Annotated in this window: 51 protein-coding genes and 2 riboswitches (2 of these 53 only partly in view); of the genes, 20 read left to right on the forward strand and 31 right to left on the reverse strand. The window is 74.2% G+C overall.

Annotated elements, in window-relative coordinates; translation table 11 throughout:
- Positions 1 to 1,612, forward strand: the 3' portion of a protein-coding gene (locus IE225_RS01715) for a transglutaminase TgpA family protein (RefSeq protein WP_190055449.1). 773 nt of this gene lie to the left of the window's left edge; 1,612 of the gene's 2,385 nt are visible here — the last part of the coding sequence; its start codon lies off the left edge, out of view; the stop codon is at positions 1,610 to 1,612.
- A gap of 336 nt (positions 1,613 to 1,948) precedes the next feature.
- Here the strand turns inward: IE225_RS01715 and IE225_RS01720 are convergent, their stop codons facing one another.
- The 3 genes from IE225_RS01720 to IE225_RS01730 form a co-directional block, all read right to left on the reverse strand.
- Entirely contained in the window at positions 1,949 to 2,344 is a 396-nt protein-coding gene (locus IE225_RS01720; protein ID WP_190055450.1) for an SCO2097 family morphological protein, read from the reverse strand.
- Positions 2,345 to 2,642: 298 nt separating this feature from the next.
- Positions 2,643 to 3,413: a methyltransferase gene (locus IE225_RS01725; protein WP_190055451.1), complete on the reverse strand. Its 771-nt coding sequence runs from the start codon at positions 3,411 to 3,413 to the stop codon at positions 2,643 to 2,645.
- A gap of 154 nt (positions 3,414 to 3,567) precedes the next feature.
- On the reverse strand, positions 3,568 to 4,137 hold the full coding sequence (locus IE225_RS01730) for an SAV_6107 family HEPN domain-containing protein (RefSeq protein WP_190055452.1): 570 nt from the start codon (positions 4,135 to 4,137) through the stop codon (positions 3,568 to 3,570).
- A gap of 58 nt (positions 4,138 to 4,195) precedes the next feature.
- Here IE225_RS01730 and IE225_RS01735 point away from each other — a divergent pair, with 58 nt between their 5' ends.
- From IE225_RS01735 to IE225_RS01750, 4 genes are all read left to right on the forward strand, one after another.
- Positions 4,196 to 5,296, forward strand: a complete 1,101-nt coding sequence (locus IE225_RS01735; protein WP_190055453.1) for an ATP-binding cassette domain-containing protein — start codon at positions 4,196 to 4,198, stop codon at positions 5,294 to 5,296.
- Positions 5,268 to 7,352, forward strand: coding sequence for a YhgE/Pip domain-containing protein (locus IE225_RS01740; RefSeq protein WP_190055454.1), 2,085 nt, complete (start codon positions 5,268 to 5,270; stop codon positions 7,350 to 7,352). The genes IE225_RS01735 and IE225_RS01740 overlap by 29 nt, the downstream gene beginning before the upstream one ends.
- A 34-nt stretch (positions 7,353 to 7,386) precedes the next feature.
- Positions 7,387 to 8,031: a TetR/AcrR family transcriptional regulator gene (locus tag IE225_RS01745; RefSeq protein WP_190055455.1), complete on the forward strand. Its 645-nt coding sequence runs from the start codon at positions 7,387 to 7,389 to the stop codon at positions 8,029 to 8,031.
- Between the two features lie 632 nt (positions 8,032 to 8,663).
- The gene (locus IE225_RS01750) at positions 8,664 to 10,172 is read left to right on the forward strand and encodes a phytoene desaturase family protein (RefSeq protein ID WP_190055456.1); all 1,509 of its coding nucleotides are present in this window, start codon (positions 8,664 to 8,666) and stop codon (positions 10,170 to 10,172) included.
- Between the two features lie 88 nt (positions 10,173 to 10,260).
- Here the strand turns inward: IE225_RS01750 and IE225_RS01755 are convergent, their stop codons facing one another.
- From IE225_RS01755 to IE225_RS01780, 6 genes are all read right to left on the reverse strand, one after another.
- Positions 10,261 to 11,247: an SCO2102 family sporulation regulator gene (locus tag IE225_RS01755; RefSeq protein ID WP_190055457.1), complete on the reverse strand. Its 987-nt coding sequence runs from the start codon at positions 11,245 to 11,247 to the stop codon at positions 10,261 to 10,263.
- A gap of 56 nt (positions 11,248 to 11,303) precedes the next feature.
- On the reverse strand, positions 11,304 to 12,227 hold the full coding sequence (gene metF / locus IE225_RS01760) for a methylenetetrahydrofolate reductase [NAD(P)H] (protein WP_190055458.1): 924 nt from the start codon (positions 12,225 to 12,227) through the stop codon (positions 11,304 to 11,306).
- 220 nt (positions 12,228 to 12,447) lie between these two features.
- A complete protein-coding gene (thiE, locus tag IE225_RS01765) occupies positions 12,448 to 13,152 on the reverse strand; it encodes a thiamine phosphate synthase (RefSeq protein WP_229879129.1) in 705 nt (234 codons plus the stop codon).
- Positions 13,153 to 13,455: 303 nt separating this feature from the next.
- Positions 13,456 to 13,821 (reverse strand): Rv2175c family DNA-binding protein, encoded by a 366-nt coding sequence (locus tag IE225_RS01770; RefSeq protein WP_190055459.1) that lies wholly within the window; start codon positions 13,819 to 13,821, stop codon positions 13,456 to 13,458.
- 203 nt (positions 13,822 to 14,024) lie between these two features.
- Positions 14,025 to 15,203 carry an NAD(P)/FAD-dependent oxidoreductase gene (locus IE225_RS01775; protein WP_229879181.1) on the reverse strand — a complete coding sequence of 393 codons (1,179 nt, stop codon included), beginning with the start codon at positions 15,201 to 15,203 and terminating at the stop codon, positions 14,025 to 14,027.
- A 198-nt stretch (positions 15,204 to 15,401) separates the two neighbouring features.
- A complete protein-coding gene (locus tag IE225_RS01780; RefSeq protein WP_190055460.1) occupies positions 15,402 to 15,749 on the reverse strand; it encodes an avidin-fold protein in 348 nt (115 codons plus the stop codon).
- A gap of 54 nt (positions 15,750 to 15,803) precedes the next feature.
- Positions 15,804 to 15,916: riboswitch (TPP riboswitch) on the forward strand.
- Between IE225_RS01780 and thiO the strand changes: the two genes are divergently transcribed.
- From thiO to IE225_RS01810, 6 genes are all read left to right on the forward strand, one after another.
- On the forward strand, positions 15,907 to 17,187 hold the full coding sequence (gene thiO, locus IE225_RS01785; protein WP_190055461.1) for a glycine oxidase ThiO: 1,281 nt from the start codon (positions 15,907 to 15,909) through the stop codon (positions 17,185 to 17,187). It overlaps the preceding riboswitch by 10 nt.
- Positions 17,184 to 17,384, forward strand: coding sequence for a sulfur carrier protein ThiS (gene thiS / locus IE225_RS01790; protein ID WP_190055462.1), 201 nt, complete (start codon positions 17,184 to 17,186; stop codon positions 17,382 to 17,384). Before thiO ends, thiS begins: the two co-directional genes overlap by 4 nt.
- A gap of 3 nt (positions 17,385 to 17,387) precedes the next feature.
- The gene (locus tag IE225_RS01795; RefSeq protein ID WP_190055463.1) at positions 17,388 to 18,182 is read left to right on the forward strand and encodes a thiazole synthase; all 795 of its coding nucleotides are present in this window, start codon (positions 17,388 to 17,390) and stop codon (positions 18,180 to 18,182) included.
- A 198-nt stretch (positions 18,183 to 18,380) separates the two neighbouring features.
- Complete coding sequence (gene pknB, locus IE225_RS01800; RefSeq protein WP_190055464.1) at positions 18,381 to 20,300, forward strand: Stk1 family PASTA domain-containing Ser/Thr kinase; 1,920 nt, start codon at positions 18,381 to 18,383, stop codon at positions 20,298 to 20,300.
- A 95-nt stretch (positions 20,301 to 20,395) separates the two neighbouring features.
- A complete protein-coding gene (locus IE225_RS01805) occupies positions 20,396 to 21,286 on the forward strand; it encodes a deoxyribonuclease IV (RefSeq protein WP_190055465.1) in 891 nt (296 codons plus the stop codon).
- A gap of 93 nt (positions 21,287 to 21,379) precedes the next feature.
- Positions 21,380 to 21,961: a DUF4396 domain-containing protein gene (locus tag IE225_RS01810; protein WP_190055466.1), complete on the forward strand. Its 582-nt coding sequence runs from the start codon at positions 21,380 to 21,382 to the stop codon at positions 21,959 to 21,961.
- Between the two features lie 3 nt (positions 21,962 to 21,964).
- Here IE225_RS01810 and IE225_RS01815 read toward each other — a convergent pair whose 3' ends face one another.
- Positions 21,965 to 22,606, reverse strand: a complete 642-nt coding sequence (locus IE225_RS01815) for a sulfite oxidase-like oxidoreductase (protein ID WP_190055467.1) — start codon at positions 22,604 to 22,606, stop codon at positions 21,965 to 21,967.
- Positions 22,607 to 22,790: 184 nt separating this feature from the next.
- Here IE225_RS01815 and bfr point away from each other — a divergent pair, with 184 nt between their 5' ends.
- Positions 22,791 to 23,270, forward strand: coding sequence for a bacterioferritin (gene bfr, locus IE225_RS01820; protein WP_190055468.1), 480 nt, complete (start codon positions 22,791 to 22,793; stop codon positions 23,268 to 23,270).
- Between the two features lie 19 nt (positions 23,271 to 23,289).
- Here the strand turns inward: bfr and IE225_RS01825 are convergent, their stop codons facing one another.
- On the reverse strand, positions 23,290 to 23,583 hold the full coding sequence (locus IE225_RS01825; RefSeq protein ID WP_190055469.1) for a (2Fe-2S)-binding protein: 294 nt from the start codon (positions 23,581 to 23,583) through the stop codon (positions 23,290 to 23,292).
- Positions 23,584 to 23,785: 202 nt separating this feature from the next.
- Positions 23,786 to 25,105 carry a class II 3-deoxy-7-phosphoheptulonate synthase gene (locus IE225_RS01830; protein WP_190055686.1) on the reverse strand — a complete coding sequence of 440 codons (1,320 nt, stop codon included), beginning with the start codon at positions 25,103 to 25,105 and terminating at the stop codon, positions 23,786 to 23,788.
- Positions 25,106 to 25,365: 260 nt separating this feature from the next.
- On the opposite strand from IE225_RS01830, the gene IE225_RS33945 reads away from it, so the two are divergent.
- Positions 25,366 to 25,425: a trp operon leader peptide gene (locus IE225_RS33945; RefSeq protein ID WP_373303128.1), complete on the forward strand. Its 60-nt coding sequence runs from the start codon at positions 25,366 to 25,368 to the stop codon at positions 25,423 to 25,425.
- Between the two features lie 106 nt (positions 25,426 to 25,531).
- Positions 25,532 to 27,442 carry an anthranilate synthase family protein gene (locus tag IE225_RS01840; protein ID WP_190055471.1) on the forward strand — a complete coding sequence of 637 codons (1,911 nt, stop codon included), beginning with the start codon at positions 25,532 to 25,534 and terminating at the stop codon, positions 27,440 to 27,442.
- Positions 27,443 to 27,634: 192 nt separating this feature from the next.
- Here IE225_RS01840 and IE225_RS01845 read toward each other — a convergent pair whose 3' ends face one another.
- The 4 genes from IE225_RS01845 to IE225_RS01860 form a co-directional block, all read right to left on the reverse strand.
- The gene (locus IE225_RS01845; RefSeq protein WP_190055472.1) at positions 27,635 to 28,663 is read right to left on the reverse strand and encodes a 6-phosphofructokinase; all 1,029 of its coding nucleotides are present in this window, start codon (positions 28,661 to 28,663) and stop codon (positions 27,635 to 27,637) included.
- 258 nt (positions 28,664 to 28,921) lie between these two features.
- Entirely contained in the window at positions 28,922 to 29,599 is a 678-nt protein-coding gene (locus IE225_RS01850; protein WP_190055473.1) for a response regulator, read from the reverse strand.
- The gene (gene macS, locus IE225_RS01855) at positions 29,596 to 30,855 is read right to left on the reverse strand and encodes a MacS family sensor histidine kinase (RefSeq protein ID WP_190055474.1); all 1,260 of its coding nucleotides are present in this window, start codon (positions 30,853 to 30,855) and stop codon (positions 29,596 to 29,598) included. The genes IE225_RS01850 and macS overlap by 4 nt, the downstream gene beginning before the upstream one ends.
- 69 nt (positions 30,856 to 30,924) lie before the next feature.
- Entirely contained in the window at positions 30,925 to 31,686 is a 762-nt protein-coding gene (locus IE225_RS01860; RefSeq protein WP_190055475.1) for a lysophospholipid acyltransferase family protein, read from the reverse strand.
- 307 nt (positions 31,687 to 31,993) lie between these two features.
- Here IE225_RS01860 and IE225_RS01865 point away from each other — a divergent pair, with 307 nt between their 5' ends.
- Both IE225_RS01865 and IE225_RS01870 read left to right on the forward strand, forming a co-directional pair.
- Positions 31,994 to 32,803 carry an alpha/beta hydrolase gene (locus IE225_RS01865; RefSeq protein ID WP_190055476.1) on the forward strand — a complete coding sequence of 270 codons (810 nt, stop codon included), beginning with the start codon at positions 31,994 to 31,996 and terminating at the stop codon, positions 32,801 to 32,803.
- Positions 32,796 to 33,539: a hypothetical protein gene (locus tag IE225_RS01870; protein ID WP_373303123.1), complete on the forward strand. Its 744-nt coding sequence runs from the start codon at positions 32,796 to 32,798 to the stop codon at positions 33,537 to 33,539. Before IE225_RS01865 ends, IE225_RS01870 begins: the two co-directional genes overlap by 8 nt.
- A gap of 92 nt (positions 33,540 to 33,631) precedes the next feature.
- Here the strand turns inward: IE225_RS01870 and IE225_RS01875 are convergent, their stop codons facing one another.
- From IE225_RS01875 to IE225_RS01900, 6 genes are all read right to left on the reverse strand, one after another.
- Positions 33,632 to 34,396 (reverse strand): endonuclease/exonuclease/phosphatase family protein, encoded by a 765-nt coding sequence (locus IE225_RS01875; protein WP_190055477.1) that lies wholly within the window; start codon positions 34,394 to 34,396, stop codon positions 33,632 to 33,634.
- 213 nt (positions 34,397 to 34,609) lie between these two features.
- Complete coding sequence (locus IE225_RS01880; RefSeq protein ID WP_190055478.1) at positions 34,610 to 35,563, reverse strand: ROK family glucokinase; 954 nt, start codon at positions 35,561 to 35,563, stop codon at positions 34,610 to 34,612.
- A gap of 143 nt (positions 35,564 to 35,706) precedes the next feature.
- A complete protein-coding gene (locus IE225_RS01885; protein ID WP_190055479.1) occupies positions 35,707 to 36,282 on the reverse strand; it encodes a DUF5304 domain-containing protein in 576 nt (191 codons plus the stop codon).
- Positions 36,283 to 36,339: 57 nt separating this feature from the next.
- The gene (locus IE225_RS01890; RefSeq protein ID WP_190055480.1) at positions 36,340 to 37,509 is read right to left on the reverse strand and encodes an ArsA family ATPase; all 1,170 of its coding nucleotides are present in this window, start codon (positions 37,507 to 37,509) and stop codon (positions 36,340 to 36,342) included.
- 159 nt (positions 37,510 to 37,668) lie between these two features.
- On the reverse strand, positions 37,669 to 38,112 hold the full coding sequence (locus IE225_RS01895) for an SRPBCC family protein (protein ID WP_190055481.1): 444 nt from the start codon (positions 38,110 to 38,112) through the stop codon (positions 37,669 to 37,671).
- A 211-nt stretch (positions 38,113 to 38,323) separates the two neighbouring features.
- A complete protein-coding gene (locus IE225_RS01900) occupies positions 38,324 to 39,238 on the reverse strand; it encodes a metallophosphoesterase family protein (protein ID WP_190055482.1) in 915 nt (304 codons plus the stop codon).
- 326 nt (positions 39,239 to 39,564) lie between these two features.
- Between IE225_RS01900 and IE225_RS01905 the strand changes: the two genes are divergently transcribed.
- The gene (locus IE225_RS01905) at positions 39,565 to 41,361 is read left to right on the forward strand and encodes an AMP-dependent synthetase/ligase (RefSeq protein ID WP_190055483.1); all 1,797 of its coding nucleotides are present in this window, start codon (positions 39,565 to 39,567) and stop codon (positions 41,359 to 41,361) included.
- 214 nt (positions 41,362 to 41,575) lie between these two features.
- Here the strand turns inward: IE225_RS01905 and IE225_RS01910 are convergent, their stop codons facing one another.
- A complete protein-coding gene (locus tag IE225_RS01910; RefSeq protein ID WP_190055484.1) occupies positions 41,576 to 42,718 on the reverse strand; it encodes a glycosyltransferase family 4 protein in 1,143 nt (380 codons plus the stop codon).
- A 90-nt stretch (positions 42,719 to 42,808) separates the two neighbouring features.
- On the opposite strand from IE225_RS01910, the gene IE225_RS01915 reads away from it, so the two are divergent.
- The gene (locus tag IE225_RS01915) at positions 42,809 to 44,089 is read left to right on the forward strand and encodes a glycosyltransferase 87 family protein (protein ID WP_190055485.1); all 1,281 of its coding nucleotides are present in this window, start codon (positions 42,809 to 42,811) and stop codon (positions 44,087 to 44,089) included.
- A 222-nt stretch (positions 44,090 to 44,311) separates the two neighbouring features.
- Here IE225_RS01915 and IE225_RS01920 read toward each other — a convergent pair whose 3' ends face one another.
- The 5 genes from IE225_RS01920 to IE225_RS01940 form a co-directional block, all read right to left on the reverse strand.
- Positions 44,312 to 45,580: a hypothetical protein gene (locus IE225_RS01920; protein ID WP_229879130.1), complete on the reverse strand. Its 1,269-nt coding sequence runs from the start codon at positions 45,578 to 45,580 to the stop codon at positions 44,312 to 44,314.
- Between the two features lie 29 nt (positions 45,581 to 45,609).
- The gene (locus IE225_RS01925; RefSeq protein ID WP_190055486.1) at positions 45,610 to 46,647 is read right to left on the reverse strand and encodes a C40 family peptidase; all 1,038 of its coding nucleotides are present in this window, start codon (positions 46,645 to 46,647) and stop codon (positions 45,610 to 45,612) included.
- A 314-nt stretch (positions 46,648 to 46,961) separates the two neighbouring features.
- A complete protein-coding gene (locus tag IE225_RS01930) occupies positions 46,962 to 48,011 on the reverse strand; it encodes a C40 family peptidase (protein WP_190055487.1) in 1,050 nt (349 codons plus the stop codon).
- 402 nt (positions 48,012 to 48,413) lie between these two features.
- Positions 48,414 to 49,763, reverse strand: a complete 1,350-nt coding sequence (locus IE225_RS01935) for an NYN domain-containing protein (protein ID WP_190055488.1) — start codon at positions 49,761 to 49,763, stop codon at positions 48,414 to 48,416.
- 35 nt (positions 49,764 to 49,798) lie between these two features.
- Positions 49,799 to 50,038, reverse strand: coding sequence for a hypothetical protein (locus tag IE225_RS01940; protein WP_190055489.1), 240 nt, complete (start codon positions 50,036 to 50,038; stop codon positions 49,799 to 49,801).
- A 154-nt stretch (positions 50,039 to 50,192) separates the two neighbouring features.
- Between IE225_RS01940 and IE225_RS01945 the strand changes: the two genes are divergently transcribed.
- Together IE225_RS01945 and IE225_RS01950 are read left to right on the forward strand one after the other, a co-directional pair.
- Complete coding sequence (locus tag IE225_RS01945) at positions 50,193 to 50,981, forward strand: rhomboid family intramembrane serine protease (protein WP_190055490.1); 789 nt, start codon at positions 50,193 to 50,195, stop codon at positions 50,979 to 50,981.
- A complete protein-coding gene (locus tag IE225_RS01950) occupies positions 50,978 to 51,259 on the forward strand; it encodes an Lrp/AsnC family transcriptional regulator (protein WP_190055491.1) in 282 nt (93 codons plus the stop codon). The genes IE225_RS01945 and IE225_RS01950 overlap by 4 nt, the downstream gene beginning before the upstream one ends.
- A gap of 118 nt (positions 51,260 to 51,377) precedes the next feature.
- Here the strand turns inward: IE225_RS01950 and IE225_RS01955 are convergent, their stop codons facing one another.
- From IE225_RS01955 to qcrB, 3 genes are all read right to left on the reverse strand, one after another.
- Positions 51,378 to 52,775, reverse strand: a complete 1,398-nt coding sequence (locus IE225_RS01955; RefSeq protein ID WP_190055492.1) for an aminotransferase class V-fold PLP-dependent enzyme — start codon at positions 52,773 to 52,775, stop codon at positions 51,378 to 51,380.
- Between the two features lie 267 nt (positions 52,776 to 53,042).
- Positions 53,043 to 53,159, reverse strand: a riboswitch (SAM riboswitch).
- Between the two features lie 193 nt (positions 53,160 to 53,352).
- A complete protein-coding gene (trpD, locus tag IE225_RS01960) occupies positions 53,353 to 54,417 on the reverse strand; it encodes an anthranilate phosphoribosyltransferase (protein ID WP_190055493.1) in 1,065 nt (354 codons plus the stop codon).
- Positions 54,418 to 54,587: 170 nt separating this feature from the next.
- On the reverse strand, positions 54,588 to 55,750 hold the 3' portion of the coding sequence (qcrB, locus tag IE225_RS01965) for a cytochrome bc1 complex cytochrome b subunit (RefSeq protein WP_190055494.1). Its footprint extends 475 nt past the window's final position; 1,163 of the gene's 1,638 nt are visible here — the last part of the coding sequence; its start codon lies off the right edge, out of view — the gene reads right to left on this strand; it ends in the stop codon at positions 54,588 to 54,590.

Below are 55,750 nucleotides of genomic sequence, written 5' to 3' on the forward strand. Positions count from 1 at the left end.
CGCGGGCTCCGCGGTCGACCCGCTGGTGTCGCTGCGCGACAGCCTGAACGTGGACGAGGACCGCACGGTGTTGACGCTGAGGACGTCCACCAACGACATCTCCGACCTCTACCTGCGGATCGTCTCCCTGGACGACTTCGACGGGACGACCTGGAAACCGTCCCAGCGCCGGTACGTCGCCGTGCCCGACCGGTTCCCCACGCCGCCGGGTCTGGCCTCCGGCGTCAAACGGACCGTGATCGACAGCACGGTCGCCGCGGCCGACTGGTACGCGCAGGAGCGGCTGCCCATGCCGTACCCGCCGAGCGGCGTGCGGGTCGACGGCAGCTGGCGCTACGAGCCGGTGGGCATGACGCTGGCCGGCGACCACGGCCAGAGCACCCGCGGAATCCGCTACGAGGTGCGGAGCCTGGAGGTGCGGCCGACGGCGGCCCAGCTGGCCTCGGCGCCGGAGCCGCCTCAGGCGCTCGAGCGCGCGTACACGCGGCTGCCGGACTCGCTGCCCGCGGTGGTGGCCCGCACCGCCCGCAAGGTGACCGAGGGCGCGGCGAACCACTACGAGCAGGCGGTGCGGCTGCAGGACTACTTCGCGCTGACCGGGGGCTTCCAGTACGACACCCGGGTACAGGTCGGCGGCGGTCCGCAGGCGATCGCCCGCTTCCTGAAGGACAAGCGGGGCTTTTGCGTGCACTTCTCCTTCGCGATGGCCGCGATGGCCCGCACGCTGGGCATCCCGGCCCGGATAGCGGTGGGCTTCGCCCCCGGCACCCTGCAGGGGGACGGTTCGATCGCGGTGGGCCTGAAGGACGCGCACGCCTGGCCCGAGCTGTACTTCGAGGGCGTCGGCTGGACCCGTTTCGAGCCCACTCCGAGCCGCGGCACGACGCCGTCGTACACCCAGCCCGAGTCCTCCGGCAGCACCCTGCCGGACCCGGCGCTGCCCTCCCAGGGCGCCTCCTCCGCGCCCTCGGCGGCCCCGTCGGCGGGGGCGAGCTGCCCGCCGGAGCTGAGGCGGCTGCAGGAGTGCGCGAGCGCGGCCCCGCAGACCGCCGTGTCCCGGGACGACGGCCACCACCTGTGGTATCTGGGCGTCGGGCTGCCGGTGGCGGTGCTCGCGGGCCTCGCGGTGCTGCTGACGCCCCTGCTGTACCGCACCCGGAGGCGGGCCGTCCGCTTCGGTGGTCACGGCCGCGGCGAGGCGGACGTGGCGCTGCGCACGCTCGCCGTCTGGCAGGAGCTGATCGACACGGCCTGGGACCACGGCATCGTCCCCGACGACTCCCTCACGCCCCGCGGGACGGCTGCCCGCATCGTCCGCCTCGGCCACCTGGACCCGGTGGCGGCGGCCTGCGTCCACCGGGTCGCGGACGCCGTGGAGCAGGTCCTGTACGCGCCCGTCCCCCGGCCCGCGCCGGGTCTCGCTGACGACGTCCGCCGGGTCACGCGGGCGCTGCACAGCCAGGCCGGCCGCGCGACGCGCCTGCGGGCGACGTTCGCGCCGCGGTCCAACATCCGCGCGCTGTGGGCACTGTCGGACCGCTGGGCCGCGCTCAGGACCCGTCTGGCGGCGGTCCGGCCGCCGCTGCGGAGGCCATCGGGGCAGCAGGGCTGAGGTGGGGCAGGGGCAGCAGGGCTGAGGCGGCGGCTGGCGGGCGAGGCGTCGCGGCGGGTCTCTCCGGCCGGCCGTCGTGCGGCGGGTCCCCGTCCGGCCGTCGCGACGAGGGGTTCCGCCCGGACACCGCGACAAGGCCACCGCGGCAAGGGTTCCACCGGGCCGCCGCGGCAGGGGTTCCACCCATGCGGAGCGGGCTTTTCCGCCCTCCCGACGCCGTGTTGGCGCCCCCGGCGAGGAGGGGGGAGTTCCTGTCGGAGACAGGGCCGAGGGGGTGACCACGCGCGGTGGTCACCCCCTCGGTACGTCTCGGTACGTGGGGTGGGGAGCCGGTGGCTACATGCCGCCCTGCTGCTCGTCGCGGCGTCGCTGCCAGCGCTGTTCGATGCGTTCCATCATGGAGCGCCGGGGGCGGCCCTGACGTCGGAAGTGGGCGCCGTCGGCCGGGTGCTCGCCCGGCTTGGGGACCTTGCGCCAGCTGGTCACCGCGAGGACCGCGCAGCCCAGCATGACCAGGAACCCGACCACGCTGACCCAGATCTGCTGGGCGACCATTCCGGCCATGAGGAGCGCGATACCAAGGAGGAAGCCCGCAACCGCCTGGTAGACCCGCCGCCGGGTGTACGTACGCAGCCCGCTTCCCTCGAGCGCCGACGCGAACTTGGGATCTTCGGCGTACAGCGCTCGCTCCATCTGCTCGAGCATGCGCTGCTCGTGCTCCGAGAGCGGCACGGAGTCCTCCTCATCGTGCAGTCGCCGGGGCGACTCGTGGGGGTCTCTTCAGGATAGGCAGGGAACCGCCCCCGTGAAACCCGCCCCTCTGCGCCAATTGGCCAGCCGGAATCCGTCATGGCCGTTCCGGCTCGCTGAAGCTTCATTTCCCCAGCGGCCGACCCGTCATGCCGGGCCGTCGCCTTCGATCATACGGCGACAGGCACCCGATCGGGGGGTCTGTGGCGTACTCCATCCGCCGCGGACACGCTGATCAGGCACAGGGCTCACACAAGGCACAGGAGGCGCACGAGGCGACTCAGACCTCGTCGGCCCTCTCGAACTCCCCCAGCACGTGCAGCTGCGTGGCCACGGAGTGGAAGGCGGGCAGCTCGGCCGCGGTCGCCTCCAGCTTCAGCAGCGCGTCCAGCGCTCCCGGCTCGGTGTCCACCAGGACGCCGGGCACCAGGTCGGCGAAGACCCGCACGCCGTGCACGGCGGTCACCCGCAGTCCCGCGTCCTCGACCAGCGCCGTGAGCTGCTCGGTGGTGAAGCGACGCGGCATCGGGTCGCCCTCGCCCCAGCGGCCGTCGGGGTCGGCCAGGGCGTGCCTGGCCTCGGTGAAGTGCCCGGCGAGGGCACGGGCCAGCACGGCGCCGCCCAGCCCGGCGGCGAGCACGCTGAGGACGCCGTCGGCACGCAGCGCGGCCACCGCGTTGCGCACCCCCTCCGCGGGGTCGTCCACGTATTCCAGCACCCCGTGGCACAGCACCGCGTCGTAGCCGCCGCGCTCGGCCACGTCGAACAGGCCGTGGGCGTCGCCCTGCACGCCCCGCACCCGGTCGGCGACGCCGGCCTCGGCGGCGCGCCGCTCCAGTGCGAACAGCGCGTTCGGGCTGGGGTCGACGACGGTGACCCGGTGGCCGAGGCGGGCGACGGGCACGGCGAAGTTGCCGCTGCCGCCCCCGGTGTCGAGGACGTCGAGGGTTTCCCGGCCCGTGGCCTTGACGCGGCGGTCGAGGGCGTCCTGGAGGACCTCCCAGACCACGGCGGTACGGAGAGAGGCGCGGGGGCGCATCGGGTCCGACACGGCAGTTGACTCCTCAACGCGGCACCGCCTCTGGCACGGCGGAGCGATCGGGCTGCCTTCCCGGCCCGGGGTGCGGGAGGAGGAAGGCTTCAGGCGCTCTCCACCCTATTGCCTCCGGCGCTCCGGCCGGTCACCGCGGTGCCGTGGCGTGCCCTCATCCGGCGTTCGGCATGTCCCGCCGGCCGCCGCGCGGAGGCTCCTGGACGTCGGTGTCCTGGGACGGCTGGGACAGGGGCAGGACGGGCTGGAGCACGAGCAGCCGCTCGACGATGCGGATGAACATGGCCACGTCCCGTATCAGGTCGTCGGCGTCCCGGCGGCTGGCCGCGCCCGGGATGCCCGCCTCGGCCCGGGCGCGGCGCCGGGCCCCCGCGGCGAACAGCGCGCTCCACTCGGCGAGCTCGGGCGCGATCTCGGGGAGCACTTCCCAGGCGCTCCTGATACGGGCCCGGCGCCTCGGCGTGGGTTCCGGGCGGCCGCGGGCCGCGAGCACGGCGGCGGCGGTGCGCAGGGCGGCGAGGTGGGCCGTCGCGTACCGCTCGTTCGGGGTCTCCAGGACGGTGGCCTCGTCGAGTCCCGCCCGGGCCTGGGCGAGGAGGTCCAGGGCGGCCGGCGGGGCCGTGGCCCGGCGGAGTACGGGATGGATGTCGCTCGCCGGGCCGGTCAGTGAGGGGGCAGGGCCGGTGGCGCGGCGCCGACGGGCGGCGGCGGACGAGTGGGCCATGACGATCCTCCTGTCGTCAACATGACGGCTCGGTGGCCGTATGCGCCCATCGTGCGGTATGGCACTGACAATCCGTTCTGACCTGGTCTTTTGCTTCGATCGGGCGTTCGGGGGTAGTTTTTGTACTGACCAGTCAGTCCAAAGATGGCAGGGGGTGGGACCGGTGGACGGTCCGCAGGACGGCACCCGATCCTCCGGTGCGCGCGGGCCCGCGGCACAGGAGCCGCACGGCCTGGAGGTCACGGCCCGGGGCCTCGGGCTTCGAGGGCCCCGCGGCTGGGCGTTCCGCGGCGTCACCGTGGAGGCGGGGCCGGGCTCGCTGATCGCCGTCGAGGGGCCGTCCGGCTCGGGCCGCACCTGCCTGCTGCTGGCGCTCACGGGGCGGATGAGGCCCACGGAGGGGGTCGCCACGGTCGGCGGGTTCAAACTGCCCCGGCACATGTCCGCCCTGCGCCGCGTCAGCGCTCTGGCGAACGTGCCCGGCGTCACCGACCTCGAGCCGGCCCTCACCGTCGGCGAGCACCTGCGCGAACGGGCGCTGCTGCAGCACCGTTTCGGCGACTCCCTGCGCGGGCTGCTGCGGCCGCGCGACGAACGCCGGGCCGCGGCCCGCCGGCTCGTCGACACCGCGCTCGACGCCGCCGGCCTGGACCTCGACTCCCTGCCCAAGGGCCCGCGTACGGCCGTACGCGATCTGGAGCGCCTGGAGGAGCTGCGGCTGTCGGTGGCGCTGGCGCTGGTCGGGCGGCCCCGGCTGCTGGCCGTGGACGACGTCGACCTGAAGCTCTCGCCCGCCGAGCGGGACCGGGTGTGGGAGCTGCTGCGTTCGCTCACCGAGGCCGGCACGACCGTCGTCGCGGTGTGCAGCGAGGCGCCCGAGGATGCGGTGGTCGTCCCGACCGGAGCGGCGGCCTCAGCGCCTGGCGCGGCACCCGGCGCGGCACCCGCGCGGAAAGCCGAGGAACCCGGCCGGAAAGCCGGCCGGGAAACCGGCGGCGAAGCCGATGACGGAACCGACGACGAAGCCGCCGGAGAAACCGAAAAAGCCGAAGAAACCGAAGAAACCGAAAAAGCTGGAGAAGCCGGGGAAGCGGAAGAGGCCGGCGACGAGGTGAAGGAGGCGGCGGCCGATGCGTTCGCCGAGACTGGCCGCTCTTGAGCTGCGGCGCTTCGGCCGCGGGAGGCTGCCGCGCGCCGCCCTGGTGGCGCTGCTGGTGCTGCCGCTGCTGTACGGCGCGCTGTACCTGTGGTCCTTCTGGGACCCCTACGGCCACCTGGACAGGATTCCCGTCGCGCTCGTCGACGAGGACCGGGGCGCCACCGCCGGCGGCAGGAGGATCACGGCCGGTGACGACCTCACCGAGGAACTGCTGAAGAGCAGGGTCTTCGACTGGCACCGGGTGAGCGCCGCCGAGGCCCGGCGGGGCGTCGAGGACGGCACGTACTACCTGTCGCTGACCGTGCCCGCCGACTTCAGCCGGCGGATCGCCTCCAGCGCGGGCGCCTCCCCGGAGACGAGCGCGCTGCAGGTGCGCACGAACGACGCCAACAACTACATCGTCGGGCAGATCTCCCGGACGGTCTTCAAAGAGGTGCGCACCGCCGCGTCCACCAAGGCCTCCCGTTCCTTCCTGGACCGGATCTTCATCTCGTTCTCCACCATCCACGACCGGACCGTGCAGGCCGCCAAGGGCGCCGACCGGCTCAGGGGCGGCATCGGGAAGGCGGAGAAGGGCTCGCAGGACCTCGCGGACGGGCTGACCGAGGCCAAGAAGGGCAGCGGCAAGCTGGCCGGGGGCCTGAAGAAGCTCGACTCGGGCTCGGGCGACCTGGCGGACGGCGCGCGGCAGGTCGCCGACGGCACCCAGACGCTCGCCGACACGGTGAACGGCACCGCCACGAAGGTGCGCCCGTTCCTGCAGGGCAACGAGAAGACCATCGGCGACACGGCCCGGCTGGTCGCCGACTCCGCCGGGGTGATCCGCCGCAACCTCGGCACGCTCGTCAGGACCGCGCCCGCCGCCGCCAGGGCCGCCCACGCCGCCTCCGACACCCTGGACGAGGTCTACCGCGCGCGGTGCACGCAGCAGGCGCTGCCCGACGCCGCCTGCGCCGACCTGAAGAAGGCCCGGCAGGCCGCCGCCGACGTGGCGGGGATCGCCGACGACCTCGACACCCTGGTCGCCGACCAGAACGGCGACCTGAAGACGCTCGACAAGAACCTCGCCACGCTGCAGACGCAGGCCCGGGCGCTCGCCGACCGCGCCCCGCACCTGACCGAGGACCTCGACGACGCCGTCAAGAGGATCAACAAGCTGAACGCGGGCGCCGGGCGGGTCGCCGCGGGCGCCCGGAAGCTGCACACCGGCATCGGCACGGCCCGTACCGGCGCGACCGGCCTCGACAAGGGCCTCGGCAGGCTGGAGGCGGGCGCCGACGAGCTGCACGGCGGGATGTACAAGCTGGCCGACGGCTCCGGCAGGCTGGCCGGCGGCCTGCACGACGGCGCCCGGCGGGTACCCGACTACGGCAAGCAGGACCGCGACCGGCACACCCGGGTCATGGCGGACCCGGTGCAGCTCGCCTCCCGGGACCTGCACGACGCGCCCAACTACGGCACCGGGTTCGCCCCGTACTTCATCCCGCTGTCGCTGTGGGTGGGTGCCATGGTGGCGTACATGCTGATCCCGCCGCTGAACCGGCGCGCGCTGGCCGTGGGCGCCTCCGCGGGGCGGATCGCGCTGGCCGGGTGGCTGCCCGTGGTCGCGGTCGGGGTGCTGCAGGTGGCGGCCCTCATGGCGGTGCTGCACTGGGCGATCGGCCTGCACATGGCGCGGGCGGCCGGCACGGTGGGCTTCCTGTTCCTCGTCGCGGCCTGCTTCGCGGCGGTCGTGCAGTGGCTGAACGCGCGCTTCGGACCGGCCGGCCGGATCCTCGTCCTGGCGCTGCTGATGCTCCAGCTGACGTCGGCGGGCGGCACCTACCCCGTGCAGACCAGCCCGGGTTTCTTCCACGCGATCCACCCCTTCCTGCCGATGAGTTACGTCGTCCAGGCGCTGCGCCGGCTGATCACGGGCGGGGGCCTGGGGCCGGTGTGGCAGGCCTGCGCGGTGCTGGCGGCGTTCACCGCGGGCGCCCTCGTACTGACCGCGCTGGCGGCCCGCCGCCGCGAGGTGTGGACGCTCGAGCGCCTGCATCCCGAGCTGAGTCTGTGACCGCGCGGGGGCCGTTCCTGTGACAATCGGGGCCATGAACAGCAGCAGCGCCGCGCCGGGCGGCAGTGCCCGCCGCGAGGCCACCCGGCAGAAGCTCTACGAGGCGGCCGTCACGCTCATCGCCGAGCAGGGGTTCTCCGCCACCACGGTGGACGAGATCGCCGAGCGGGCCGGGGTCGCGAAGGGCACGGTGTACTACAACTTCGCGAGCAAGTCGGTCCTCTTCGAGGAACTGCTGCGGCACGGGGTGGGCCTTCTGACCGCCTCTCTGCGGGAGGCGGCCGACCGGACGGCCCGCGCGGGCGGCAGCAAGGGGGACGCCCTGGACGCGATGATCCGCGCCGGGCTGGAGTTCATCGCCCGCTACCCGGCCTTCACCCAGCTGTACGTGGCCGAGCTGTGGCGCACCAACCGCGCCTGGCAGTCGACCCTCATGGTGGTGCGGCAGGAGGTCGTCGCCGTCATCGAGGGTGTGCTGCGCGAGGGCGTGGCCAGCGGCGAGTTCGGCGACGAGACGGACATCCCGCTGACGGCGGCCGCCCTGGTCGGCATGGTGCTGGTGGCCGCCCTGGACTGGCAGGCCTTCCAGCCGGAGCGGTCCCTGGACGACGTGCACGCGGCCCTGTCCCGGCTGCTGCAGGGACGGGTGGGCGGCCACCGGGCCGCGCGGGCGGGCTGAGGCCGCCGCGCGAGCAGGCCGGGGTCGCCGCGCGAGCAGGCTGAGGCCGGCGCGCGGGCGGACCGGGGTCTTCGGGCCCGCGCGTGAAGGCGCCGGTGCGCATGGCCGCGTCCCCCGCGGGCCTGCGCACCGGCGCCTTCCGGCACCCCCCTGGTACATCCCGGCGGCCTCCCCCGGCCTCCGGGTCCCCCTGCCCCCGTGCTCCCCCGTTTCCCCGCTCCCCCTGTGTTCTCCCGGGCGCACCCGATGGCGGTCGTTCCTCCGGGCCCCCGGGTCTCCGGGCCCCGTGCCCGTTCCCCCGTATCCCCGTATCTCGCTTCCGCCGGCGTGGGCCGACGGAAGGAGCGGTCCGGGACGACGCCGTTCCGCCGCCCCGTGTCGGCGGTGCCGGCGCCGTGCCCCTTTCCGTGCCTCCACTCTGTCGTCCGCGCAGGTCGTCCCCCATCCGCGCACGTACTCATCTCCTCGCCTAGGTACGGCTACTCAGCCCTGGGCGCTCATCCCCACGGCGCGGCGCCACCGGCCGGGGCCGCGGTCGCGGACGCGTCCGCTCTCCCCCGGGACTCCCTCGGTGCTCGCCGGCGGCCGCCGGGCCGACGGTGGCGCCGGTGGCGGCGGATAAAGTCGCAGGCATGGCACGGATTGCGGTGATCGGCGCCGGGATGGGCGCGATGGCGGCCGCCGCCCGGCTGGCCGTCGCGGGCCACCGGGTGACGGTGTACGAGCGGACGGAGACGTACGGCGGCGCGCTGCGCCGCTTCGAGCGCGACGGCTTCGCCTTCGACACCGGACCGGGGCTGCTGCCGCTGCCCGCGGTCTGGCGCGACCTGTTCGTCAAGACCGGCAAGGAGCCGCTGGAGGAGTGCGTCGACCTGGTGGAGGTCGATCCGGCGGCGCGGCACGTCTTCGCCGACGGCACCGTGCTCGACCTGCCGAACGCCTCGCGCGCGGGTGTCGTCGCGGCCCTGGAGGGGGCCCTCGGCGCCGGGGCCGGGGAGCGCTGGGGCGAGTTCCTGCTGCGCGCCCGGGACACCTGGGACCGCACCCGCCGCCCGCTGCTGGAGGAGCCGCTGTGGCCGAACTGGCAGGTGCTGGCCGAGCGCGAGCCCTATCCCGCGCTCGCCCGCAGGCGCCTGCTGCGCACCCGCCGGGCCGCCACGCTCGCCGAGGTCGGCGCCTGGGAGCTGCGCGACCCGCGCCTGGCGGCCCTGCTGGAGAGTCACGCCCTGGCCCACGGCCTGGACCCGCGGACCGCTCCGGCCAACGCGGCCGTGCTGGCCTACATGGAGCACGCCTTCGGCACCTGGTACGTCCGCGGCGGCCTGCGCGAGCTGGCGCGCGCCGTGTACGAGCGGTGCCTGGCCCGCCGGGTCGCGTTCACCTTCAGCGCCGAGGTGACCGGCGTGGTGGACAAGGACGGCCGGGCGGCCGGGGTGGAGCTGGCCGACGGGACGGTCGTGGAGGCCGACCACGTGGTGGCGGGGGTGGATCCGGTCCGGCTGGGCGGTCTGACGGGGCATCCCCTGTACGGCGACGGTGCCGTGCGGGCCGACCCGGCGGCGCGGCGGCCCGGCCGGTTCACCGTGCTGCTGGCGCTGCGCGGCGCGCGTGAGGCCGGCGCGGCGCACCGCACGATCGTGCACGCCCCCGACCGCGACGCCGAGCTGGACTTCCTCGCCGGCCGCCGCGGGGAGCCGGCCCGGCCCACGGTGACGGTGCTGCGGCCGGACGACGCGGCGCTGCGCCCCGACGCGGCGCACGAGTCCGTCGTGGTGTCCGCGGTGGTGCCCACGACCGCCGGTTGGGGGGCGGACGGCGCCGGCGAGCGGTTCGCGGACCTCCTCGTGGCGGCCGCCGAGGCCGCGGTCCCCGGGCTGCGCGAACGCCTGATGTGGCGCGAGGTGCGCACGCCGGACCACACGGAGCGGGAGACGGGCGCCGTGGGCGGGGGCATCCCCGCTCCCGCGCTCGCCGCCGGCGGCGGCCGCTTCCTGCATCCCGCCAACAGCACGCCGCTGGCGGGGCTGTACCGGGTGGGCGGCTGGTCGCACCCCGGCGGCGGGCTGCCCCACGCGGGCATGTCGGGCGCGCTGGTGGCCGGGCTGATCGTGGAGGGGCCGGACTTCCGCGGCTCGCAGTAGGGGCTCTCGCAGCAGGGGCCCTCGCAGTAGGGGCCGGCGGCGGGCGCCGGGTCGGCTCAGAGGCGGTACCGCTCGGAAGCGGTGGTGCTCAGAAGCGGTACTGCTCGTCGAACCCGGGCTGCTGCGTCTGCCCGCTGCCCTGGTAGGGGTACGGCTGCTCCGGCGGCAGTTCGCCGCCGTACCCGCCGGTGCCGCGCTGCTGGGGCACCCAGACCCCGCCGGGCGGGGTCTCGCCGTAGCCGCCGGTGGCGTACTGCGTCTGGCCGTAGTCCTGCTGCCCGTACTGCTGCTGCCCGGCCTGCTGCCCCGCGTAGGAGGGGTCGTAGGCGGCGCCGGTGCCGGTGGCGTACGGGTCGGTGTAGCCGGCGTACTGCTGCTGACCGGAGGTGTCGTAGCCGTACTGCTGCTGGGTGTAGCCGGAGTAGTCGTAGGCGTAGGTGTGGTCGGTGCCGTGGGCGGCCGCGGCGTACTGGTCCTGCGCCGGGCCCGGGCCCTGGGCGCCGCCGTCGGCCGGGCCGCCGTAGATGCCGTAGGAGCCGGTGTCCTCGGGGACGGGCTGCGGCTGGTACACGACGGTGGTCTCGGCGGCCGTGGGGTCGAGGGGGCGGGCGGGGGTGAAGACGTCGTCGCGGTCGTCGTCGCCGTAGGCGGCCGTGTCGTTGCGGCCGTAGGCGGGGGTGTCGGCGCCGTAGGCGTCCCCGCCCGGGCCGTCCCCGGCGCCGTCCTCGGCGGCCTGCGGGTCGGACACCTCCAGGGTGGGTTCCTGGTGTGCGTCGCCGCCGCGGCGGCGGCGCTTGCTGCCGCCGGACTTGTCGGCGCCGGGGCGGCCGACGGCCCAGCCGGCGGCGAAGCCGCGGCGGAACGACAGCGTGACGTACGTCTGTCCGACCGCGAACGCGGCTGCGCCCAGTCCGATGACGACGACGGACGGGATCAGTACACCGACGACGACACCGAGGAAGCCGGCGAAGGCGAGCAGCCGCCAGCGCAGGCGTGCCTTGTACTGCAGCAGCACCTCACCGAGCAGCCACAACGCGACGATGCCGAACGCGATGTAGAGGACCGTCCAGCCCATGTACGCCCCTCTCCCAGTGGCCGCTACGCAGTGTGGCGTATTGCGGTGCGGCCGGTCTAGGCCCGCGGCGGGTGGTGCAGGCCCAGGTTCTCGTAGATTTCCAGAGTCGCCGTGGAGTTGTTCAGCGTGATGAAGTGCAGACCCGGCACTCCCTCGGCCAGCAGGCGCGCGCAGAACTCCGTGGCGAAGTCGATGCCAATGGAGCGTACCGCCGCCGGATCGTCCTTCGCCGCGAGGATCCGCTCTTTCAGGCCGTCCGGGAAGTCGGCGTTGCTCAGCTTGGGCAGCCGTTCCAGCATCTTGACGCTGGTGACCGGCATGACCTCGGGGATGATCGGGGTCGTGCAGCCCGCCGCCGCCACGCTGTCCCGGAGCCGCAGGTAGGACTCCGGGTGGAAGAACATCTGCGTGATGGCGTAGTCGGCGCCGGCCCGGCACTTGTCGACGAAGTGTGCCACGTCGGTGTCCCAGTCGGTGGAGCGCGGGTGCATCTCCGGGAAGGCCGCGACGCCTACGCAGAAGTCGCCCGCCTCCTTGATGAGGCGGACGAGTTCGGCCGCGTAGGTCAGGCCCTGCGGGTGCGGCACCCACTCCCCCATCGGGTCGCCGGGCGGGTCGCCGCGCACGGCGAGCATGTTGCGGATGCCGGCGTCGGCGTACTGGCCGACGATGTTGCGCAGCTCGGCGACCGAGTGGTTGACGGCCGTCAGGTGCGCGACCGGGGTGAGCGTGGTGTCGGCGGCGATCTGCTCGGTCGCCTTCACCGTGCCCGCGCGGGTGGAACCGCCGGCGCCGTACGTCACCGAGACGAAGTCGGGCCGGACGGCCTCGACCCTACGGAGCGCGTTCCACAGGTTCCGCTCGCCCTTCTCGGTCTTCGGCGCCCAGAACTCGAACGAGTACGTGGTCTTGCCGGTGGCGAGGATGTCGCGCACGGTGCGGGCGCGATCAGTCCTGGTGGATGCGGTTCCGAGGGCCATACCGGAAGGTTAGTCAGGGGGTGGCGGTCCCCCAACCGGAGACGGGAGAATTGGGCGATTTGTCGACTTGTTGTCCATCTATTGGACAGCGGGCCGGACGGGACGGGTCCGATGCGACGGATCCGATACGGCGGACCCGGCACGGCGGACCCGATGGGGCGGGTCCGATACGGCGGGCCCGGCACGGCGGGTCCGATGGGGCGGGTCCGCTCCGACGGGGTCACACCTGGCGCAGGCGCTTGGCGAACTCCGCCGCCGCGGCGCCCGGGTCGTCCACCTCGGTGAGCGCCCGGACCACGACGACCCGGCGGGCCCCGGCCTCCAGCACCTGGTCGAGGTTGCCCAGGTCGATGCCGCCGATCGCGAACCAGGGGCGCTCGGTGCCGAGCGAGGCGGCGTAGCGGACCAGGCCCAGGCCGGGGGCGGGGCGGCCGGGCTTGGTCGGGGTGGGCCAGCAGGGGCCGGTGCAGAAGTAGTCGACGCCGTCCTGGACGGCGGCCGCGGCCGCCTCGGACTCGGTGTGGGTGGAGCGGCCGATCAGGACGCCGTCGCCCAGGATGGCGCGGGCCGCCGGGACCGGCAGGTCGCCCTGGCCCAGGTGCAGGACGTCGGCACGGGCGGCGTGGGCCACGTCCGCGCGGTCGTTGACGGCGAGCAGCTTGCCGTGACGGGCGCAGGCGTCCGCGAAGACCCGCAGGTGCTCCAGTTCCTCGGCCGCCTCCATCCCCTTGTCCCGCAACTGCACGACGTCGACCCCGCCGGCCAGGACCGCGTCCAGGAACTCCGGCAGGTCGCCCTGGCGCTTGCGGGCGTCCGTGCACAGGTACAGCCGCGCCTCGGCGAGCCGGGCGCGGGCGTCGGCGGGCCCGGCGGTCGGGGCGGCGGCGGGCCCGGCGATCGGGGCGGCGGCGGAGCTGTCGGGCATGGGTCCCCCGGTTCTCGGTTCTCGGGTCTCGCATTCTCGGCGGCGTCGTGGCCGGCCGGTGGCCGGCGCCGGCCGGCCCCCACGGGCCGGTGCCGGGCCGGGACGCGGCCCTCCCATGGTCGCGGACGGCACCGGGCCGCCTTCGGGCGGGGGCACGGGTGCGGCCGGTCCCGGTCCCGGTCCCGGACACGCGACCGCCCACGGCCGCGGCCCGGGACCGCAGCCTGCTGCCTGCGGGGGGTCGGCTCGCGGCCGTGTTCGGTGTTCGGTGGCGTGCTCGGTGGCCGCGCTCAGCGGTCTCGCTCAGACGGCGAGGGCCTGGGCGCGGCGCTTGACCTCCGTGCCGCGGTTCTCCCGCAGGGCCTGCGCGGGGCTGCCCGGCAGCGTGGGGTCAGGGGTGAACAGCCATTCCAGCATCTCCTCGACCGTGAAACCGTCGTCCCGCAGGAGCGTCAGGGTCCCGGAGAGGCCCTTGACGACCTTGTTTCCGTCGATGAAGTCGGCGGGGACGTGCAGTGCGCGGTTCTCCCCCCGGCGGACGGCGATGAGCTGGCCCTCCTTGACCAGCTGCCGCACGCGCGTCACTTCGACGCCGAGCCGTTCGGCGATGTCGGGGAGGGTGAGCCAGGCGGGGACGAGAGCATCGATCTTCGGGTCAATCTCGGTCACGCAACCAAGCCTGCCATCCCGCACGGACAGCCGAAAGTCCGACAGCTCCGGACGGCGGCACCCGGCACGCCCACCGCAGGCCACGGGGCGCCCTCCGGAGGGCCCGGGACGCCCGCCGGAAGCCCCGCCGCGCCCGTCCGCGGCCCGCGCCCCGTCCGCGACCGCCCCCCGCTCAGCCCGTCGTTCAGCCCGCCGTCCCCCGCTCAGCCCGCCGTCGCCGCCTTCAGCGGCCGCGCGGGATCGGCCAGCAGCCGGGGATCCATGACGGCCCCCGCCTCGATCAGCCGCCCCCCCTGTGTGAGGTCCCTCGGACGGCCCACCGCCAGGAGGGCGACCAGACGGCCGTTTCGCAGCCAGCACACCGTCCACGCGGGCCCGTCCGCGTCGCCGCGCCAGACGGTGGTGTCGGCCGACGCGTGGTGTCCGGCGTACTGCACGAAGCGGCCGAACTGCTCGGACCAGAAGTACGGCACCGGGTCGTAGACTGCCGGCGCCTCCCCGGTGGCCGCGCCGACGATGTTCGCGGCGACGGTCCGCGGGCCCTGCAGGGCGTTGTCCCAGTGGTGGATCATCAGCCGCTCGCCGTACCGCCCCGACGGGAAGGAGGCGCAGTCGCCGACCGCGTACACGTCCGGCACCGAAGTGCGCAGGTGCGCGTCGGCGGCGACCTCGCCGTGCTCCCCCAGCGTCACGCCGGAGCCGGCCAGCCAGGCGGTGGCGGGGCGGGCGCCGATGCCGACCACCACCGCGTCCGCGGGCAGCCGCGTGCCGTCGTCGAGGACGACCGTGCCGGGCTCGACGCGCTCCACGCGCGCGCGGGTGCGCAGTTCGGCACCGGCGTCGGCGTACCAGGCGGCCATCGGCGCGGCCACCTCGGCGGGCAGCGCCCCCGCCAGCGGCCGGTCGGCGGCCTCCACGACGGTCACCGCGCAGCCCGCCTCGCGCGCGGCGGTGGCGAACTCGGCGCCGATCCAGCCGGCGCCCACGACCACGACCGCGTTCCGGCGGGCCAGCACCGGGCGCAGCCGCTCGGCGTCGTCGAGGGTGCGCAGCCGGTGCACGCCGGGCACGCCCTCGGCGCCCGGCAGGCGGATCGGTTCGGCGCCGGTGGCGAGCACCAGGACGTCGTACGGCACGGGCCCGGCCTCGGTGTCCAGCACGTGCGCGCCGGGGCGTACGCCCAGCGCGGCGCAGCCGAGCCGCAGTTCGATGCCGAGCGCCTCGAAGTCGACGTCGAAGGCGGAGTCCTCGGCCTTGCCGAGCAGGACCGCCTTGGACAGCGGGGGCCGGTCGTAGGGCTGGTGGGGCTCGGCGCCGATCAGGGTGACCGTGCCGGTGAAGCCCTGCTCGCGCAGGGCGACCGCGGTCTGCACACCGGCCATGCCGGCGCCCGCGACGACCACGCGCCGCGCTCCGGACAGGCCCTGGTGCCCCGTTCCGGAGGGGCCCTCGTGCTCCGCCCCGGACGGGCCGTCGTGCTGCGTCTGCTCGCTCACCCGATCACCTTAGACACATCACCGGACACCTCGCCGCGAGCACCTGGCACACCGTCAGACGCACCGCCGGCACCGTCGGCGTCGTCAGGCGGCCGGCCCCGGCACCTGCTCGACCACGCTCGTCCCGCGGCCCGGCTGCGACTCCCACTCCCAGGTCTCCTCCAGCCGCACCCGCCCGTCGGGCAGCTCCACGACCGTCGAGACGCAGTGCCCGCTGGAGGTGGTGCCGTCGTGCTTGAGCTGGACGTACCGGAAGTCGAGCCGGTCGCCCTCCCGGGTGCCCACCAGGTAGCCCCGTACGACGTCGCCGCCGGCGTACTCGGCCCAGATCTCGCCGTCCCGCTCGTGGTAGAGGAACCGGGTGCGCGTGCCCACCTGGCCGGGCGCCTGGTCGGCGACGGGGGCGAGGACGAGGCCGTCGAGCGAGGGCATGGCGGGCGGGGCTCCCTTACCGAGGCGCGGGGACTGCGGCTAGGGTGGCCACCGTAGAGCACTCGCGGGAGCCCGGACGCACCGGGCTGAGAGGGAGGCTGGCGGCCTCCGACCGTACGAACCTGATCCGGGTCATGCCGGCGAAGGGAGGAGCTGGGTGTCATCACGTACGTGCGACGTCCTCGTCGTGGGGGGCGGCGTCATCGGCCTGGTCACGGCCTGGCGCGCGGCGCAGCGCGGGCTGTCCGCGGCGGTCGTCGACCCGGAGCCGGGCGGCGGGGCCGCGCGGGTGGCGGCCGGGATGCTGGCCGCGGTCAGCGAACTGCACCACGGCGAGCAGACCCTGCTGGGCCTCAACCTGGAGTCCGCGCGCCGCTATCCGGACTTCGTGGCCGAGCTGACCGAGGCGACCGGTCACGACACCGGTTACCGGCGCAACGGCACGCTCGCGGTCGCGCTGGACGCCGACGACCGCGCCCACCTGCGGGAACTGCACGCCCTGCAGCAGCGGTCCGGCCTGCGGTCGGAGTGGCTGTCGGGGCGGGACTGCCGGCGCCTGGAGCCGATGCTCGCACCGGGGGTGCGCGGCGGGCTGCGGGTGGACGGCGACCACCAGATCGACCCGCGGCGGCTCGCGGCGGCGCTGGTGGTGGCGTGCGAGCGGGCGGGCGTGGCCTTCCACCGGGTGTGGGCCGAGCGGCTCACGGTGGCGCGGGAGCGGGCGTGCGGCGTCGTCACCGCCGACGGTGCCGAGGTGTCCGCCGGGCAGGTGGTGCTGGCCGCCGGCAGCCTCAGCGGGCGGCTCGCGGGCGTGCCCGACGACGTGCTGCCGCCGGTGCGGCCCGTCAAGGGGCAGGTGGTGCGGCTGACCATGCCGAAGCGGTACGCGCCGTTCCTGCACCGCACCGTGCGCGCCGTGGTGCGCGGCAGCAGCGTCTACCTGGTGCCGCGGGAGAACGGCGAGCTGGTCGTCGGCGCCACCAGCGAGGAGCTGGGCTGGGACACCACGGTCACCGCGGGCGGGGTGTACGCGCTGCTGCGCGACGCGCACGAACTCGTCCCCGGCATCACCGAGCTGCCGTTGACGGAGACCCGCGCGGGTCTGCGCCCCGGCTCCCCCGACAACGCGCCGCTGCTGGGCCCGACGGCCCTGGCGGGCCTGCTGCTGGCCACCGGGCACTACCGCAACGGCGTCCTGCTCACCCCGGTCACCGGCGACGTCATGGCGGACGTGCTGACGACCGGCCAACTGCCCGAGATGGCACGTCTGTTCACCCCGCAGCGGTTCACCCCCGCGCAGCCCGCCGGCACCGCACGCCCCGCCAGTGCCACGCAGCCCGCCGGCACCGCACGCCCCGCCAGTGCCACGCAGCCCGCCGACACCGCGCGCCCCGCCGGTACCGCCGGCGCCGCCGCCCTCACGGAGCAGCCCGCATGAACATCTCCGTCAACGGAGAACCCCGGGACGTCGCTCCCGGCACGGTTCTCGACACCGTCGTCAGGTCCCTGACCGCGGCCCCCTCCGGTGTGGCCGCCGCCCTCAACGAAACCGTCGTCCCGCGCGCGCAGTGGGCGACCACCGCACTGTCCGACGGGGACCGCGTCGAGGTCCTCACCGCCGTCCAAGGAGGCTGACCCATGGCCGACGATCCGTTCGTCCTCGGCGGCACGACCTTCACCTCCCGCCTGATCATGGGCACCGGCGGCGCGCCGAGCCTGGAGGTGCTGGAGCGGGCGCTGGTCGCCTCCGGCACGGAGCTGACGACCGTCGCGATGCGGCGCGTGGATCCCTCGGTGCGCGGGTCCGTGCTGTCCGTGCTGGACCGGCTCGGCATCCGGGTGCTGCCGAACACCGCCGGCTGCTTCACCGCCGCCGAGGCGGTCCTCACCGCCCGCCTGGCGCGCGAGGCGCTCGGCACCGACCTGATCAAACTGGAGGTCGTCGCCGACGAGCGCACCCTGCTGCCGGACCCGATCGAGCTGCTGGAGGCGGCGGAGACGCTGGTCGACGACGGGTTCACGGTGCTGCCGTACACCAACGACGACCCGGTGCTGGCGCGGCGGCTGGAGGATGTGGGCTGTGCCGCGATCATGCCGCTGGGCTCGCCCATCGGCTCCGGGCTCGGCATCCGCAACCCGCACAACTTCCAGCTCATCGTGGAGCAGGCGCGCGTGCCGGTGATCCTCGACGCGGGGGCCGGCACGGCGTCCGACGCGGCGCTGGCGATGGAACTGGGGTGCGCCGGGGTGATGCTGGCGTCGGCGGTGACCCGGGCGCAGGAGCCGGTGCTGATGGCGGAGGCCATGAAGCACGCGGTGGAGGCGGGGCGGCTGGCGTACCGGGCCGGGCGGATTCCCCGGCGGCACTTCGCCCAGGCGTCGTCCCCCGCGCAGGGCCTGGCCCGGCTGGACCCCGAGCGGCCGGCCTTCTAGGCGGACCCGGGCTTCCGGGCGTACCCCTCACCGCTCGGGCCGGCCGTACCGGCCCGGGCGGTCCGGGCGCCCCGAACCGGTGCGGCCGGTACGGCCGGCCCGGGCGCGTCACAGGTGGGCCGCAGTCGTGCTCCGATCCCGTGCCGGTCCTGTGCCGGGCGGAACGGGGTGTCCGCGGCGGCTCGTAGACTCACCCGCGTGGATACGACCCTTCAGGACCCTCTCGTCGGGCAGGTGCTCGACGGCCGGTATCGCGTCGACGCGCGGATCGCGGCGGGCGGGATGGCCACGGTCTACCGGGCCCTGGACACCCGCCTGGACCGTGTGCTCGCCCTGAAGGTGATGCACCCGGCGCTGGCGGCCGACGCCTCGTTCGTCGAGCGGTTCATCCGGGAGGCGAAGTCGGTGGCGCGGCTCGCCCACCCGAACGTGGTGCAGGTCTTCGACCAGGGGACCGACGGGTCGTACGTCTACCTGGCGATGGAGTACGTCCCCGGCTGCACCCTGCGGGACGTGCTGCGTGAGCGCGGGGCGCTGCAGCCGCGGGCCGCGCTGGACATCCTGGAGCCGGTGCTGGCCGCGCTGGGCGCCGCGCACCGCGCGGGGCTGGTGCACCGGGACATGAAACCGGAGAACGTCCTGATCGGGGACGACGGGCGGGTCAAGGTCGCCGACTTCGGGCTGGTGCGGGCGGTGGACACGGTCACCGACCACACCGCCGGCGCCGTCCTGGGCACCGTCTCCTACCTCGCCCCGGAGCAGATCGAGCACGGCACCGCCGACCCACGCGTCGACGTGTACGCGTGCGGCGTGGTGCTGTACGAGATGCTGACCGGCGGCAAGCCCCACCAGGGCGACTCCCCCGCCCAGGTGCTGTACCGGCACCTCCACGAGGACGTGCCGCCGCCGTCGGCCGCCGTGCCGGGGCTGGCGTACGAGCTGGACGACCTGGTCGCCGCCGCCTCCGCCCGCGCCCCGGAGCACCGCCCGCCGGACGCGGTGGCGCTGCTCGCGCGGGTCCGGCAGGCCCGGGCGGCGCTCGGCGCGGACCAGCTGGACGCCGTGCCGCCGCAGGCGGTCGCCGTCGCGCACGACGCCTCCGAGGACCGCACGAGCGTGCTCCCGCGCCTCGTCGCGCCGCGGCCCGAGCCGCCGGCCGGCGAGGAGTCGCTGCACCGCACCCGCCGGCTTCCGGCGCCCCCGGCCGCCGACGTCCCGCCCCGCACGGCCCGGCACCGGCGCTCCCTGTTCTCGCTGGTCGCGGTCGTGCTGCTGGTGCTCGGCGTCGGCACGGGCGTGTGGTACATCAACTCGGGCCAGTTCACGAAGGTGCCGCCGCTGCTGACCAAGACCGAGGCGCAGGCCCGGCAGCGGCTGTCGGCGGCCGGCCTGGAGGTCGGGCGGGTCAGGCACGCCCACAGCGACGTCGTACGGCGGGGCCGGGTCATCAGCACCGATCCCGAGCCGGGCGCGCGCATCCGCAGCAACGGCTCCGTGGTCCTCACCGTCTCCGACGGCCCGGCGACGGTGAAGGTGCCCGACCTGAAGGGCTACGCCCCGGACAAGGCGAAGGCGCGGCTGAGGCAGGAGGGCCTCGAACCCGGCATGGTCACCCGGGCGTTCAGCGACGACGTGCCCCAGGGCTTCGTGATCCGCACCGACCCCGGCGCGGGCACCGAGCGGCACGCGGGCTCGGCGATCGCCCTGGTGGTCAGCAAGGGCAGCCCGGTGGAGGTGCCGGAGGTCACCGGCGACGACCTCGAGGACGCCCGGCAGGCCCTGGCGGAGAAGGGGCTGAAGGTGAAGGTGGCCGCGCAGGAGGTGAACTCCGAGTTCGACGCGGGCCAGGTCGCCCGGCAGAGCCCGGCGGCCGGCAGCCGGGCCGCCGGCGGCGACACGGTCACCCTGACGCTGTCCAAGGGCCCTGAGATGGTCGAGGTGCCGGACGTGGTCGGCGACGGCGTCGACGAGGCGAAGAAGGAGCTGCGGGACGCCGGGTTCCAGGTCGAGGAGGACCGCGGGCTGCTGGGCCTGTTCGGCGACACCGTCAGGGACCAGTCGGTCGCGGGCGGCGACAAGGCGCCCAAGGGCTCGACGATCACGATCACCATCCGCTGACCCCGGCCCATCCGCTGACCCGGCCCATCCGCTGACCCGGCCCGGGCGGGCCACCCGGCGCCGGGAACCGGCCGGGTGCGTGACACCCTGAACGGGTGAGAAGCACGCACTCCGCTCCCCCGTCCGGCCCCGCCCGCAACCCCGTCGGCGCCCATGTGCCCGTCGCCGGCGGACTGCACACCGTGGGGCTGTCCTACGCCCGCGACCTGCGGGCCGAGGTCGTGCAGGTCTTCGTCGCCAACCCGCGCGGCTGGGCCACGCCCGCCGGGAACCCGCGGCAGGACGAGGCGTTCCGCGCGGCCTGCGCGCAGCAGGGCATCCCGGTGTACGTGCACGCCCCCTACCTGATCAACTTCGGCTCGCACACGGAGGAGACCGTCGAGCGGTCGGTCGCGTCGCTGCGGCACTCGCTGCGCCGCGGCCGGGAGATCGGCGCGCGGGGCGTCGTGGTGCACACCGGCAGCGCGACGGGCGGCCGGGAGCGGGCGGTGGCGCTGCGGCAGGTACGGCGGCACCTGCTGCCGCTGCTGGCGGAGCTCACCCACGACGACGACCCGGACCTGCTGCTGGAGCCGACCGCCGGGCAGGGCGCCTCGCTGTGCTCCCGCACCGGGGACCTGGGCCCGTACTTCGAGGCCCTGGACGCCCATCCGAAGCTCGGCGTGTGCCTGGACACCTGCCACGTCTTCGCCGCCGGGCACGACCTGACCGGCCCGGACGGCATGCACCGGACCCTGGACCTGCTGGTGGACGCCGTCGGCGCGGGCCGGCTCAAGCTGATCCACGCCAACGACTCCAAGGACGTGGTGGGCGCCCACAAGGACCGCCACGCGAACATCGGCGCCGGCCACATCGGCGAGGACCCGTTCCGCGCCCTGATGACCCACCCGGCGACCGAGGGCGTCCCGCTGGTCATCGAGACCCCCGGCGGCAAGGAGGGACACGCGGCGGACGTGGAGCGCCTGAAGAAGCTGCGGGACGGCTGAGCCCGCCGGGCCGGCGAGAGGTTCGGGAATACCCCGTGGGGGTATACGGTTCCCGTGGGCGCGGGCAGCAGCCCTCACCCGGAAGGGGCCCCCATGCGGCAGCACACGACACACCAGCACACCACCCACGGACAGCACGGGCAGCACGGGCAGCACGGGCAGCACGGGCAGTACGGGCAGCACGGGCAGCACGGACCCGGCGGGCCGCGGGAGCACCCGGCCCACCCGGGCCCGGCAACCGCCACCTGGGCCGTGGCCGTCCGAGCCACCCTGCACTGCCTCACCGGCTGCGCCCTCGGCGAGGTGCTCGGCATGGTGGTCGGCACCGCGCTCGGCTGGGGGAACCTGCCGACGACGGTGCTGGCGATCGTTCTCGCCTTCCTCTTCGGCTACTCGCTCACCCTGCGCGGTGTGCTGCGAGCCGGTGTCGGCCTCGGCGCGGCCGTGCGGGTCGCCCTCGCCGCGGACACGCTGTCCATCGCCGTCATGGAACTGATCGACAACGGCGTGATCGCGCTGTGGCCGCAGGCGATGGACGCGCAGCTCGGTGACGCGCTGTTCTGGTTCTCGCTGGCGGTGTCGCTGGTGCTCGCGTTCGTCGTGACGACGCCGGTCAACAAGTGGACGATCGGCCGCGGCAAGGGCCACGCGGTGGTGCACCGGTACCACCACTGAGGCTCACAGCTCGGGCCCGTCCCCCGGTTCCTCCTGGTAGGAGTAGCGCTGCTCCTTCCAGGGGTCGCCGATGTTGTGGTAGCCGCGCTCCTCCCAGAAGCCGCGGCGGTCGGCGGTCATGTACTCGACGCCGCGGACCCATTTGGGGCCCTTCCAGGCGTAGAGGTGGGGGACGATCAGCCGCAGCGGGAAGCCGTGCTCGGCGGTGAGCAGCTCGCCGTCCTTGTGGGTGGCGAAGAGGGTGTGCTCGGCGGCGAAGTCGGACAGTCGCAGGTTGGCGCTGTAGCCGTACTCCGCCCACACCATCACGTGCCTGACCTCCGGCGCGGGCGGGGCCAGCTCCAGGATCGTGCGCGCGGGCACCCCGCCCCACTCGGCGCCGAGCATGCTGAACTTCGTGACGCAGTGCAGGTCGGCCACGACGGTGGTGTAGGGCAGGGCCGTGAACTCCTCGTGGCTCCAGCAGTGCTTCTCGCCGTCGGCGGTCGCCCCGAAGACGCGGAACTCCCAGCGTTCGGGCCGGAACTTCGGCACCGGTCCGTAGTGCGTGACCGGCCATCCCCGCTGCAGTCGCTGTCCCGGCGGAAGCTCGGACCGTGCGGCCTCTCCTGATTCTCCTGATGCGCGCTCCACCGGCTGACCCATGCCTCCATCCTGACAGACCGGGAGCGATGCCCCGCGCCGACCCGGACCGAAGGGGGGCACAGGTGATTCCGCACCCCAATTCCGCACATACTCACTGAGTGCGCACTTACTGGACGATCTTCCGCCCCGGTGGAATCATGCGGCGCAGCCTGCCTCCCTCACCCCGGCGGAAGGAGCCTTCGCCATGCAGGGCGATCCCGAGGTCATCGAGTTCCTCAACGAGCAGCTCACCGGTGAGCTGACCGCGATCAACCAGTACTTCCTGCACGCGAAGCTGCAGGAGAACCACGGATGGACCAGGCTCGCGAAGTACACGCGGAGCGAGTCCTTCGACGAGATGCGGCACGCGGAGGTGCTCACCGACCGGATCATCCTTCTCGAGGGGCTGCCCAACTACCAGCGGCTCTTCCACGTCCGGGTGGGCCAGACCGTCACCGAGATGTTCCAGGCGGACCGGCAGATCGAGGTGGAGGCGATCGACCGCCTCAGGCGCGGGATCCGGGTGATGCGCGACAAGGGCGACATCACGTCCGCCAACATCTTCGAGGCGATCCTCGCGGACGAGGAGCACCACATCGACTACCTCGACACCCAGTTGGAGCTGATCGACAAGCTGGGCGAGGCGCTGTACCTGGCGCAGCAGATCGAGCAGCCCGAGAGCTGAGCCGCTTGGCCGGCCGGTGTCAGGCCGCGTCCTCGAGAGCCGGTTCCCCGAGAGCCGGTTCTCCGAGGTCCGATTCCTCGAAAGCCGGTCGCGCGAGGCCGGCGAGGGCGGGGCCGCCCCGGTCGGCGAGTTCGCCGAGTTCGGGGCGCGGGCAGGCGCCCCGGCCGAGCAGGGCCTGGATGCGGCGCACGCAGGAGCCGCAGTCGGTGCCGGCCTTGCAGACGGAGGCGATCTGGCGGGGTGTGCGGGCGCCGTCCTCCGCGTGCCGCAGGACCTGCGCCTCCGTGACGGCGAAGCAGTGGCAGAGATACACGCGGATTCACCTCCCGGGGCCGGGACAGGGACGAGCGCCACCCCGACTTCTCTCGGTGAGGCAAACCTAACCTTACCCGCGCCTCGGGGTACGCGAAAGCGGAGAGGGCGCGGATCACGTGTGATCCGCGCCCCAGTGGCGCACGCCGGTGCCGCACGGGCCGGTCACGGGTCCCGGTGCCTCGTCACTGGTCTCGCTGGTCTCACTGGTCCCGGTACATCTCCGCGACCAGGAAGGCCAGGTCCAGGGACTGGCTGCGGTTCAGCCGCGGGTCGCAGGCCGTCTCGTAGCGCTGGTGCAGGTCGTCGACGAAGATCTCGTCGCCGCCGCCCACGCACTCGGTGACGTCGTCGCCGGTCAGCTCCACGTGGATGCCGCCCGGGTGGGTGCCGAGCGCCTTGTGCACCTCGAAGAAGCCCTTGACCTCGTCGAGCACGTCGTCGAACCGGCGGGTCTTGTGCCCGGAGGCCGCCTCGAAGGTGTTGCCGTGCATCGGGTCGGTCACCCAGGCCACCGTCGCGCCCGACGCGGTGACCTTCTCCACCAGCTCCGGCAGCCGGTCACGGATCTTGTCCGCGCCCATCCGCACGATGAACGTCAGCCGACCCGGCTCCCGCTCCGGGTCGAGGCGCTCGATGTACTGCAGCGCCTCCTCGGCCGTCGTCGTCGGGCCCAGCTTGATCCCGATCGGGTTGCGGATGCGCGAGGCGAACTCGATGTGCGCGTGGTCCAGTTGCCGGGTGCGCTCACCGATCCACACCATGTGCGCCGAGACGTCGTACAGCTGCCCGGTGCGCGAGTCGACGCGGGTCAGCGCCGTCTCGTAGTCCAGCAGCAGCGCCTCGTGCGAGGCGTAGAACTCGACCGTCTTGAACTCCTCCGGGTCCGCGCCGCAGGCGTGCATGAAGTTCAGCGCGTTGTCGATCTCGCGCGCGAGCTGCTCGTAGCGCTGCCCGGACGGCGAGGACTTCACGAAGTCCTGGTTCCAGGCGTGCACCTGGCGCAGGTCGGCGTAGCCGCCGGTGGTGAAGGCGCGCACCAGGTTCAGCGTGGAGGCGGAGGCGTGGTACATCCGCTTCAGCCGCTCCGGGTCCGGGGTGCGGGCCGCCTCGGTGAACTCGAAGCCGTTGACGGAGTCGCCCCGGTACACCGGCAGCGTCACCCCGTCGCGGGTCTCGGTCGGCTTGGAGCGCGGCTTGGAGTACTGGCCGGCGATACGGCCGACCTTCACGACGGGGACGGAGGCCGCGTACGTCAGTACGGCGCCCATCTGCAGCAGCGTCTTCAGCTTGGCCCGGATCTGCTCGGCGCCGACGGCGTCGAAGGTCTCCGCGCAGTCACCGCCCTGCAGGAGGAACGCCTCGCCCTTGGCGACGGCCGCCATCCGGGCGCGCAGGTTGTCGCACTCGCCCGCGAAGACCAGCGGGGGAAAGGTCTCCAGTTCGGCGATCACCCGGCGGAGAGCTTCCTGGTCCGGATACTCCGGCTGTTGCGCCGCGGGGAGGTCTCGCCAGGTGTACATGTCGACAGAGGAGGCGTTTGCGTTCACGCACCCAGATTACGGGCTACGCGGCGTGTGCCGGCCAGGTGCTCAGAGTATGGGACACCGAGTCCATGGGGAGTCCACGGGGAGTCCATGGGGAAGTCCACAGGGAGTCCACGGGGAGTCCGCGGGGCCCGGCGCCCCCGACCCCGCACCGGCGGGGACGACGAGCCGCGTCCGGCGCGGCGGGCGCGGGTCCCGGTGGACACGCGGGGGACGCACGCCCTATGGTTCCCCGCATGTACGCACGGCACCTCGTCCGGAACTGGTGGTGGACCGCTCCCCCGGCGGCCCACTGACTGCGCGTACCCAGACTCGCGAAGGCCGCCCGAGGGGCGGCCTTCGGCCTTTCCGGGCCCCGGCCGTCCCCTCTCCGCCCGACCCATCCGACGGGAAGAGGAACCCATGGACCTGGCCCGGCTCCTGCACGACGACCGCCCGTTCGCCCTCCTGCGCCGCCGCACCCCCGGCCGCGACCACGACACGGTGGAGGTGCTGATCGGTCCGGTCGCCGCCCGCGACCGGCTCGCCGACCTGCCCGACGAGGGGCTCGCGCTGGTGCCCTTCCGGCAGATCCGGGAGCGCGGCTTCGACGTCCGCGACGACGGCACCCCGCTGCTCGTGCTCACGCCCGAGGAGTCGTACGAGGTCCCGCTCGCCGAGGCGCTCCGGGCACTGCCCGGCCACGCCGTGCGTGTCGAGGGCGGCGGCTTCGACATCGGCGACGCCGAGTACGCCGGGATCGTCGCGCGGGTGCTGCGGGAGGAGATCGGCCGCGGCGAGGGCGCGAACTTCGTGATCCGGCGCACCTACGAGGGGTTCGTGCCGGGCTTCGGCCGGGCCGACGCGCTCGCACTGTTCCGGCGGCTGCTGGAGGGCGAGCGGGGCGCGTACTGGACGTTCGTCGTGCACACCGGAGATCGAGAAGGGCCCGAAGGGCCTTCCTTGGAAGGGCGGCGGCGGGAGACGGGTGGGCGCACGCTGGTGGGCGCGAGCCCGGAGGTGCATGTGCGGATGTCCGGCGGAACCGTGGTGATGAACCCGATCAGCGGGACGTACCGCTATCCGGCCGACGGGCCGACGCCCGAGCACCTGCTGGACTTCCTCGCCGACGGCAAGGAGATCGAGGAGCTGTCGATGGTCGTCGACGAGGAACTGAAGATGATGTGCGCCGTCGGCGACCGGGGCGGCGTCGTCGTCGGGCCGCGCCTGCGGGAGATGGCGCACCTCGCGCACACCGAGTACGAGCTGCGCGGACGCTCCTCGCTGGACGTGCGGGAGGTGCTGCGGGAGACGATGTTCGCCGCGACCGTCACCGGCTCGCCCGTGCAGAACGCCTGCCGGGTCCTCGCACGGCACGAGACCGGCGGGCGCGGCTACTACGCCGGCGCGCTCGCGCTGCTCGGCCGGGACTCCGGCGGCGCGCAGACCCTGGACTCCCCCATCCTCATCCGCACCGCCGACATTACCGCCGACGGGCGGCTGCGGGTGCCGGTCGGCGCCACCCTGGTGCGCGGCTCGGACCCGGCGGGCGAGGTCGCGGAGACGCACGCCAAGGCGGCGGGCGTGCTGGCGGCGCTGGGCGTGCGGCCGGGCCGGCCCCGCGCGGAGCGGGCCCGGCCCCGGCTCGCCGACGACCCGCGGGTGCGGGCGGCGCTGGACGGGCGCCGGGCGGCGCTGGCGCCGTTCTGGCTGCGGATGCGGGAGCACACCGGGCACCTCGCCGGGCACGCGCTGGTGGTCGACGGGGAGGACACCTTCACCGTGATGCTCGCGCACCTGCTGCGCTCCGGCGGCCTGGAGGTGACGGTACGGCGCTACGACGAGCCGGGGCTGCGCGCGCGGGTGCTCGCCCACACCGGGCCCGTCGTCCTCGGGCCCGGCCCCGGCGACCCGTCGGACAGGGCCGATCCCAAGATGCGCTTCCTGCGCTCCCTGACCGCCGAGGTGCTCCGGGAGCACCGCCACGGCGTGCTCGGCGTCTGCCTCGGGCACGAGCTGATCGCGGCCGAGCTGGGGCTGGACATCGTCCGCAAGCGGGTGCCGTACCAGGGCGCGCAGACGGTGATCGACTTCTTCGGGCGGCCGGAGACCGTCGGTTTCTACAACAGCTTCACCGCCCGCTGCGACGACGAGGCCGCCGCCGGACTCGCCGCCCGCGGCGTCGAGGTGAGCCGCGACGCGGACGGCGAGGTGCACGCGCTGCGCGGGCCGGGGTTCGCCTCCACGCAGTTCCATCCGGAGTCCGTCCTGACGCTGAACGGGCCCGGTGTCGTCGCGGAGCTGCTGGCCCCGGCGCTGCTGCGGCAGCCGTGACGCCGGGCGGGTCCGGGCGGGGACGGCGCTGTGCGGGTCCGGGCGGGGACGGCGCTGTGCGGGTCCGGGCGGGGACGGCGCTGTGCGGGTCCGGGCGGGGACGGCGCTGTGCGGGTCCGGGCGGGAGCGGCACCGCGTGGGTCCGGGCGGGGACGGCGCCGCCCGGGCGCGCGGTGCCGGTGCCGCGCGGGATCAGCCGAAGAACACGCCGATCTCCTCGTACAGCTCCGGCGGCACGGTCTTGATCCGCTCCGCGGCCGCGTCGAGCGGCACCCGGACGATGCCGGTGCCACGCAGGGCGACCATCGTGCCGAAGTCGCCGTCGCGCACGCAGTCGATGGCGTGCAGCCCGAAGCGGGTCGCGAGCCACCGGTCGAACGCGCTGGGGGTGCCGCCGCGCTGCACGTGCCCGAGGACCGTGGTGCGGGCGTCGTTGCCGGTGCGCCGCTCGATCTCCTTGGCGAGCCACTCGCCGATGCCGGACAGCCGCACGTGCCCGAAGGAGTCCCGCGTGTCGTCCTTGAGGATCAGCTCGCCGCCGCGCGGCCGGGCGCCCTCGGCGACGACCACGATCGGGGCGTAGGAGGACTGGAAGCGGGAGGCGACCCAGGCGCACACCTGGTCCAGGTCGAAGGGCTGCTCGGGGATGAGGATGACGTTGGCCCCGCCGGCCAGGCCGGAGTGGACCGCGATCCAGCCGGTGTGCCGGCCCATGACCTCCACGACGAGGACACGCATGTGGGACTCGGCGGTGGTGTGCAGCCGGTCGATCGCCTCGGTGGCGATGTTGACGGCGGTGTCGAAGCCGAAGGTGTAGTCGGTGGCGGGCAGGTCGTTGTCGATGGTCTTGGGCACGCCGACGCAGGGCACCCCGTGCTCGCGCGCCAGGCGGGCGGCCACGCCGAGGGTGTCCTCGCCGCCGATGGCGATCAGCGCGTCGACCTCCTGCTTGGCCAGGTTCTCCGTGATGCGGCGGATGCCGTTGTCCTCCCGGAGCGGGTTGGTCCGGGAGGAGCCGAGGATGGTGCCGCCGCGGGGCAGGATGCCCCGTACGGCGGAGATGTCGAGGCGGACGGTGTAGTTCTCGAGCGGTCCCCGCCAGCCGTCCCGGAAGCCGACGAAGTCATAGCCGTACTCCTGCACGCCCTTGCGGACGATCGCGCGGATGACGGCGTTCAGCCCGGGACAGTCGCCGCCTCCCGTCAGTACTCCGACCCGCATGGAATGTCCCTTCGCCGCGGTTTCCCTCACCACCACGCTAGAGTGATCCAGGTCACTTCGACATGGCCGGGAGAGCCAATTCCGTGGCAAGCCGGACGGTTCCCGCGGGCGCGGGCGCAGGCGTGGGCCGGGGTCCGGGTGACGGGTGCGGTCAGGGACCGGGCGACGGCTGTGGTCAGGGGCCGGACGGTGGTCCGGGCCGGGCGGTCCGGCGGTTCACTCCCCGCCCAGGGTGGTTCACTCCCCGCCCAGGGTGGTTCACTCCCCGTCCAGGCCGCGCTCGATCGCGTAGCGCACGAGCTCGACGCGGTTGTGCAGCTGGAGCTTGCCGAGGGTGTTCTGCACGTGGTTCTGGACCGTGCGGTGGGAGATGACCAGCCGCTCGGCGATCTGCTTGTAGCTCAGGCCCTTGGCGACCAGCCGCAGCACCTCCGTCTCCCGCTCGGTCAGCCGGGGCGCGCCGGGCGCGCCGGTGTCCGGGGCGGGCGCGGGTTCGGCGGCCAGCCGCCGGTACTCGCCGAGGACCAGGCCGGCCAGGCCCGGGGTGAAGACGGCGTCGCCGGCGGCGGTGCGGCGCACCGCGTCCAGGAGCTCCTCGGTGGAGGCGGACTTCACCAGGTAGCCCGTGGCGCCCGACTTGACGGCCTCCAGCACGTCGGCGTGCTCGCCGCTGGCGGACAGCACCAGGACGCGCACCCTCGGGTCGCCGCCGACGACCTCCTTGCACACCTGCACACCGGGCTTGCCGGGCAGGTTCAGGTCGAGGACGAGCACGTCGGGCGCCGCGGCCCGGGCCCGGCGCACCGCCTGTTCGCCGTCCCCGGCCGTGGCGACCACCTCGAAACCGGCCTCGGTCAGGTCGCGGGCCACCGCGTCCCGCCACATGGGGTGGTCGTCGACCACCATCACCCTGATCGGGTCCTGCCGCTCGCTCATCGCTGCTCCGCCCTCCCCCTCGTCCCCCGCGCGCACGTCGCGTCCTTCGGTACGGTCAGTTCCACTTCCGTGCCCTGCCCCGGCACCGAGATCAGCTCCGCGGTGCCGCCGATGTCCCGCATCCGGCCCCGGATGGACAGGGCCACGCCGAGCCGCCCCTCGCTCTCGGCCTGCGCCAGCCGTCCCGGGGGGATGCCGGGCCCGTCGTCGCGGACGGTCACCACGACCGCCGCCGGCTCGTCCTCGACCAGGATCCAGGCGCGGGCGTCCGGCCCGGCGTGCCGGCGGACGTTGTCCAGTGCCGCGCCGACGGCCGCCGCCAGCTCCCGGGCCGCGGCGGACGGCAGCGTCACCGGCGCGCCGGGCTCGGCGAGGCTGACCCGCTCGGTGGCGTGGGGGGCGAGCAGGGAGCGCAGGTCGACGGGCCTGTCCTCGTCCGGCTCCCCGTCCCGCTCCCCGTCCGGCTCCTCGTCGACCAGGCGGACGACGGCGCCCTCGGCCGGGTCCTCGCAGGTGCGCGCGGCCGGCACCATCCCGCCGGAGACCAGGGTGCGCAGCGCCACCTCCTGCTCGCCCGCGAGCCGGCCCAGCTCGGCCGCCTCGCCGCCGAGGGCGGCCCCGCGCCGCTTCACCATGGCCAGGACCTGCAGCACGCTGTCGTGGATGTCGCGGGCCAGCCGCTCCCGTTCCCGGGTCGCCGCCTCGATCTCCAGGGCGCGGGCCAGGGTGCGCTCGGAGGCGCGGGCCACCTCGACGACGTAGCCGATGGCGATGGCGGCCACCCAGACCAGGACCACGTTGTGCACGGTGTCGCGGGCCGGGCTGCCGCGCTCCACCAGGTTGGCGGCGGCGACCAGCGTGGAGGCGACGGCGGCCCAGCGCCAGCCGCCCTTGATCGCGAAGGCGAGGACCGAGCCGGCGGTCCAAATCGACGGCAGTGTCGGCCCGTTGGCGACGATCCGCTCGTGGGCGACGGCGAGCGGGGTGAGCAGGATGCCGGTCAGCGCGACGGTGAGGTCGGCGGCGAGGAACCAGGTGGCGCAGCGCGCCGCGTTCTGCACCAGCGGCAGGGTGGCCAGGGTCCACGCGCACAGCACGCAGTAGTACGCGATCGCCAGGCCGGGGCGGGTGAAGTGGTCGTAGGCGGCGGCGAACAGGCCGACCGCGTACAGCATGGTCAGCACCCGGTAGCCGGCGAGCGCGCGCCACAGCGGCTGCTCGACCGACATCCTCATCACTCTCTGGCGCTTCGGCATGTCCCCCCCCCCCATGTCCCCCACCTCGGCATGTCCCCCCACCCCGGCAGCCGCGGCTGCTATCCGCTGCTATCCGGCGTCCTTCTCCTTCTCCGCCTGGTCCTTCTCGGCCTGCGCCAGCGCGGTCCTGGCCGCCTTCGCGGCCTCCCGCTCGGCCTTGGCGGCCTCCGCGAGCTGCCGCTTGGCGGCCGTGGCGTACATGTCGACGTACTCCTGGCCGGAGAGCTTCATGATCTCGTACATGACCTCGTCGGTCACCGCGCGCAGTACGAAACGGTCGTGCTCCATGCCCTGGTAGCGGCTGAAATCCAGGGGCTTGCCGATGCGGATACCGGGGCGCATCACCTTGGGGACGACCTTCCCCGGCGGCTGGATCTTCTCGGTGTCGATCATGGCGACCGGGATGACGGGCGCGCCGGTGGCGAGCGCCACGCGTGCCAGGCCGCCGGGCTTGCCGCGGTAGAGGCGGCCGTCGGGCGAGCGGGTGCCCTCCGGGTAGATGCCGAACAACTCGCCGCGCTCCAGCACCTCGATGCCGCTCTTCACCGCCGCCTCGCCCGCGCCGCGCGCCCCGGAGCGGTCGACGGGCAACTGGCCGACGCCCTTGAAGAACGCGGCGGTCAGCCGGCCCTTGAGACCGGGCGTGGTGAAGTACTCGGCCTTCGCGATGAAGGTGACCCGGCGGTCGAGGACCGCGGGCAGGAAGAACGAGTCGGAGAAGGACAGGTGGTTGCTGGCCAGGATCGCGGGCCCCTCGGCGGGGATGTTCTCCAGGCCTTCCACCCAGGGCCGGAAGGTGAGCTTCAACAGGCCCCCGACGGAAACCTTCATCGCGCCGTACAACACCGCGTGCCTCCTGTGTCTGTCGATCAGACCTTAACCCGGAGCCGGGCGGAAGGAGCCGACGCCCCTGGTCGGTGTCGGTACCGTCGCGTACGGTGAGGTGTCCGGGATCGCCCCGGGGATCCCCCGGATCCCCCTTGTTTGCCATCCTTTGTTTGCCATCCTTGCTTGCCTTACTTGCATCTTTCCGCTGTCCCTCTGGTATCGACCTCTGGTATCGACGAACTGTCCTTCCCGGAACCGACGAACCGTCCCTTCCGCAACCGACGAACAACCGACGAACAGGAGATCGAAGGTGCCGGTCCTCCCCGGAGCTGAGCCGTTCCGCCACGAGGGCGGGGAGACCGGCGTGCTCCTCTGCCACGGCTTCACCGGATCGCCCCAGTCGCTGCGCCCCTGGGCGGAGTTCCTCGCCGAGCACGGCCTGACCGTCTCGCTGCCGCTGCTGCCCGGACATGGCACGCGCTGGGAGGACATGCAGCTCACCGGCTGGCCGGACTGGTACGCGGAGGTGGACCGCGAGCTGCGGCACCTGCGGGAGCGCTGCGCGCGGGTGTTCGTGGCCGGCCTGTCCATGGGCGGCGCGCTGGCGCTGCGGCTGGCGGCCCGGCACGGGGACGCGGTGGCCGGGCTGGTGCTGGTCAACCCCGCGAACAAGGTGCACGGGCTGTCGGCGTACGCCCTTCCCGTCGCCCGGCACCTGGTGCGCTCCACGCGGGGCATCACCAGCGACATCGCCAAGGAGGGCGCGCAGGAGGTGGGCTACGACCGGGTGCCGTTGCACGCCGCGCACTCCCTGCGGAACTTCTTCCGCGTCGTCGACCGGGAGCTGCCCCAGGTCACGCAGCCGCTGCTGCTCCTGCACAGCGTGGTGGACCACGTGGTGCCGCCGGCCGACTCCGCCCGCATCCTCAGCCGGGTGTCGTCGACGGACGTGACGGAGATCCTGCTGGAACACAGCTACCACGTGGCGACGTTGGACCACGACGCGGACCGGATCTTCGAGGAGAGCCTCGCGTTCGTCGGCCGGCTCGCACCGGGGGCCGGCGAGGCCGGTGGCGTCGGCGGTGTGGACGGCAGGGAAGGGACGGCGGCCAGTGGCTGAGCAGAACTCCGACCGCGAGGGGCGCGAGCAGCCGGACGGCACGGGGGGCACCGCCGGGAGCGCGGGGGGCACCGCCGGGAGTGCGGACGGTCCGGGCCGCGGCGAAGGGCCGGGCGAGGGACTGGGCGAAGGACTGGGCGGGGGCCAGGGCGCGGGACTGGTCAAGGGGCCGGACAAAGGGCTGGACAAGGCGCTGGGGAAGGGCCCCGGCGACGGTCTGCCGTTCGACGAGGAGGCCGCCTGGGCGGCGATCGTCGCCGGGTACGGCGAGGAGCCGCCGGACCCGCCGGGGAACAGGCCGCTGCGGCCGGTGGAGGACCTGGCGCTGCCGGAGACCGACGAGGACGGCGGCGCCGGCCGGCCGGTGCGTCCGCTGGGCAGCTCGGTGTCGTTCGCGCCCGGCGTCCTCCCCGGGGGCGGGCCCGGGAGCGGGCCGCGCGACCACACGCCGCCCGAGCCGTCCGAGGACGACTACGACGAGGACGACGAGGGGCACTTCGTCCCGCCGGAGCCGCCGCCGCTGCCGTCCGCCGACACCACCGCCAAGTTCGCGTGGCTCGCGGTGATCGGCGGGCCGGTGCTGCTGTTGCTGGCGGTGGTGCTCGGCTGGGACATGACGTGGTGGCTGACGACCCTGGGCATCGGCGGGTTCCTCGGCGGGTTCGTCACGCTGGTGGTGCGGATGAACCCCGGGGACGAGGAGGACGACGACCCCGGGCGTGGCGCGGTGGTGTAGGCACCGGTGCCGGTCCGGGCGGTGGTGTAAGCGCCGGTACCGGTCTGGGCGGTGGCGGGGGCGCCGGTTCCGATCCGGCCGCTCCGGGTGCGTCAGGCGCGTCGGGCGGCCGGGATCCGCAGGGCGGCGAGGACCGGGAGGTGGTCCGTGGCCGCCCTCAGGTCCGCCTCCGTCACGCCCGGATGCCCGGCGGGAACACCGCAGCCGAGCACCTCGATGCCGTGCGTGGCGAAGATCGCGTCGATGCGCCGGCGCGGATCGGCGGGCGTGAACGTGTGCTCGGCGCCCCAGGGGGCGACGGTACGGCAGTCCTGGAGCGCGTCCGCGATGCGGGTGAACGCCGGGCCGCCGGGCTGCTCGTTCACGTCGCCGCCGGCGATCGCATGGTCGACGCCCAGACCGGCCAGCCGGTCGAGGAGCAGACCCGCCTGCTCGTACCGCTCGTCCTGGTCCAGGCTCAGGTGGCAGCTCACCACGCCGAGGCGGGCGCCGGCGAAGCGGACGACGGCGGTCGCGAAGCCGCGCCGGTGCAGGCCCGGGGTGAGCGGCAGCAGCACGTCCTCGGTGCGCTCGACGGTCGCGCGCAACGAGCACAGCAGCGCCGGGCCGGCGGCCGTCGCACCGCCGGTGAGGATCACCAGGCCGGAGGCCGCCGCGAGCCGGGCGAGCTTCTTGCGCCAGCGGAAAAAGCGGGGAGCCTCCTGGACGAGGACCAGGTCGGGGGCGCAGGCGCCGATCACACGGGCGAGGGCGTGCGGGTCGTCCCGCAGCGAGCGGATGTTGTAGCTCAGGACGCGGATGACGGCCGAGCCGTCGGGTTCCGTACGGGAGGTGGGGAGCGGTGGGCTGATCACCATGCGGATCAAGATACGCCGGGAACGGGGTGACCGCCGGTCCGGTCCGACGGGGGTCCTGCCCACCCGCCCACCCGTCTCGGTCAGTTGGCAAGTACCCCCCCGCCCGGGGCTCCGCCCCGGACCCCGGCGGGGGCTCCGCCCCCTGCCCCCGTCCGACGAAAACGCCCGCCCCCGGTACCGGGAAGGGCGGGCGTCTCGTCGGGTGGGCCGGAGTCACATGATCGGGTCCGGTTCGCGGGCCAGGTCGGCGGCGCCGACGAGGCCGGCCTTGTTGCCGAGCCGGGCGGCGATGACGTCGGCGACGGGGCGCCAGTTGCCGCCCACGAGCCAGCGCTTGTAGGACTTGCGGATGGGTCCCAGGACCAGCTCGCCCTCGTCGGAGAGGCCGCCGCCGACGATGAAGGCGGACGGGTCGAAGAGGGAGGCGAGGTCGGCGAGGCCGGCGCCGACCCAGCGGGCGAGCTCGCGGTAGGAGTCCACCGCCACCGGGTCGCCCTGGCGGGCGGCCATGGAGATGTGCTTGCCCTCGATGCCGTCGGGGGTGCCGTCGCCCAGCGACAGCAGCAGCTCCGCGTTCTCGGGGGTGGCGTTGGCGCGCTGGCGGGCGTAGCGGACCAGCGCCCGGCCCGAGGCGTACTGCTCCCAGCAGCCCTGCGACCCGCAGCCGCACAGCAGGCCGTCCGGGACCATGCGGATGTGGCCGAACTCGGCGGCCACGCCGAAGTGCCCGCGGCGCAGCTTGTTGCCGATGATGATGCCGCCGCCGAGGCCGGTGCCGAGCGTGATGCAGATGACGTTGCGATGGCCGCGGCCCGCGCCGAACTTGTACTCGCCCCAGGCCGCGGCGTTCGCGTCGTTCTCCACGACGACCGGAAGGCCGACGCGCGCCTCGACCTTCTCCTTCAGCGGCTCCTGGCGCCAGTCGATGTTGGGCGCGAAGTAGACCATGGAGCGCTGGCGGTTGACGTAGCCGGCGGCACCGATGCCCACGCCGACGATCTCGTGTCCTGCCCGCGCGCCCTCCACGGCCGAGGCGATGGCGTCCACGATGGCCTCGGGCGTGGTGGGGGTCGGCACCTTGAAGGTCGAGAGGATGGTGCCTTCCTCGTCGACCACGCCGGCCGCGATCTTCGTGCCGCCGATGTCGACGCCGATGGTGAGTCCCATGAATCCCTCAGTTTCGGTCGAGCCCCGCTACGGCCAACCGTACCCGAGGCCCCGCCGTCGGTTTTCCGGCGTCCGGACCGTGGGCAGCGCGGCGGCACGCCCGGCGGCCCGCGGCGGCGCGCCCGGCGGCGCCCGGTCCGGGCTCAGTCCAGGTCGATGCGCTGCCCGGGGCCCTCGCCCTCGCCGCGCCGGCCGGAGCCGTCGGGGCCGTCGGAATCGCGCCAGGCCTCGTTCCAGTCGCCGGCGGCCCGGGCGGTCCAGCGGCGTTCCTGGGCCTGGACGGCGGAGCGGTAGGCGGCGAGGAGTTCGGTGCCCGCGGCGGCGAGGTGGTCGAAGACGTCCGGGTGGCGTTCGATGACGGGTTCGACGGCCGCCTTGGCCTGCTGCACCACCTGCCGCACCACCTGCTGGGCGGCCGGGCCGGCGACCGCGCCGAGCAGTGGCGACTGCAGTGAGGACAGCTTGTCCGCGACGGTGTCGACGAGCCTGCGCAGTTCCTCGGCGGCCGAGCCGGGCGGCGGGCCGTGCTGCGCGCGGCGCCGGGCCTTCTCCGCCTCCAGGTCCTCGGCGCAGGCGGTGGCCCAGGCGTCGGGGTCGCCCGCCGCGCGGGCCGTGTCGGCCGCACCCTGCCCGGCCTGCCCGGCCTGCCCGGCCTGCCCTGTCTGCCCGGTCTGCCCGTTCTGCTCGGTGGCGTCGGACGGGGGGAGCTCTTCGCTCATGGCGGACTCCTGACTACGTTTCGTCCTTACGACGTTACCCGAACGGGCGTACCCGGTTCATGTCGCGCGGGGCCACAGCCGCGGGTCCGGCGTGAACCGGATCCGCAGCTCGCCGTCGCGCAGCGCGGCCCCGTCCACGGTGCACCGGCGCAGCGCGGACGGCAGCAGCACGATGCGCCGGTACGGGCCGGCGGTGACGACGAGTTCGTCGCCGCGCCGCACGAGGTCGAGCTCGTCGCGTATGGCGCCGGGCAGCGGGATGTGCCACACCAGCACCCCGTCCTCGTCGATCCGGTCGGCGACGGGCCACTCGACCGGGGCGGGCGCGATGTTGACGCCGGGCACGGCGAGCTCGGCCAGGTCGTCGGTGCCGCGCGGGTCGCGGCCGAGGTGGGGGACCGGGTGGACGTCGTACGACTCCTGCCACTCCTCCAGCGCCTTGCGCTGCTGGGCGATCAGGCCGGCCGCCCAGACGTCCCCGGCGGACTCCGGCAGGACCCGGTTGGCCAGCACCGACTCCACGGGCAGCCCGCGCAGGGCCAGGCCGAGGGCCGCCTCGCGGACGGCGTCGGCGCCCGCCGGGCCGGGCTCGGCCACCAGCCGTACGGCGGTGCCGCGGTCGGCGACGACGGCCTGCGCCGCGGCCAGCTCCACGTCCCAGCGGGCCGCCGTCTCGTACAGCCACTCGGCGGGCATGGGCACGCCCGCCAGGCGGCCCAGGACGGGGCGCAGGGCGCGGGCGGCCCGGCGTTCGGGCGGCAGCAGGCGGCGCAGGTAGCGGCGGAGTTCCTCGGGCAGGGCCAGCAGGGCCAGGGCGGGCGCGAGCGGCGGCAGGTCGACGACGAGCAGCTCGAACGACTCCGACAGGGCCGCGTCGCGCAGGGCGCGCAGCAGTGCCAGTTCCCCGGCGCCGGGCAGCGGGGTGACCTCCTCGGCGTCCAGGCGGGCCGCGCCGAGGAGGTCGAGGACGCCCGCGGCGCGGTCCTGGAGGGCGGTGAGGTCCTCGCGCAGGGCCGCGTCCGGGTCCGGGCGCCAGGCGGTGAGGTGGGGGGCGGGCCGCGTCGGGGCGGGGCCGGTGGGCGCGCCCAGGGCCGCGCCCAGGGTGTCGCTGCGGTCGGCGCTCAGGACGAGGGTGTCCGTCCCGTGGTGCGCTGCCGCGAGGGCGGTGGCCGCGGCGACGGTGGTGCGGCCGGAGCCGCCCGGGCCGGTGATCAAGAGGGTGCGCATAGGGGGGAACCGTAACGGATTCCCGGGTTCGGTCCGTGACACGCGTGTCCGGTGTTGTCCCGCGGTTCGCGTCCACCGGTCCTTGCTCCGGCCCTTGCGGGTCCCTGCTCCGGCCCTTGCTCCGGTCCCTGCTTCTGCCCCTGCCGGCCCTGCAGGTCCTTACCGGTCCTTGGACTCGACCCTCTTCTTCAGCCCCGCCAGCGCCCGGTCGATGATGACCTTCTCCGCCTTGCGCTTGATCATCCCCAGCATGGGGATCTTGACGTCGACGGTGAGCCGGTAGGTGACCTCGGTGCGGTGGTCGGCCAGCGGTTTGAGCAGGTAGGTGCCGTCCAGGGAGCGGAGCATCTGGGACTTGACGAGGGTCCAGGAGACCTCGTGGTCGCCGGTCCAGGTGTAGGCGAGGGTCTGGTCGTCCTTGATGGCGCCGGCGTCCATGACGAGGCGGACCTGCTCGGCGCGGCCCCGGTCGTCCGTCTTCAGGATCTCCGCCTCCTTCACCTCACCGGTCCACTCGGGGTAGCGGGCGAAGTCGGCGATCACCTCCATGACGTCGGCCGGTGCCGCCTCGATCGTGATGCTCGAGCTGGTGTGTTCCGCCATCGCAGTGGCTCCTCCAGATGCGGGCCGGAAGGGAATCGTCGTACCGCGCGTGTGTGCGCAGCGTGAAGGCTACCGCGCACGCGACGGGCAGAGCTCACCCCACCTGCGCACATCGGCCGGGAAGCACCTTCGGCGCCCGGCTCCCGGCACCCCGGGTCACCGCTGTCGCCGCCCCGGGTCCACGGCCGTCACCGCCCCGGGCCCAGGGTCGTCACCACTCCAGGACCCACGGTCTGCCCGTCCCCGCGAAGTGCCCGACGTTGACGCACTCGGTCGCGCCGATCCGCATGCGTCGCACCAGGGGCTGGTGGACGTGGCCGAAGAGGGCGTAGCGGGGGCGGGTGCGGCGGATGGCCTCCAGCAGCGCCCGGCTGCCCCGCTCGAAGCGGCGCGCCGCCGTGTCGTAGACCAGTTCGGGGACCTCCGGCGGGATGTGCGCGCACAGCACGTCGACCTCGCCGACCGCCTCGATCTTCGCTGCGTACTCCTCGTCGTCGATCTCGTAAGGGATGGGGGTCCCCCCTGCTCGAACGGAGCTGAGAGCTTGGGTGGGGGTCCCCCCTGCTCGAACGGAGCTGAGAGCTTGGGTGGGGGTCCCCCCTGCTCGAACGGAGCTGAGAGCTTGGGGGAGCATCGGTGTCCGCAGGCCGCCGCCGACGAAGCCGAAGGTCCAGCCGCCGATCTCGACGCGCTCGCCGTCGAGGACGGTGGTGCCCTCGCGGGCGTACTCCCGCCACAGCGGCGGCATGTCGACGTTGCCGTAGGTGGCGTACGTCGGGGTGGGGAAGGCGGCGAACAGCTCGGCGTACTGCTTGCGCACGGCCCGCTCCAGGACGGCGGCCCGGTCCTCCTCGACGCCGGCCCACAGACGGGCGCCGAAGGCGCGGGCCTCCTCGAAGCGGCGGGCGGTGCGCAGGGCGACGATGCGGTCGGCGTTCTCCTTGCCGAACAGGTCGGGGAAGATGCCGCGGGAGTGGTCGGCGTAGTCGAGGAAGAGGATCAGGTCGCCGAGGCAGATCAGGGCGTCGGCGCCGTCACCGGCGCGGGCGAGGCCGCGGACGTTGCCGTGGACGTCGCTGACGACGTGGACCCGGGCGGTGCGGTTGCCGACGCGTGGTGATGCCATGACGATCAAGCGTAGGAGCAGCGCGGCCCCGGTGAACAGTCCCGGCCGGGACCGCGGTTACTGGCCAGTTGGAAAAAGGGTGGACTACTGTGCGCGAAGGAACGTCCACCGGACCACCACCGTGGCACCCACGGAGCACCCCCCTGTGTGACGCGTCGAACATCTCACCGGAACCCCCTGTCGAAGAGGCCGTACCGGCGGGTAACGTCCGGGCAGTCCGGTAGTGCTGTGGTTTTCAACCACAGGGAACCACCGAGGACCACCGAGGACCGCACCGTCGCATCACACAACGTCGTGGCGCCGGCGCCCTACGAGGAGCAGCAGTCTTGCGCGAGTTCAGCCTTCCGGCTTTGTACGAGGTCCCTGCGGACGGCAATCTGACCGACATCGTCCGCAGAAACGCCGCGCAGCACCCGGATGTCGCCGTCATCGCCCGCAAGGTGGACGGGGTCTGGCAGGACGTGACGGCCGCCGCGTTCCTCGCCGAGGTGCGGTCCGCGGCGAAGGGTCTGATCGCCGCCGGGATCCAGCCGGGCGACCGGGTGGGTCTGATGTCGCGCACCCGCTACGAGTGGACGCTGCTGGACTTCGCGATCTGGAGCGCGGGCGCGGTGACCGTGCCGGTGTACGAGACCAGCTCGCCGGAGCAGGTGCAGTGGATCCTCAGCGACTCGGGCGCGACCGCCTGCGTCGTGGAGCTGCCCGGCCACGCGGCCGCCGTGGAGTCGGTGCGCGAGCGGCTGCCGGCGCTGAAGCACGTGTGGCAGATCGAGGCCGGCGCGGTGGAGGAACTGGGCCGCCTCGGGCAGGACGTGACCGACGAGACGGTCGAGGAGCGCAGCTCGCTGGCCCGGGCGGACGACCCGGCCACCATCGTCTACACCTCCGGCACGACCGGCCGGCCCAAGGGCTGCGTGCTCACCCACCGCAGCTTCTTCGCCGAGTGCGGCAACGTCGTGGAGCGGCTGCGCCCCCTGTTCCGCACCGGCGAGTGCTCGGTGCTGCTCTTCCTGCCGCTCGCGCACGTCTTCGGCCGGCTGGTGCAGATCGCCCCGATGATGGCGCCGATCAAGTTGGGCTGCGTCCCGGACATCAAGAACCTCACCGACGAACTGGCCGCGTTCCGGCCGACGCTGATCCTCGGCGTGCCGCGCGTCTTCGAGAAGGTGTACAACTCGGCGCGCGCCAAGGCGCAGGCCGACGGCAAGGGGAAGATCTTCGACCGGGCGGCGGACACCGCGATCGCCTACAGCAAGGCGCTGGACACCCCCTCGGGCCCGTCCTTCGGCCTGCGGCTGCGGCACCGGGTCTTCGACCGGCTGGTCTACGGCAAGCTGCGCGCGGTCCTGGGCGGGCGCGGCGAGTACGCGATCTCCGGCGGCGCCCCGCTGGGCGAGCGGCTCGGGCACTTCTTCCGCGGCATCGGCTTCACGGTGCTGGAGGGCTACGGCCTGACCGAGTCGTGCGCGGCGACCGCGTTCAACCCGTGGGACCGGCAGAAGATCGGCACGGTGGGCCAGCCGCTGCCGGGCTCGGTGGTGCGGATCGCGGACGACGGGGAGGTGCTGCTGCACGGCGAGCACCTGTTCAAGGAGTACTGGAACAACCCGGCCGCGACCGCGGAGGCGCTGGCCGACGGCTGGTTCCACACCGGTGACATCGGCACCCTCGACGAGGACGGCTACCTGCGGATCACCGGCCGGAAGAAGGAGATCATCGTCACCGCGGGCGGCAAGAACGTCGCCCCGGCGGTGATCGAGGACCGCATCCGGGCGCACCCGCTGGTCGCGGAGTGCATGGTGGTCGGCGACGGGCGGCCGTTCGTGGGCGCGCTGATCACGCTGGACGAGGAGTTCCTGGGCCGCTGGGCCGCCGAGCACGGCAAGCCGGCCGGCTCCACCGCGGCGTCGCTGCGCGAGGACCCGGACCTGCTCGCGGCCGTCCAGGCGGCGGTCGACGACGGCAACGCCGCGGTGTCGAAGGCGGAGTCGGTGCGGAAGTTCCGCATCCTGCCCAGCCAGTTCACGGAGGAGTCGGGCCACCTGACGCCGTCGCTGAAGCTGAAGCGGAACGTGGTGGCGAAGGACTTCGCGGACGAGATCGAGGCGATCTACGCCAAGTAGATCCGGCGCCTGGCGCGGGGTCCGTGTCCCGGCGCGGGGCTCGTGTCCCGGCGCGGGGCCCGGCACTCCGGCCCTGGCCCGGTCCTGGCCCGGCCCTGGCCCGGTCCTGCGCTCCCGGTCCTGCGCTCCCGGTCCTGCGCCCCGCCCGGCCCTGCGCCCGGTCCCGCGCGCCCCACCCGGCCGACACGGGGTCCGACGCTGCGTCAGAGCGCGGTCACAGCAGCGTCCTCAGCCGCTCCGCCAGCAGGTCCCACCGCCACTTCTCCTCCACCCAGGCCCGGCCCCGCTCCCCCATGCGGCGGCGCAGCTCGGGGTCCCGCAGGAGGGTCAGCACACGGTCGGCGGTCTCCTCGACGGACCCGCCGCGCACCACCCAGCCGGTCTCACCGTCGAGGACCGCGTCGGGGGCGCCGCCGGAGTCGCCGGCGACGACGGGCAGGCCGGTGGCGGAGGCCTCCAGGTAGACGATGCCGAGGCCCTCGACGTCGAGGCCGCCGCGCCGGGTGCGGCACGGCATGGCGAAGACGTCGCCGGCGCCGTAGTGGGCGGGCAGTTCCGACCAGGGCACCGCGCCGGTGAAGCGCACCGCGTCCGCGACCCCCGTCTCGCGGGCCAGGCGGCGCAGGTCCTTCTCGTAGGGGCCGCCGCCGACCAGCAGCAGCACCGTGTCCGGCTCGGCGGCGAGGATGCGGGGCAGGGCCCGGATCAGTGTGTCCTGCCCCTTGCGCGGCACCAGCCGGGAGACGCAGACCACGACGGGCCGGTCGGTGAGTCCCAGCCGTTCGCGCACCGCCTCGCCGCCGGAGCCGGGGTGGAAGACCTTCTCGTCCACGCCGGGCGGCAGCTGCACCATGCGGGAGGCCGCCTCGGGGGTGAGCGCGGCGGCGATCCGCGTGCGGGTGTACTCGCCGAGGTAGGTGATCGTGTCGGTGCCCTCTCCGATCCGGCGCAGCAGCCGCCGGGCGGCGGGCAGTTGCGCCCACCCGGCCTCGTGGCCGTGGGTGGTGGCCACCAGCCGCGTCGCGCCCGCCCGGCGCAGCGCGGGCGCCATCAGCCCGAGCGGGGCCGCCGCCCCGAACCACACCGCCGTGCACCCGTGCTCGCGCAGCAGCTCCACCGCCCGCCGGGTGACGCGCGGCGTCGGCAGCAGCATCGTGGTGCGGTCCCGTACGACCGTGAAGGGCTGCTCTGCGTCGAAGGCGGCGGTCGCCGCGACGCCCTCGCGGGTGCGTTTCCAGGTGGAGGCGTAGACGACGAGCCGCCCGGGGTCCAGGCGCAGCGCCATGTTGTGCAGGAACGCCTGGATGCCGCCCGGGCGGGGCGGGAAGTCGTTGGTCACGATCAGCGTCTTGTGCATCGCCGCCGACCCTACCGAACAGGACCTGCACGCTTTCTTCCCCATACGCGCCACGGCACCGCTGGCCCGTGCCCGGCCCGGCGGGGGACGATGGCCGCGACGGAGCAGGCAGCGGACGGACGGGGGGATCGGGTGGACGGCGCGGCGGCGAGGCGGTCCCCGGCGGGGCCGGCGGTGGTGTGGGCCGCGACGCGGCTGGTGCTGCTGCTGTGGGTGTTCAAGGTGTACGTCTTCCCCGGACCGGACGTCACCAGTGACGTGTCCGTGATCTACCAGGGCTGGTACGACGTGCTGCGGCACGGTTCGTTCCCGCGCACCGACGTCACCTGGCAGTACCCACCCGCGGCCGCCCTGGCAATCCTCTCCCCCGGCCTGCTGCCCTTCCTCGACTACCCCTCCGCGTTCTTCGTCCTGGCCTGCGCGGCCGACCTGGCCGTGCTCGTGCTGCTGCTGCGCGCGGGCCGGCGGCCCGGCCGCACGCCGCGCGGGGCGTGGGTGTGGGTGGCGGGCGTGCCACTGCTGGGCCCGACGGTGTACGCCCGCTACGACGTGATGGTGACCGCGGTCGCGGTGGCGGCGCTGCTGGCCGGGCTGCGGCGGCCGCGCCTGATGGGCGTGCTGACCGGGTTCGGGGCGCTGCTGAAGGGCTGGCCGGTGCTGCTGCTGACCGGTGCGGCGCGGCGGCGGTCGTGGGCGGCGGCGGGGGCGACGGCGGCCGGGATCGGGGCGCTGGCGGCGCTGGTGCTGCCCGGCGCGTTCACCTTCCTCACCTTCCAGCGCGACCGGGGCACGGAGGTGGAGTCGCTGGGCGCGCTGGTCTTCCACGTGGCCCGGCACTTCGGCTGGCACGGGCAGGTGCTGCTCAACTACGGCTCGGTGGAGTTCCTCGGCCCGCACGTCGACCTCGTCAGCACGGTGGCACTGGCGCTGACCGGGGCCGCGTTCGGCTGGCTGCTGCTGTGGCGGCTGGCGGCGCGCCGGCTCGCGGCGCCGCACACGCTCGCCGAGGCGGCGTTCACGGCGGTGCTGATGTTCGTCACGACCAGCCGGGTGATCAGCCCGCAGTACCTGGTGTGGCTGGTCGGCGTCGCCGCCGTCTGCCGGTGCTTCCCGCGCAGCCGGATGCGGCTGCCCATCTGGCTGGTGCTGGCGGCGGCCTTCGTGACGGTGCTGGAGTTCCCCGTGTACTTCGCGGACGTCGTGGCGAGCACCCCGCGCGGGGTGGCGCTGCTGGTGCTGCGCAACGGCCTGCTGGTGACGGCCACCGTCCTCGCCGCCCGCCACCTGTGGCGCTCCACCGTCCCCCGCCCACCCGCGGCCACCCTGCCCGATCAGACCGCCCGCGCCCAGGAGCCCTCGGTCTCCTCCTGACGCCGCGTGCGGCGCGGGGCCGCGGCGTGAGCCGCGCCCGCGGCGGGCGTGGCCCACCGGGGTCCTGGAGCAGCCGGGACAGCCGGGACAGCCGGAGAAATCGGAACAGCGGGAGCAGCCGAGGATGTCCGATGCCCGGGAACCCGGAGGAACCAGAGAAACCAGAGAAACCAGATAAATCGGAGCAGCCGGGGAAGCCCGAGGAGGGTGGTTGACGGCCCGTCAGGACAGTTCCTCGCGCAGGTACCCCCGCCACTGTGCCGTGAAGTCCTCCGGTGTCGTCCCCAGGGTTCGCCGCATCGCGTCCTCGACCGCGCCGGTCCGCTGCCGGTGGGCGCCGACGGCGCGGTAGAAGGCGCGCAGGCGCTCCTCGCCCCAGCGGTCGGCGATCATCCGGCAGGCCAGCCAGCCGCCCTCGTAGGCCCGCGCCAGCTTCGTCGCGTCGCTTGCGAAGCCGAAGTCGCGGTCGGCGGGCAGTTGCCGCGGCCCGCGCCCCTCGGCCACGGCCTGCCGCAGTTCCGGCGCGGCCTGCTCGGGGGTGCGGCCGGTGGCGCGGTAGCCGACCCAGTCCGCGAACCCCTCCGACAGCCACAGCGGCGTGGCCGGGGTGGTGTCGGCGCGGGTGGCGACGTGGGTGGTCTCGTGGGTGAGGACGACCTGCCGGCCCAGTGAGCCGAGCATGCCGTAGGCGACCGGGTTGACGATGATCCGGTCGGCGGGCGCGGCGCCGGCGTTGCCGGTCTCGCCGGTGGTGACAGCGGCGATCCCGCGGTAGGCGGAGGCCGGGGAGCCGAGCAGGCCGGCCATGCCCCGCAGGGAGTCCGGTACGAGGACGACGACCCGTCGGCTCCAGCCGGTGCCCCACGCGTCGGTGACCGCGGGCGCGGCCCGGTCGGCGAGGTCCGCGTAGGAGCGCAGGGCGGCGCGGCTCTGGCCGACGCCGAGGACGATGCCGTGCGCGCTCCGCTCCACCGCGACCGGCCCCTGGTCCCACAGTTGCTGGCCGGCCTTCCGCGCCGGTTTCTCGCTCGCCACGCGCCACTGCCCGCCGGCGCCGGCCGTGAGCCGCAGGATACGGCCGGCGATGACGGGGGCCCGGTCGTACCCGGTGATCCGGTAGCGCAGTTCGGCGTCGGCGGTGGCCGCGTCCCCGGTGCGGTGCAGGCCGGTCACCCGGTAGGACAGGGCCGCGAACGGCACCGCGCGCAGGCGGTCGTAGGAGGTGCGGGTCCCGGTCGCCGCGTACGCCGCCGGGTCGTGCCGCAGGATGGCCGCCGCCCGCCGGTCCAGGACCCGCTGCACGGCCGCCGTGGCGGCGTCGCCGGCCGACGGGCCGCCGCAGCCGGCGCACAGCGGACCCAGCAGTGCCAGCAGTACCAGCAATACCGGCAGTACTGGCAGTACCGGCAGTGCCGGCAGTGCCGGCAGTACGACGGGCGGCAGCCACCGCCTGCCGCCCGAATCCGCCCACGCCCGCCCACGATCAGCCATCCTCCCGATCGTACGGCCGACCGGTCCGCTCAGACCCGGGTCACCGACGCGATCGGCATCATGCCGACCGGGTCGTAGCGCACCGGCGCACCGGGGTGGGGCGCGTGGATGACCAGGCCGTTGCCGGCGTACATGCCGACGTGGCTGGCGTCCGAGCGGTAGACGACGAGGTCGCCGGGGCGGGCCTGGGAGAGCGGGATGCGCCGCCCGGCGTGCTGCTGCTCCTGCGAGGTGCGCGGCAGCTGGACGCCGGCCCGCGCGTACGACCACTGCACCAGGCCCGAGCAGTCGAAGCCGCCGGGGCCGTTGGCGCCCCACACGTACGGCCTGCCGAGGGCGGAGCGGGCGGCGGCGACGGCGGCGGCCGCCCGTGCGGAGGCGGCGGGGCCGTCGGCGAGGCCGGGCACGGCGCGGGCGGAGCGGGAGGCCCGGTCGAAGGCGCCGCGCTCGGCGGCGGGCAGCGAGTCGAGCAGCCGGCGGGCCGCGGCGAGCTTGTGCATCACCGCCCGCCGGTGCGCGGCGACGGCCCGGCGGCTGCGGTCGAGTTCGGCGAGTGTGCGGGCCGCCTCGCCGCGCTCCTGGGCGAGTGCGCGCAGCGTGGTGCGCAACTCGCGCAGCCGGCCGGCCTGGTGGGCGCCGATCCGGTCCAGGACGGAGGCCTTGGCGAGGTAGTCGTCCGGGCCGTCGGTGAACAGCAGGACGAAGGAGGGGGCGAGGCCGCCGGAGCGGTACTGGGCGCCGGCCAGCGCGCCGAGTTCCTCGCGCAGGGCGTTGACGCGCTGCTGCCGGCGGGCGATGTGGTCCTGCGCGTCGCGCACCTGGCGGCGCAGCCTGCCGGCCTGCTCGTCGGCCTTGTCGTAGGCCTGGGTGGCCCGTTCCGCCTCCCGCAGGAGGCGTTCCACCTCGGCGCGGGGGTCGTCGTGCGGGTGCGGGACGGCCTGGGCCGGTGGCGTGGTGGCGGCGGCGCCCAGGGCGGCGGCCGCGGCCGACAGGACGCCTGCCGCGAGGCGGGCGGCGCCGGCGCTCCGGTGGAGGCCGGACGGTGCATGGCGGCGATGGGACCCCACGGGATGCCCCACTCCTTCCGCTGGCGGACACGGACGTGCTCCCCCGTGACGGACGTGCTCCTCGTGCCGGGGCGGGGCGGGCCGCCCCGGCACGGGTGGGGGAAACGCGGCAGACAGTAGCCGTGCCGTCGCACCGGCCCCAAGAACCTCCGCCGGGTCCGCGGGGGCCGCACAGCCCCGCGCCCCGCCGCTGACGCAGGTCACCGGCGGGGCGCGGGGTCACTTTCGGGTTGTGGTGATTCGCCCGTTCGGGCGGTCGGCGTCCGGGGTGCGGGGTACGGGGGTGCGGGGGTGCGGGCCGGACGCCCGGCGGCTCAGACGCGGACGCCGAACATGAACGGTCCGCCGATGGTGCTCATCGACTCGTAGCGGACCACCGTGCCGGTGCGCGGCGCGTGCAGGATCTGGCCGTTGCCCGCGTACAGGCCGACGTGGTGCAGGTCGTTGAAGAAGAACACCAGGTCGCCGACCTTGAGGTCGTTGACCGAGTAGATGCGGGTGCCGATCTGCGCCTGGGCCTCGGAGGTGCGCGGGATGGACACGCCGGCCTGGGCGTAGGCCCAGGAGGTCAGGCCCGAGCAGTCGAAGGAGGACGGGCCGGAGGCGCCGTAGACGTACGGCGAGCCGAGCTTGCTCTGGGCGGCGGCGAAGGCGGCGGCGGCCCGGCTGGAGGCCGAGCTGTCGGAGCCGCTCGGGTCCAGTTCGACGCGCGCCTGGCTGGCGCGGCTGGCGCGCTGCTGCTCGGCGGCGAGTTCCGCCTTCTCCTTCGCGGTGAGGGAGTTGAGCAGCTTCTGCGCCTCGGCCAGCTTGGCCTGGACTTCCTTCTTCTTCTTGCCGAGTTCGGTGCGGGTGGCCTGCAGGTCCTTCAGCTTCTCGGCGGCCTCGGCCCGCTCCTGGGCGAGTTCGCGCTGCTTGTCCTGGACCTTCTTCAGGGCCTCGACCTGCTGGGCGCTCAACTGGTCGAGCGTGGAGGCCTTGTCGAGGTACTCGTCGGGGTCCGAGGAGAGGAAGAGCTGCAGGGACGGGTCGATGCTGCCGGTGCGGTACTGGCCGGCGGCGAGCGAACCCAGGCTGTCGCGGAGCTTGTTGAGCTCCTCCTGACCGCGTGCGACGTTGTCCTGGATGGTGGAGATCTCCTTCTGGAGCTTCTCCTGCTTCTCCTTGGCCCCGTTGTACTTCTCGGTGGCCTGCTCCGCCTCTTCGTAGAGCTTGTCGACCTTGGCCTTGACCTCGTCCTTGGTGGGCTTCTCGCTCGGCGCCGCGTGGGCGGCCTGCGAGGTCAGGGCGACAGCAGCGGCGGCTGCGGTGGTCAGCACGGTCACACGTGCGCGGCTCGGCTGCTTGGGACGACGGTGGGACGCCACGGGGGCGAGCTCCTTCTTCCTCCAGCCGCCTACCGACACGCCGGCGGGCGGGGTCCTCCGCCGTCACTCACCCGGTGCGAGTGATCACCCGAGCGGAGGTTCGAGCCCAGACCCTAGTGACCCCGTTGTGATCAGTTCAAATCCTGGCAGCCAAAAATATCGTCACGCAATGCATTTTTTGCGGAGAACTCACGTGCGGTTACGCGAGGTTGACGCTGCGTGGGTCACACAGCGTAGTGATTCCCTCAATTCGGGCATAGGCCGGTTACGTTGCGGCCGGGACCTACGGGACGCATGCACCGGATGCGGTCACCCCGCGGCCGGCCCCCGCCCCACCGCCAAACTCGGCCCCGCTCAGCCCCACTCGGCCTCACTAGCCCCACCCAGCCCCACTCTGCCCCGCTAGCCGCGCGAGAAGCGCTTCAGCAGCGCCGCGGAGGCCACCGGGCGGGCGCCCGCGCGGGCCACGCCGTCGGCGACCTCGCGGTCGGTGGAGACGACGACGAGGGGCCGCCCGGGGGGCTCCGCGCGCACCAGCTGGCGGATCAACTCGTCGGCGGTGACGCCCGGTTTGGAGAACAGCACGCGCACTCCGCGCGGCGGCGCGAGCAGCACCGGCGCGGCCAGTTCCGCCCCGTCGAAGACGCAGGTGACCTCGGCGCCGGTCTGCGCGGCGAGTTGGGAGAGCTGTCCGAGCAGGCGCAGCCGCTGCTTCTCCAGCGGCATCTGCGGATAGCCGGTCTTGGTGACGTTGTAGCCGTCGACGACCAGGTGCGCCTGCGGCAGCGCGAGCAACTGGTCGAGGACCTGCGGGTCGTCGTCGGACAGGGCGCGCGCGGCGATGTCCTTGGGGCTCATCCGCCCCGGCTCCACGGCGTCCACGGTCTCCGCCGGGCGCACCGACACCGGCGGCAGCGCGAGTTCCCGGCGCAGCCCCTGGGTGGCGTCCAGCAGGGTGTCCAGCAGCAGCCGGACGCGCATGTCCTCGACGCTGCGCCCCTCGCGCGCCGCCCGGCGGGTGGCCTCCAGGGCCGCCTCCGCCTCCCCCAGGCGCGCCTTGAGGCGCCGGTTCTCACTCTCGGCCGCGGACAGCTGCGCCTGCCCCTCGGCGCGCACGGTCTCGATCTCGCCCTGCAGCTTGCGCAGCGCGGCCTCGCCCCGCCGGACGTCGCTGAGGGCGGCGCGCAGTTTGCGCTGCAGCGACTCCGTCTCCTTCTTCGCCGCGTCGAGCTCGGCGCGCAGCCGCTCGGTCTCGGTGCGGGTCTGCTCGCGGGCGGCGGCCAGTTCGGCGCGCAGCCGCTCCAGCTCCGCCCGGTTCTCCCGGTCGGCGCGTTCGGCGTCGGCGCGCAGGGCCTCCTCGCCGGCCGCGGTGACCAGCTTCACCCAGCCCGGCGGGCGCAGCACATAGGCCGCGGCCGCCACGTCGAGCGGATCCGCGGCCGGGGGCGGCGAGCCGGAGTCGACGGCGCCGGCGAGTTCCGGCTGGGCCTCTTTGAACTTCTCCCCGACGCGCTGCCGGAACAGCGGATCGGTCTCCAGGGCCGCCGCCATCGCGTTGCCCGCGAACTTGGCGCGGCGGCTCGGTGTGAAACGCGCGTACTGCCGCAGCTGCGCGGGCAGCTCGGCCAGGGTCAGCCCGCCGAAGCCGTCGCAGGCGATCTGCACGACCCGGCGGCGCACTCCTTCGGGCAGCGGACGGTCGAGCACCTCAGCGGCGCCGTCGCCCGGCCCCCCGCCTGCGGTCTCCGCCATCCGTCACCCCACTGTCCGTACGGGCCCCGCTCCCCTCAGGAGCCGGCGCCCGGCCTGTCCACGAGTTCGACCTGGTCCACGGCGTTGCACCAACGGCAGCGCACCGACTCGATCGTCTCACTGACCACTTCGCGCTCCTCCACCGTGGGCTCTCCGGCCAGGTCGAGGTGGACGTACTCGACGACCTTCGAGGAGCGGGTCACGTCGAAGCGGGTGAGATTGCCGCAGAGGGTGCAGCGCCACCGCGTCGTGGCGGTCGGCACGGGAACCGTCATCGTGGCCGGTCTCTTTCCTACTAGTTTCCGTGATGCGCCGATTTCCCGGCGCGTGTGGCTCGTAACCCTACGGCCTGGGGGCCGCTCCCCGCCCCTCCCTCCACGGCGGCGAGGCGGTCCGGACGGATGCGTCCCGTTACGCCATGCTCTGTCCATGACCGGCAGGAGTGACAGGAGTCGCAGGAGCGGCGGAAGCGGCAGGATCGGCGCGTGGGGCGCGGCGGCGGCCCGGGCGGCCGGGCGCGTCCGGGGGGTGTCCGCCCCGGTGACGTACGCCCTCATCGCCCTGTGCTGCCTGGTCTTCGTGCTGGGCCCGGCGGCCGGTCTGAACCCGGCCTACGGCTCCGGCGACGAGCTGCTCGCCGCGCGGCGGGCCCACTTCCGCCGCTGGGGCGTGATCCCCGCCGAGCTGTTCCCCGGCGGCCCCGGTGCCGCCCTGACCCCCGTCACGGCCCTGTTCGTGCACGCCGGTTGGGTGCACCTGCTGGGCAACATGCTGTTCCTGCACGTCTTCGGCGCGATGGCCGAGGAACGCATGGGGCGGCTGCGGTTCGCCCTGTTCTACGTCGGGTGCGGCTACCTGGCCCTGTTGGGGTACGCAGCCGCCCACGCGGCCTCCGGGCAGACCCTGGTCGGCGCCTCCGGCGCGATCTCCGCCGTCCTCGGCGCGTTCCTGTGGCTCTTTCCCACCGCCCGGGTCACCAGCGTCCTGCCGTTCCTGTTCTTCCTGCCCCTGCGCTTCCCGGCGTGGGTGGTGCTGCCCTTCTGGGTGGTGCTGCAGTGGCTGGCCCTGGGCCGCGCCCACGCCGGGCCCGGCGTGGCCTACCTGGCCCACCTGGTGGGCTTCGGGCTGGGCCTGGGCTACGCGTGGGCCCGTTTCGGGCGTCCGACTAGAGTGAGGTCCGCCCCAGCCCCGGCCACCCAGGGAGAGGACCAGCCGTGATCACCGCGATCGTGCTCATCAAGACCAGCGTGGACCGGATCCCCGAGATCGCCGAGCAGATCGCCTCGCTGGAGAACGTCAGCGAGGTCTTCTCCGTCACCGGCACCTACGACCTCATCGCCATGGTCCGCGTCCGGCAGCACGAGGACCTCGCCGAGGTCATCCCGGGCCGGATCAGCAAGATCCCCGGCGTGCGGGCCACCGACACCCACGTGGCCTTCCGCACCTACTCCCAGCACGACCTGGAGGCGGCGTTCGCGATCGGCCTCGACTCCTGAACCGCCGCCCGCGCCCCGCCCTCCGGCCGGGCGCGCGGCCGGCCGGCACCGCGGCCGACCGGCACTGCACCTGAACGGAACTGCGCCTGAACCGAACCGCGCCTGAACCGAACCGCGGTCAGACGGCCGGTACGCAGCGGCCGCCCTCCGTACGGTAGGTCCACTTCGCCCCGTGGCGCACCAGCTCCCCGACGGCGGTGACGAAGCGGTCCAGATGCTCCTCGGGCGTGCCCGCGCCGAAGCTGACGCGGACGGCGTGGAGGGGCTCTTCGCCGGGCGCGGCCTCGGGGGCGCCGCACTCGCCCCGGGTGTGCGGGTCGCCGCCGAGGAGGGCGCGTACCAGGGGGTGGGCGCAGAAGAGGCCGTCGCGCACGCCGATGCCGTACTCGGCGGAGAGGGCGGCGGCGAGGTGGGAGCTGCTCCAGCCGTCGACGACGAAGGAGAGCACGCCCACGCGCGGCGCGTCGTCGCCGAACAGGGACAACACCCTCACCTGCGGAATCCCGGCCAGTCCGGCCCGCACCCGCTCGAGCAGGTGCCGCTCGCGGGCGACCAGGGTCTCCCAGCCGGCCTCCGTCAGGGCCCGGCACGCCGAGGCGATGGCATGGGCGCCGATGACGTTCGGGGAGCCGGCCTCGTGGCGGGCGGCGCCCTCGTGCCACTCCACGTCCACGCCCCCGTCCGCGCGCCGGGCGACCCTGCGGCTGGCGCCGCCGCCGGCGAGGTAGGGCTCCGCCTCGCGCAGCCAGTCGGCGCGGCCGGCCAGAACGCCGGAGCCGAACGGGGCGTACAGCTTGTGCCCGGAGAAGGCGACCCAGTCGACGTCGAGGTCGCGCACGCTCACCGGGTGGTGCGGGGCGAGCTGGGCGGCGTCCAGGACGATGCGGGCGCCGTGCGCGTGCGCGGCGGCGGCCAGTTCGCGCACCGGCCACAGCTCCCCGGTGACGTTGGAGGCGCCGGTGACGCAGACCAGGGCGGGGCCGTGGGGGTCGCGGTCGGCCAGGGCGCGCTCCAGGGTCTCGACCGCCTGCCGCGGGCTGCGCGGCGCGTCCAGGTACGTCACCTTCGCCCGGCGCCAGGGCAGCAGCGCGGCGTGGTGCTCGGTCTCGAAGACGAAGACCTCGCAGCCGGCCGGGAGCGCCCGGGCGAGGAGGTTGAGGGAGTCGGTCGTCGACCGGGTGAAGACGACCTGGTCGGTCGGGCGGCAGTCGAGGAACTCCGCGACCGTCCCGCGCGCGTTCTCGAACAGCTCCGTCGACAGCTGCGACAGGTATCCGGCGCCCCGGTGCACGCTGCCGTAGTACGGCGCGTACGCCGCCACGTCGTCCCACACCCGCTGCAGCGCCGGGGCGCTGGCGGCGTAGTCGAGCGCGGCGTATGCCACCTCGCCGCCGGTGACGAGCGGGACGGTGACGTCACGGCCCAGAACGGGCAGCGGGGGGCGGACGGAGCGGTCGGCAGCAGCGGCGGAGACGGACGTGGAGACAGGCGTGGAGACGGACGTGGAAACGGACATGGGAACTCCCGTAAGGCGTGCGGAACCCGCCGCGCGAGCGGGCGGCGCTCGGCGCGGACGCGGGTGGGGGTGAAGGCGACACGGATCGCCGGAGACCGGCAGGGATGGCCGGAGACCGGCAGACCGGCGGACCGGCAAGGATGGCCGGAGACCGGCGGGGGATGCGGAGGCGGGGCTCTGCGGCCCTAGCGCATTCGCTTGCTCACGGAAGGACTCCCTCGTACGACCAGGACCCCTGGCCCCGCGCCCGTACACGGGCGCGTGAGGGGTCCGCGCTTGCCGCAGACCTCGCTGCCTGCGACCTGGTCCTCACCCGGGGCACCCCGCCGCGGACGGAGGGTTGCCGGACAGCCGGCCGGGGCCGAGTGGCTGTCGCTCATGACCTGCCGGAAAAGCTACGGGAAGTGATCGTGGCCGCGCAACTCGTGTCCGGATACCGGGACATCGCCCGGCCCGGCGCCCGCCACCGGCGCGCGGGCCCGTGCCGCTGCCCGCGTACACCACTGACACGCGGGCCCGTGCCGCCCGCACGCCGCCGGCGAGGCGCCCCCGCCGGGCCACCGGTTGCCACCGGCTGCTACCGATTGCTGGCCTCCACCCAGCGCTCCAGCGTCCGCCGGGCCGCGCCGGAGTCGATCGACTCCGCGGCCTTCTCCATGCCGGCCCGCAGCTGCTCGGGCAGGGGGGCGTCCGTCGGGTCCAGGGCCACCAGGGCCGCGGCCGAGTTCAGCAGCACCGCGTCCCGGACCGGGCCCTGCTCGCCGTCCAGGAGCCGGCGGGCGACCTCCGCGTTGTAGGACGGGTCGCCGCCGCGCAGGGCCTCCACGGGAACCCGTTCGATGCCGACGTCCCGCGGGTCGAACGTCTCCTCGGTCACCTTGCCGTCCCGGACCACCCAGACCCGGGAGGTGGAGGTCGTGGTCAGTTCGTCCAGGCCGTCGTCGCCGCGGAAGACCAGGGCGGAGTTGCCGCGTTCGGCCAGGACGCCGGCGATCATCGGCGCCATGCGCGGGTCGGCGACCCCGACCGCCTGCGCCTTCACCCTGGCCGGGTTGGTCAGCGGTCCGAGCACGTTGAACACCGTGCGGATGCCCAACTGGCCGCGTGCGGCGGCGACATGCCGCAGCGCCGGGTGGAACTTCACCGCGAAGCAGAACGTGATGCCGGCCTCCTCCGCGACCTCGGCCACCCGCTGCGGCGTCAGGTCGAGGTTGACGCCGAGCCGTTCCAGCACGTCCGAGGAGCCCGACGCCGAGGAGGCCGCGCGGTTGCCGTGCTTGACGACCTTGGCGCCGGTGCCGGCCACCACGAGCGAGGACATCGTGGAGATGTTCACCGTCTTCGCGCCGTCGCCGCCGGTGCCGACGATGTCGACCGTGCGGCCCGGCACCTCGATGACGTTGGCGTGCTCGTACATGGCCCGGACCACGCCGGTGATCTCCTCGACCGTCTCGCCCTTGGCCCGCAGCGCCACGACGAACCCGGCGATCTGGGCGTCCGTCGCCTCGCCGCGCATGATCCGGTCCATCGCCCACGCCGTCGCCTCGGCGCTCTGGTCCCGGCCCTCCAGCAGGGCGTTCAGCACCTCGGGCCAGGAACGGCCCGCCGCGGTGTCGCCTCCAGCGGGGGTCACAGCGTTCATCAGCCGCTCCTGGGTCGTAGGTGGTCAATCCGCGCCCCCGTCCGTCGCGGGGGCAGGTCCACCCTATCCAGGCCCGGGCAGCGGGAAGGGCCCCGTCCGGGTGGGGGTACCCCCTGCTCGTTAAGAGCTTGGGGGAGGACGGGGCCCTTGCCGGTGTGGCGACGCAGTGATCAGTGGTGGCCGTGGCCGCTGGTGATCTCCCGGTACTCCTCGACGGTCGGCTTGGGGATCTGGGAGTCCTCGCCGTAGTACGCCTTGCTGAGCTTGGCGCGCAGCTTCTCGGATCCCTTCACCTTGCGCTCGACGCCGTTCTCGTCGACCGTCGGGCCGATCTCGACCGGCTTGTACTGCTCGTGCGCGGTGAGCGTGTACATCTGCTCCTGGCTGAGCGGCTCGTGCACCTCGATGAACTCGCCGTGCGGCAGCCGCTTGATGATGCCGGACTCGCGCCCGTGCAGCACCTTGTCGCGGTCCCGGCGCTGCAGGCCGAGGCAGATCCGCTTGGTGACGATGAACGCGATCACCGGGCCGACGAAGAACGCGATCCGCACGAACCAGGTGACCGCGTTGATCGACAGGTGGAAGTGGGTGGCGATGAGGTCGTTGCCACCGCCGATCAGACCCACCATGTACACGGTGATCCAGGCGACACCGAAGGCGGTGCGGGTCGGCGCGTTGCGCGGGCGGTCCAGGATGTGGTGCTCGCGCTTGTCGCCGGTGACCCAGGCCTCCAGGAACGGGTAGGCCGCGATCACCATGAGGACCACGCCGAACAGCACCAGCGGGATGAACACGCCCAGGACCAGGGTGTGGCCCCAGAAGTTGATCTCCCAGCCGGGCATGGCGCGGATCAGTCCCTCGGCGAAGCCCATGTACCAGTCGGGCTGGGCGCCGGTGGAGACCTGGTCCGGGCGGTAGGGGCCCATGGTCCAGATCGGGTTGATGGACGCGATCGCCGCGATGGCCGCGATGACGCCGAAGACCAGGAAGAAGAAGCCTCCCGCCTTGGCCATGTAGACCGGCATCAGCGGCATGCCCACGACGTTGGTGTTCTTGCGGCCGGGGCCCGCGAACTGCGTGTGCTTGTGGTAGAAGACCAGGATCAGGTGGCCGACCACCAGGCCGAGCATGATGCCCGGCAGCAGCAGGATGTGGATCGAGTAGAACCGCGCCACGAAGTCGTGGCCCGGGAACTCGCCGCCGAAGAGGAAGAACGAGATGTACGTGCCGACGATCGGCACGGACAGGATCGCGCCCTCCATGAAGCGGATACCGGTGCCGGAGAGCAGGTCGTCCGGGAGCGAGTAGCCGGTGAAGCCGGTGAACATGCCCA

It is taken from the genome of Streptomyces echinoruber (assembly GCF_014651135.1).
GTDB lineage: Bacteria > Actinomycetota > Actinomycetes > Streptomycetales > Streptomycetaceae > Streptomyces > Streptomyces echinoruber.

What these genes read in the sequence shown, in the direction of transcription:
- IE225_RS01840 (WP_190055471.1), top strand. Translation starts at nt 25,532, where the DNA reads ATGGACCTGGCCCGGCTCCTGCACGACGACCGCCCGTTCGCCCTCCTG.
- IE225_RS01940 (WP_190055489.1), bottom strand. Translation starts at nt 50,038, where the DNA reads ATGACGGTTCCCGTGCCGACCGCCACGACGCGGTGGCGCTGCACCCTC.
- IE225_RS01775 (WP_229879181.1), bottom strand. Translation starts at nt 15,203, where the DNA reads ATGGCCGGTGTGCAGACCGCGGTCGCCCTGCGCGAGCAGGGCTTCACC.
- IE225_RS01890 (WP_190055480.1), bottom strand. Translation starts at nt 37,509, where the DNA reads ATGCGCACCCTCTTGATCACCGGCCCGGGCGGCTCCGGCCGCACCACC.
- metF (WP_190055458.1), bottom strand. Translation starts at nt 12,227, where the DNA reads ATGGCCCTCGGAACCGCATCCACCAGGACTGATCGCGCCCGCACCGTG.
- IE225_RS01910 (WP_190055484.1), bottom strand. Translation starts at nt 42,718, where the DNA reads ATGCACAAGACGCTGATCGTGACCAACGACTTCCCGCCCCGCCCGGGC.
- IE225_RS01745 (WP_190055455.1), top strand. Translation starts at nt 7,387, where the DNA reads ATGAACAGCAGCAGCGCCGCGCCGGGCGGCAGTGCCCGCCGCGAGGCC.
- IE225_RS01830 (WP_190055686.1), bottom strand. Translation starts at nt 25,105, where the DNA reads ATGTACACCTGGCGAGACCTCCCCGCGGCGCAACAGCCGGAGTATCCG.
- IE225_RS01810 (WP_190055466.1), top strand. Translation starts at nt 21,380, where the DNA reads ATGCGGCAGCACACGACACACCAGCACACCACCCACGGACAGCACGGG.
- IE225_RS01845 (WP_190055472.1), bottom strand. Translation starts at nt 28,663, where the DNA reads ATGCGGGTCGGAGTACTGACGGGAGGCGGCGACTGTCCCGGGCTGAAC.
- IE225_RS01750 (WP_190055456.1), top strand. Translation starts at nt 8,664, where the DNA reads ATGGCACGGATTGCGGTGATCGGCGCCGGGATGGGCGCGATGGCGGCC.
- bfr (WP_190055468.1), top strand. Translation starts at nt 22,791, where the DNA reads ATGCAGGGCGATCCCGAGGTCATCGAGTTCCTCAACGAGCAGCTCACC.
- IE225_RS01875 (WP_190055477.1), bottom strand. Translation starts at nt 34,396, where the DNA reads ATGGTGATCAGCCCACCGCTCCCCACCTCCCGTACGGAACCCGACGGC.
- IE225_RS01735 (WP_190055453.1), top strand. Translation starts at nt 4,196, where the DNA reads ATGGCACTGACAATCCGTTCTGACCTGGTCTTTTGCTTCGATCGGGCG.
- IE225_RS01915 (WP_190055485.1), top strand. Translation starts at nt 42,809, where the DNA reads ATGGCCGCGACGGAGCAGGCAGCGGACGGACGGGGGGATCGGGTGGAC.
- IE225_RS01755 (WP_190055457.1), bottom strand. Translation starts at nt 11,247, where the DNA reads ATGGGCTGGACGGTCCTCTACATCGCGTTCGGCATCGTCGCGTTGTGG.
- IE225_RS01955 (WP_190055492.1), bottom strand. Translation starts at nt 52,775, where the DNA reads ATGTCCGTTTCCACGTCCGTCTCCACGCCTGTCTCCACGTCCGTCTCC.
- IE225_RS01945 (WP_190055490.1), top strand. Translation starts at nt 50,193, where the DNA reads ATGACCGGCAGGAGTGACAGGAGTCGCAGGAGCGGCGGAAGCGGCAGG.
- IE225_RS01740 (WP_190055454.1), top strand. Translation starts at nt 5,268, where the DNA reads ATGCGTTCGCCGAGACTGGCCGCTCTTGAGCTGCGGCGCTTCGGCCGC.
- IE225_RS01885 (WP_190055479.1), bottom strand. Translation starts at nt 36,282, where the DNA reads ATGAGCGAAGAGCTCCCCCCGTCCGACGCCACCGAGCAGAACGGGCAG.
- IE225_RS01850 (WP_190055473.1), bottom strand. Translation starts at nt 29,599, where the DNA reads ATGAGCGAGCGGCAGGACCCGATCAGGGTGATGGTGGTCGACGACCAC.
- macS (WP_190055474.1), bottom strand. Translation starts at nt 30,855, where the DNA reads ATGCCGAAGCGCCAGAGAGTGATGAGGATGTCGGTCGAGCAGCCGCTG.
- IE225_RS01795 (WP_190055463.1), top strand. Translation starts at nt 17,388, where the DNA reads ATGGCCGACGATCCGTTCGTCCTCGGCGGCACGACCTTCACCTCCCGC.
- IE225_RS01860 (WP_190055475.1), bottom strand. Translation starts at nt 31,686, where the DNA reads ATGAAGGTTTCCGTCGGGGGCCTGTTGAAGCTCACCTTCCGGCCCTGG.
- IE225_RS01935 (WP_190055488.1), bottom strand. Translation starts at nt 49,763, where the DNA reads ATGGCGGAGACCGCAGGCGGGGGGCCGGGCGACGGCGCCGCTGAGGTG.
- IE225_RS01920 (WP_229879130.1), bottom strand. Translation starts at nt 45,580, where the DNA reads ATGGCTGATCGTGGGCGGGCGTGGGCGGATTCGGGCGGCAGGCGGTGG.
- thiS (WP_190055462.1), top strand. Translation starts at nt 17,184, where the DNA reads ATGAACATCTCCGTCAACGGAGAACCCCGGGACGTCGCTCCCGGCACG.
- IE225_RS01730 (WP_190055452.1), bottom strand. Translation starts at nt 4,137, where the DNA reads ATGGCCCACTCGTCCGCCGCCGCCCGTCGGCGCCGCGCCACCGGCCCT.
- IE225_RS01815 (WP_190055467.1), bottom strand. Translation starts at nt 22,606, where the DNA reads ATGGGTCAGCCGGTGGAGCGCGCATCAGGAGAATCAGGAGAGGCCGCA.
- thiE (WP_229879129.1), bottom strand. Translation starts at nt 13,152, where the DNA reads ATGCCCGACAGCTCCGCCGCCGCCCCGATCGCCGGGCCCGCCGCCGCC.
- trpD (WP_190055493.1), bottom strand. Translation starts at nt 54,417, where the DNA reads ATGAACGCTGTGACCCCCGCTGGAGGCGACACCGCGGCGGGCCGTTCC.
- IE225_RS01895 (WP_190055481.1), bottom strand. Translation starts at nt 38,112, where the DNA reads ATGGCGGAACACACCAGCTCGAGCATCACGATCGAGGCGGCACCGGCC.
- IE225_RS01900 (WP_190055482.1), bottom strand. Translation starts at nt 39,238, where the DNA reads ATGGCATCACCACGCGTCGGCAACCGCACCGCCCGGGTCCACGTCGTC.
- IE225_RS01880 (WP_190055478.1), bottom strand. Translation starts at nt 35,563, where the DNA reads ATGGGACTCACCATCGGCGTCGACATCGGCGGCACGAAGATCGCGGCC.
- IE225_RS01780 (WP_190055460.1), bottom strand. Translation starts at nt 15,749, where the DNA reads ATGCCCTCGCTCGACGGCCTCGTCCTCGCCCCCGTCGCCGACCAGGCG.